55 protein-coding genes, 1 tRNA gene and 1 pseudogene (2 of these 57 only partly in view) are annotated in these 56,736 nt (G+C 55.4%); 26 read left to right on the forward strand and 31 right to left on the reverse strand.

The annotated features are described in order from the left end of the window. The 3 genes in view from AC2FNU_RS04630 to AC2FNU_RS04640 are tightly spaced (at most 12 nt apart) and all read left to right on the forward strand, a layout consistent with a single transcriptional unit that may run on beyond the window. On the forward strand, window positions 1–374 hold the final stretch of the coding sequence (locus AC2FNU_RS04630; RefSeq protein ID WP_496785416.1) for a 5-oxoprolinase subunit B family protein. 376 nt of this gene lie to the left of the window's left edge; the window shows 374 of its 750 coding nt (coding positions 377–750); the start codon falls outside the window, past its left edge; it ends in the stop codon at window positions 372–374. Then, entirely contained in the window at window positions 371–1,369 is a 999-nt protein-coding gene (locus tag AC2FNU_RS04635; protein ID WP_496785419.1) for a 5-oxoprolinase subunit C family protein, read from the forward strand. Before AC2FNU_RS04630 ends, AC2FNU_RS04635 begins: the two co-directional genes overlap by 4 nt. A 12-nt stretch (window positions 1,370–1,381) precedes the next feature. Beyond that, complete coding sequence (locus tag AC2FNU_RS04640) at window positions 1,382–2,143, forward strand: LamB/YcsF family protein (protein ID WP_496785423.1); 762 nt, start codon at window positions 1,382–1,384, stop codon at window positions 2,141–2,143. Window positions 2,144–2,231: 88 nt separating this feature from the next. On the opposite strand, the gene AC2FNU_RS04645 is transcribed toward AC2FNU_RS04640, so the two are convergent. Next, entirely contained in the window at window positions 2,232–3,620 is a 1,389-nt protein-coding gene (locus AC2FNU_RS04645; RefSeq protein WP_496785428.1) for a D-alanyl-D-alanine carboxypeptidase family protein, read from the reverse strand. A 280-nt stretch (window positions 3,621–3,900) separates the two neighbouring features. Further along, the gene (locus AC2FNU_RS04650; protein WP_496785431.1) at window positions 3,901–4,602 is read right to left on the reverse strand and encodes an HAD family hydrolase; all 702 of its coding nucleotides are present in this window, start codon (window positions 4,600–4,602) and stop codon (window positions 3,901–3,903) included. A gap of 93 nt (window positions 4,603–4,695) precedes the next feature. Here AC2FNU_RS04650 and clpS point away from each other — a divergent pair, with 93 nt between their 5' ends. From clpS to hemF, 4 genes are read left to right on the forward strand one after another with little or no spacing between them, the layout of a single operon-like run. Further along, window positions 4,696–5,037 (forward strand): ATP-dependent Clp protease adapter ClpS, encoded by a 342-nt coding sequence (gene clpS, locus AC2FNU_RS04655; protein WP_171093379.1) that lies wholly within the window; start codon window positions 4,696–4,698, stop codon window positions 5,035–5,037. 46 nt (window positions 5,038–5,083) lie between these two features. Then, on the forward strand, window positions 5,084–6,049 hold the full coding sequence (locus tag AC2FNU_RS04660; RefSeq protein ID WP_496785435.1) for a class I SAM-dependent methyltransferase: 966 nt from the start codon (window positions 5,084–5,086) through the stop codon (window positions 6,047–6,049). 36 nt (window positions 6,050–6,085) lie between these two features. Continuing rightward, window positions 6,086–6,886, forward strand: a complete 801-nt coding sequence (locus tag AC2FNU_RS04665; RefSeq protein ID WP_496785437.1) for an SDR family NAD(P)-dependent oxidoreductase — start codon at window positions 6,086–6,088, stop codon at window positions 6,884–6,886. Window positions 6,887–6,891: 5 nt separating this feature from the next. After that, window positions 6,892–7,776, forward strand: a complete 885-nt coding sequence (hemF, locus tag AC2FNU_RS04670) for an oxygen-dependent coproporphyrinogen oxidase (RefSeq protein ID WP_496785439.1) — start codon at window positions 6,892–6,894, stop codon at window positions 7,774–7,776. A 3-nt stretch (window positions 7,777–7,779) separates the two neighbouring features. Here the strand turns inward: hemF and AC2FNU_RS04675 are convergent, their stop codons facing one another. Continuing rightward, entirely contained in the window at window positions 7,780–8,187 is a 408-nt protein-coding gene (locus tag AC2FNU_RS04675) for a hypothetical protein (RefSeq protein ID WP_496785442.1), read from the reverse strand. Between the two features lie 182 nt (window positions 8,188–8,369). On the opposite strand from AC2FNU_RS04675, the gene AC2FNU_RS04680 reads away from it, so the two are divergent. Together AC2FNU_RS04680 and AC2FNU_RS04685 are read left to right on the forward strand one after the other, a co-directional pair. After that, window positions 8,370–8,882 carry a toxin-activating lysine-acyltransferase gene (locus tag AC2FNU_RS04680; RefSeq protein ID WP_496785446.1) on the forward strand — a complete coding sequence of 171 codons (513 nt, stop codon included), beginning with the start codon at window positions 8,370–8,372 and terminating at the stop codon, window positions 8,880–8,882. Continuing rightward, complete coding sequence (locus AC2FNU_RS04685) at window positions 8,883–9,809, forward strand: Hint domain-containing protein (protein WP_496785448.1); 927 nt, start codon at window positions 8,883–8,885, stop codon at window positions 9,807–9,809. It begins immediately after the preceding gene. Between the two features lie 2 nt (window positions 9,810–9,811). Here AC2FNU_RS04685 and modC read toward each other — a convergent pair whose 3' ends face one another. The 3 genes from modC to modA are packed head-to-tail and all read right to left on the reverse strand — an operon-like array spanning window position 9,812 to window position 12,386. Further along, window positions 9,812–10,912 carry a molybdenum ABC transporter ATP-binding protein gene (gene modC, locus AC2FNU_RS04690; RefSeq protein WP_496785450.1) on the reverse strand — a complete coding sequence of 367 codons (1,101 nt, stop codon included), beginning with the start codon at window positions 10,910–10,912 and terminating at the stop codon, window positions 9,812–9,814. Continuing rightward, on the reverse strand, window positions 10,909–11,601 hold the full coding sequence (gene modB / locus AC2FNU_RS04695) for a molybdate ABC transporter permease subunit (RefSeq protein WP_496785454.1): 693 nt from the start codon (window positions 11,599–11,601) through the stop codon (window positions 10,909–10,911). Before modB ends, modC begins: the two co-directional genes overlap by 4 nt. 5 nt (window positions 11,602–11,606) lie before the next feature. Further along, entirely contained in the window at window positions 11,607–12,386 is a 780-nt protein-coding gene (gene modA / locus AC2FNU_RS04700; RefSeq protein WP_496785455.1) for a molybdate ABC transporter substrate-binding protein, read from the reverse strand. A 307-nt stretch (window positions 12,387–12,693) separates the two neighbouring features. On the opposite strand from modA, the gene AC2FNU_RS04705 reads away from it, so the two are divergent. Both AC2FNU_RS04705 and AC2FNU_RS04710 read left to right on the forward strand, forming a co-directional pair. Continuing rightward, window positions 12,694–12,769: transfer RNA gene (locus tag AC2FNU_RS04705), tRNA-Val, on the forward strand. A gap of 89 nt (window positions 12,770–12,858) precedes the next feature. Beyond that, window positions 12,859–14,424: a DUF6538 domain-containing protein gene (locus tag AC2FNU_RS04710; RefSeq protein WP_496785457.1), complete on the forward strand. Its 1,566-nt coding sequence runs from the start codon at window positions 12,859–12,861 to the stop codon at window positions 14,422–14,424. 305 nt (window positions 14,425–14,729) lie between these two features. Here the strand turns inward: AC2FNU_RS04710 and AC2FNU_RS04715 are convergent, their stop codons facing one another. Together AC2FNU_RS04715 and AC2FNU_RS04720 are read right to left on the reverse strand one after the other, a co-directional pair. Further along, window positions 14,730–17,102: a thiamine pyrophosphate-binding protein gene (locus tag AC2FNU_RS04715; protein ID WP_496785460.1), complete on the reverse strand. Its 2,373-nt coding sequence runs from the start codon at window positions 17,100–17,102 to the stop codon at window positions 14,730–14,732. Between the two features lie 14 nt (window positions 17,103–17,116). Next, window positions 17,117–18,316 carry a methionine gamma-lyase gene (locus AC2FNU_RS04720; protein WP_496785463.1) on the reverse strand — a complete coding sequence of 400 codons (1,200 nt, stop codon included), beginning with the start codon at window positions 18,314–18,316 and terminating at the stop codon, window positions 17,117–17,119. A gap of 115 nt (window positions 18,317–18,431) precedes the next feature. Between AC2FNU_RS04720 and AC2FNU_RS04725 the strand changes: the two genes are divergently transcribed. Both AC2FNU_RS04725 and AC2FNU_RS04730 read left to right on the forward strand, forming a co-directional pair. Beyond that, window positions 18,432–18,887 (forward strand): Lrp/AsnC family transcriptional regulator, encoded by a 456-nt coding sequence (locus AC2FNU_RS04725; RefSeq protein WP_058281767.1) that lies wholly within the window; start codon window positions 18,432–18,434, stop codon window positions 18,885–18,887. A 140-nt stretch (window positions 18,888–19,027) separates the two neighbouring features. Next, a complete protein-coding gene (locus AC2FNU_RS04730; RefSeq protein WP_496785468.1) occupies window positions 19,028–19,429 on the forward strand; it encodes a helix-turn-helix domain-containing protein in 402 nt (133 codons plus the stop codon). A gap of 429 nt (window positions 19,430–19,858) precedes the next feature. Here AC2FNU_RS04730 and AC2FNU_RS04735 read toward each other — a convergent pair whose 3' ends face one another. After that, window positions 19,859–20,728, reverse strand: a complete 870-nt coding sequence (locus tag AC2FNU_RS04735) for an OST-HTH/LOTUS domain-containing protein (protein ID WP_496785470.1) — start codon at window positions 20,726–20,728, stop codon at window positions 19,859–19,861. A gap of 365 nt (window positions 20,729–21,093) precedes the next feature. Next, window positions 21,094–22,506, reverse strand: a complete 1,413-nt coding sequence (locus AC2FNU_RS04740) for a hypothetical protein (protein WP_496785473.1) — start codon at window positions 22,504–22,506, stop codon at window positions 21,094–21,096. A gap of 397 nt (window positions 22,507–22,903) precedes the next feature. On the opposite strand from AC2FNU_RS04740, the gene AC2FNU_RS04745 reads away from it, so the two are divergent. From AC2FNU_RS04745 to AC2FNU_RS04760, 4 genes are all read left to right on the forward strand, one after another. Then, on the forward strand, window positions 22,904–23,128 hold the full coding sequence (locus AC2FNU_RS04745; protein ID WP_496785477.1) for a hypothetical protein: 225 nt from the start codon (window positions 22,904–22,906) through the stop codon (window positions 23,126–23,128). A 1,134-nt stretch (window positions 23,129–24,262) separates the two neighbouring features. Then, window positions 24,263–25,132 (forward strand): LysR family transcriptional regulator, encoded by an 870-nt coding sequence (locus AC2FNU_RS04750; protein ID WP_496785483.1) that lies wholly within the window; start codon window positions 24,263–24,265, stop codon window positions 25,130–25,132. 106 nt (window positions 25,133–25,238) lie between these two features. Then, the gene (gene wrbA, locus AC2FNU_RS04755; protein WP_496785486.1) at window positions 25,239–25,862 is read left to right on the forward strand and encodes an NAD(P)H:quinone oxidoreductase; all 624 of its coding nucleotides are present in this window, start codon (window positions 25,239–25,241) and stop codon (window positions 25,860–25,862) included. A gap of 58 nt (window positions 25,863–25,920) precedes the next feature. Then, entirely contained in the window at window positions 25,921–26,817 is an 897-nt protein-coding gene (locus tag AC2FNU_RS04760) for an EamA family transporter (RefSeq protein ID WP_496785488.1), read from the forward strand. 438 nt (window positions 26,818–27,255) lie between these two features. Here the strand turns inward: AC2FNU_RS04760 and AC2FNU_RS04765 are convergent, their stop codons facing one another. From AC2FNU_RS04765 to AC2FNU_RS04795, 7 genes and pseudogenes are all read right to left on the reverse strand, one after another. Continuing rightward, window positions 27,256–28,488, reverse strand: a complete 1,233-nt coding sequence (locus AC2FNU_RS04765; protein ID WP_496785490.1) for a hypothetical protein — start codon at window positions 28,486–28,488, stop codon at window positions 27,256–27,258. Between the two features lie 78 nt (window positions 28,489–28,566). Further along, a complete protein-coding gene (locus AC2FNU_RS04770) occupies window positions 28,567–29,298 on the reverse strand; it encodes a M48 family metallopeptidase (protein WP_496785493.1) in 732 nt (243 codons plus the stop codon). After that, window positions 29,295–32,582, reverse strand: coding sequence for a type I restriction endonuclease subunit R (locus tag AC2FNU_RS04775; protein ID WP_496785495.1), 3,288 nt, complete (start codon window positions 32,580–32,582; stop codon window positions 29,295–29,297). Before AC2FNU_RS04775 ends, AC2FNU_RS04770 begins: the two co-directional genes overlap by 4 nt. Before the next feature lie 127 nt (window positions 32,583–32,709). After that, entirely contained in the window at window positions 32,710–33,441 is a 732-nt protein-coding gene (locus tag AC2FNU_RS04780) for a DUF3800 domain-containing protein (protein ID WP_496785497.1), read from the reverse strand. Window positions 33,442–33,444: 3 nt separating this feature from the next. Beyond that, on the reverse strand, window positions 33,445–34,776 hold the full coding sequence (locus tag AC2FNU_RS04785; protein ID WP_496785499.1) for an anti-phage deoxyguanosine triphosphatase: 1,332 nt from the start codon (window positions 34,774–34,776) through the stop codon (window positions 33,445–33,447). Window positions 34,777–34,810: 34 nt separating this feature from the next. Further along, entirely contained in the window at window positions 34,811–36,025 is a 1,215-nt protein-coding gene (locus AC2FNU_RS04790; protein ID WP_496785502.1) for a restriction endonuclease subunit S, read from the reverse strand. Next, window positions 36,018–37,595 (reverse strand): annotated as a pseudogene (locus tag AC2FNU_RS04795) (type I restriction-modification system subunit M). Before AC2FNU_RS04795 ends, AC2FNU_RS04790 begins: the two are co-directional and overlap by 8 nt. Before the next feature lie 111 nt (window positions 37,596–37,706). Here AC2FNU_RS04795 and AC2FNU_RS04800 point away from each other — a divergent pair. The 6 genes from AC2FNU_RS04800 to AC2FNU_RS04825 all read left to right on the forward strand — a co-directional run bounded on the left by AC2FNU_RS04800 (window position 37,707) and on the right by AC2FNU_RS04825 (window position 40,798). Beyond that, window positions 37,707–38,213, forward strand: coding sequence for a hypothetical protein (locus AC2FNU_RS04800; protein WP_496785504.1), 507 nt, complete (start codon window positions 37,707–37,709; stop codon window positions 38,211–38,213). Between the two features lie 83 nt (window positions 38,214–38,296). After that, window positions 38,297–38,743: a hypothetical protein gene (locus tag AC2FNU_RS04805; protein ID WP_496785506.1), complete on the forward strand. Its 447-nt coding sequence runs from the start codon at window positions 38,297–38,299 to the stop codon at window positions 38,741–38,743. Next, complete coding sequence (locus tag AC2FNU_RS04810) at window positions 38,740–38,913, forward strand: hypothetical protein (protein ID WP_496785507.1); 174 nt, start codon at window positions 38,740–38,742, stop codon at window positions 38,911–38,913. Before AC2FNU_RS04805 ends, AC2FNU_RS04810 begins: the two co-directional genes overlap by 4 nt. A gap of 174 nt (window positions 38,914–39,087) precedes the next feature. Then, window positions 39,088–39,585 carry a DUF488 domain-containing protein gene (locus AC2FNU_RS04815; protein ID WP_496785510.1) on the forward strand — a complete coding sequence of 166 codons (498 nt, stop codon included), beginning with the start codon at window positions 39,088–39,090 and terminating at the stop codon, window positions 39,583–39,585. Then, window positions 39,563–40,339, forward strand: a complete 777-nt coding sequence (locus AC2FNU_RS04820) for a DUF8758 domain-containing protein (protein WP_496785513.1) — start codon at window positions 39,563–39,565, stop codon at window positions 40,337–40,339. Before AC2FNU_RS04815 ends, AC2FNU_RS04820 begins: the two co-directional genes overlap by 23 nt. Before the next feature lie 36 nt (window positions 40,340–40,375). Next, window positions 40,376–40,798: a hypothetical protein gene (locus AC2FNU_RS04825; protein ID WP_496785517.1), complete on the forward strand. Its 423-nt coding sequence runs from the start codon at window positions 40,376–40,378 to the stop codon at window positions 40,796–40,798. 183 nt (window positions 40,799–40,981) lie between these two features. On the opposite strand, the gene AC2FNU_RS04830 is transcribed toward AC2FNU_RS04825, so the two are convergent. Continuing rightward, window positions 40,982–42,181 carry an ROK family transcriptional regulator gene (locus tag AC2FNU_RS04830; RefSeq protein ID WP_496785565.1) on the reverse strand — a complete coding sequence of 400 codons (1,200 nt, stop codon included), beginning with the start codon at window positions 42,179–42,181 and terminating at the stop codon, window positions 40,982–40,984. Window positions 42,182–42,367: 186 nt separating this feature from the next. Here AC2FNU_RS04830 and AC2FNU_RS04835 point away from each other — a divergent pair, with 186 nt between their 5' ends. The 3 genes from AC2FNU_RS04835 (at window position 42,368) to AC2FNU_RS04845 (ending at window position 45,357) form a co-directional block, all read left to right on the forward strand. After that, window positions 42,368–43,387 carry a sugar ABC transporter substrate-binding protein gene (locus AC2FNU_RS04835; RefSeq protein ID WP_496785519.1) on the forward strand — a complete coding sequence of 340 codons (1,020 nt, stop codon included), beginning with the start codon at window positions 42,368–42,370 and terminating at the stop codon, window positions 43,385–43,387. A gap of 117 nt (window positions 43,388–43,504) precedes the next feature. Next, window positions 43,505–44,575 carry an ABC transporter permease gene (locus AC2FNU_RS04840; protein WP_496785523.1) on the forward strand — a complete coding sequence of 357 codons (1,071 nt, stop codon included), beginning with the start codon at window positions 43,505–43,507 and terminating at the stop codon, window positions 44,573–44,575. Then, on the forward strand, window positions 44,575–45,357 hold the full coding sequence (locus tag AC2FNU_RS04845) for an ATP-binding cassette domain-containing protein (RefSeq protein WP_170429655.1): 783 nt from the start codon (window positions 44,575–44,577) through the stop codon (window positions 45,355–45,357). Before AC2FNU_RS04840 ends, AC2FNU_RS04845 begins: the two co-directional genes overlap by 1 nt. 536 nt (window positions 45,358–45,893) lie before the next feature. Here AC2FNU_RS04845 and ureG read toward each other — a convergent pair. The 13 genes from ureG to AC2FNU_RS04910 form a co-directional block, all read right to left on the reverse strand. Beyond that, entirely contained in the window at window positions 45,894–46,523 is a 630-nt protein-coding gene (gene ureG, locus AC2FNU_RS04850) for an urease accessory protein UreG (RefSeq protein WP_496785527.1), read from the reverse strand. Beyond that, window positions 46,520–47,191 (reverse strand): urease accessory protein UreF, encoded by a 672-nt coding sequence (locus tag AC2FNU_RS04855; protein ID WP_496785529.1) that lies wholly within the window; start codon window positions 47,189–47,191, stop codon window positions 46,520–46,522. The genes ureG and AC2FNU_RS04855 overlap by 4 nt, the downstream gene beginning before the upstream one ends. Then, window positions 47,157–47,609, reverse strand: a complete 453-nt coding sequence (ureE, locus tag AC2FNU_RS04860; protein WP_496785531.1) for an urease accessory protein UreE — start codon at window positions 47,607–47,609, stop codon at window positions 47,157–47,159. The genes AC2FNU_RS04855 and ureE overlap by 35 nt, the downstream gene beginning before the upstream one ends. Before the next feature lie 374 nt (window positions 47,610–47,983). Then, window positions 47,984–49,744 carry an urease subunit alpha gene (gene ureC / locus AC2FNU_RS04865; RefSeq protein ID WP_496785533.1) on the reverse strand — a complete coding sequence of 587 codons (1,761 nt, stop codon included), beginning with the start codon at window positions 49,742–49,744 and terminating at the stop codon, window positions 47,984–47,986. Beyond that, complete coding sequence (locus AC2FNU_RS04870; RefSeq protein WP_496785536.1) at window positions 49,719–50,051, reverse strand: urease subunit beta; 333 nt, start codon at window positions 50,049–50,051, stop codon at window positions 49,719–49,721. Before AC2FNU_RS04870 ends, ureC begins: the two co-directional genes overlap by 26 nt. Further along, the gene (locus AC2FNU_RS04875; RefSeq protein ID WP_171095443.1) at window positions 50,048–50,209 is read right to left on the reverse strand and encodes a hypothetical protein; all 162 of its coding nucleotides are present in this window, start codon (window positions 50,207–50,209) and stop codon (window positions 50,048–50,050) included. The genes AC2FNU_RS04870 and AC2FNU_RS04875 overlap by 4 nt, the downstream gene beginning before the upstream one ends. A gap of 15 nt (window positions 50,210–50,224) precedes the next feature. Further along, window positions 50,225–50,527 (reverse strand): urease subunit gamma, encoded by a 303-nt coding sequence (locus tag AC2FNU_RS04880; protein ID WP_496785541.1) that lies wholly within the window; start codon window positions 50,525–50,527, stop codon window positions 50,225–50,227. A gap of 1 nt (window position 50,528) precedes the next feature. Further along, window positions 50,529–51,326 carry an urease accessory protein UreD gene (locus AC2FNU_RS04885; protein ID WP_496785543.1) on the reverse strand — a complete coding sequence of 266 codons (798 nt, stop codon included), beginning with the start codon at window positions 51,324–51,326 and terminating at the stop codon, window positions 50,529–50,531. Window positions 51,327–51,721: 395 nt separating this feature from the next. Next, window positions 51,722–52,702: a D-2-hydroxyacid dehydrogenase family protein gene (locus AC2FNU_RS04890; RefSeq protein WP_496785544.1), complete on the reverse strand. Its 981-nt coding sequence runs from the start codon at window positions 52,700–52,702 to the stop codon at window positions 51,722–51,724. Next, window positions 52,699–52,935 (reverse strand): hypothetical protein, encoded by a 237-nt coding sequence (locus AC2FNU_RS04895; RefSeq protein WP_496785546.1) that lies wholly within the window; start codon window positions 52,933–52,935, stop codon window positions 52,699–52,701. Before AC2FNU_RS04895 ends, AC2FNU_RS04890 begins: the two co-directional genes overlap by 4 nt. A gap of 50 nt (window positions 52,936–52,985) precedes the next feature. Beyond that, the gene (locus tag AC2FNU_RS04900) at window positions 52,986–54,074 is read right to left on the reverse strand and encodes a 4-oxalomesaconate tautomerase (protein ID WP_496785548.1); all 1,089 of its coding nucleotides are present in this window, start codon (window positions 54,072–54,074) and stop codon (window positions 52,986–52,988) included. Window positions 54,075–54,084: 10 nt separating this feature from the next. Continuing rightward, window positions 54,085–56,115 carry a tripartite tricarboxylate transporter permease gene (locus AC2FNU_RS04905; protein ID WP_496785551.1) on the reverse strand — a complete coding sequence of 677 codons (2,031 nt, stop codon included), beginning with the start codon at window positions 56,113–56,115 and terminating at the stop codon, window positions 54,085–54,087. Window positions 56,116–56,194: 79 nt separating this feature from the next. Further along, window positions 56,195–56,736: the 3' end of a tricarboxylate transporter gene (locus AC2FNU_RS04910; RefSeq protein ID WP_496785553.1), read on the reverse strand. Its footprint extends 547 nt past the window's final position; the window shows 542 of its 1,089 coding nt (coding positions 548–1,089); its start codon lies off the right edge, out of view — the gene reads right to left on this strand; it ends in the stop codon at window positions 56,195–56,197.

Consider the following 56,736-nt stretch of genomic DNA (forward strand, 5'->3'; position numbering starts at 1 on the left):
CAACACATCGCCTGGGTCAATCAGGGGTGCGGGTTCTGACAATCGGATTTGCGCCCGGGCAACCTTATCTTGGGCCATTGGGACCCGAGTTCAACATTCCCCGGCTGCAAAACCTGACCCCCATGGTGCCTGAAGGCGCGTTGGTTCTGGCCATCTCACAATTTGTCCTGTTTTCGGGCCCAACACCAACCGGGTGGCGACATGTCGGGCAAACAGCCTTTCGGTGCTTTCGCCCGGAGATGTCCGAGACCTTCCCCCTTAGCCCCGGAGACGAATTGGTGTTCACACCTGTATCTCGCGACGAGTTGGAGCATATCCGCGCGAACAATGCAGACGGCAGCGGCGGTGCCACTTGCGAGGAAATCGCGCCATGAGCCTGATCGTCCATCGGATCGGCCCCTCTTGCACGATACAAGATCAGGGGCGCGTCGGGTATCTGGATCAAGGGTTGTCCCGCTCTGGCGCTGCCGACATATTCGCCTTGCATGAAGGGGCGGCGTTACTGGGGCAGAGCCCGACCCTGGCGGCGCTGGAAATGGCCGGGATGGGTGGCGAATTCGAAGCCACGCAAGATATGCACGTCGCTTTAACCGGTGCGCCAATGCAAGCGACCGTTGATGGGAGCTCTGTGGCCTGGAATGCGTCCCATCACTTGGCCGCCGGACAAAGACTGGTCATCGGTGCAGCCTTGAAAGGGAACTATGGCTATCTTCATCTAGGGGGCGGGATAGAGTCCGAAGTTTTTCTGGGATCGCGCGCGGCACATTTAACGGCGCGGATCGGTCAGGCGACACAACAGGGCGACAGGCTGACCTGCGGCCCTCATGCGGGTAAGAGCGGTTTGAAACTGCAGCCCGCTGATCGATTCACAGGTGGCGTTTTGCGCGTGGTGGCCAGCTTTCAAACTCCGCTGTTCGATCAGGCGACGCTGGATCGGTTCGCTGTGACCACATTCCGACGCGGCGCGCGAGCAAACCGGATGGGGATGCAAGTGGACAGTGACGGAGACGGATTTGCGGCGTCCGGTCAGCTGAACATATTGTCCGAGGTGATCACCCCAGGCGATATTCAAATGACCGGTACGGGGGATCCGTTCATTCTGTTGCCAGAGTGCCAGACCACTGGCGGTTATCCTCGTATCGCAACCGTTTTGCCCTGCGATATGCCTCGCGCGGCTCAGACACCTGCGGGCGGTACAATCCATTTCGAATTTGTCAGCATGGAAGAAGCCAACGCGTTACACACAGCGTTCCTTTCAGATCTTGCACGCCTACCATCGAAAGTAGAAGCGTTGGTGCGAGACCCGCACGACATACCGGACCTGTTGTCCTACCAATTGATCAGCGGAGTAATCTCTGCCACCGACTAAGGAGATGTGCCAATGCCAAGCGTCGATCTGAACGCCGATATGGGGGAAAGCTTTGGCCCCTGGAAGATGGGCGATGACGAAAGCCTGCTTAAGATCATTACCTCTGCCAACATCGCCTGTGGGTTTCATGCGGGCGACCCGGATGTGATGGCGACGACGATGCAGCTAGCGGCCGAGAACGATGTGGGCATTGGTGCGCATCCCGGATTTCCCGATCTGCAGGGCTTTGGCCGTCGGAACATGAAGGTGCCCCATGACGCATTGCGCAATCTGGTCCGGTATCAGTTGGGTGCCGCAATGGGTATGGCTAAGGCAGTTGGCACCAAAGTACGGCACCTCAAGCTGCACGGCGCTTTGGCCAATATGTGCTCGGTCGATATTGATATGGCGCGGGCCTGCTATCAGGGCGCTTTGGATGTCGACCCCGACATTATTGTCATGGTGCTTGCGGTCACTAAGCAGGAAGATGCTGTGCGCGAACTTGGCTGCAAGTGGGTGGGCGAGATCTTTGCCGACCGCGCCTATAATGACGACGGCACCCTGGTGGACCGCAGCCTGCCCGGTGCCGTGATCCATGACGCTGATGTGGCCGGTCCACGCATTCTGAACATGGTCCGCGAAGGCGCGATCATAACGGAAAGCGGCAAACGGCTGGAGACGTCCATCGACACGATTTGCCTGCACGGGGACGGCCCAACGGCGGTTCAGATCGCCCGTTCCGTGAGGGAAAGCCTGATCGGCGGCGGCGTCGAGGTGACGAAGTTCGTCCGATAATCCGGCACAGCTTTAGCGCCGCGCTGTCATGAAAAAAGGGCTGTGGAGAACCACAGCCCAGACCCAACAGGAGAGTATTTGCCGGACCTTATGATGGTCCGATCATGAAACATGTCACATTACGGGCCTGCAACCGACGACACGCCAGATCGGCTTGTTCGCGGGTCATGCCCTGAAACGTTGCGTCGAACCCGCGCGAGCTTTGGTTCACTTTGCGCAGCGTGCCCTCCAGTGTTGTCATTTCCGACAACGCTGTTTTCAGCAGAACCTTCTCGGCCTCATACCGAGTGGTGTAACGCCCCACATTGACGCCCCACAGATGCCCGCCGGAAGAGGAAAGGCGCGTGACAACCTCTTGCTCGGGCTCGGGTTGCTTTGCCGTTTCTGTCGAGGCCAGCACCAGATCGGACGGGCGTTGCGCCGGGCGAGTGCCCGTTGCTTGCTCGGGCGCGGTGGTCGAAGCGATATCTGCCTGTGCGATAGCTGCTGCGATGCCGTTGGTGATCCGGTCGCGGTTCTGATCTGCTGTGGCCGCCACTGCACTTGCAACTTGTACCGATGCGCTTGGGCGCACGACCGGACGCAGGCTGGTTTTAGGCGGTCCACTCACGCTCGCGACCTGAACGCCCAGCCCGACATTCCCGGCATATGCCGGGCGTGCAGGTTTGCGGATAGGCGCGCGCGATGGGGCGCGGCGGAAGCCCAGATCCAGCAACTCAGCCACTTTGGCATTCCGTGACGCGCCAGACTTTCCACCAAAGACGGTCGCGATGATCCGTTCATTCTTACGTTTGGCCGACGCCACCAAATTGAAGCCCGCAGCGCGGGTATACCCGGTTTTGATGCCATCTGCACCTTTGTACGCGGCCAACAAGCGACGGTTGGTGTTCGGTACGGTCTTGATCCCGGCATGTGTCGATTGACGCGAGAACAGATTGTAATACTGCGGGTAATCATAAAGCAGATGCCGTCCCAGCGTGGTCATGTCACGCGCGGTAGACAAATGCCCCGACTCGGTCAGACCATGCGCGTTCTTGAAGGTCGTGCGGCTCATTCCCATGGCTTTCGCGGTGCGGGTCATACGGCGGGCAAAAGCCGCCTCGGACCCGCTGATGGCGATACCGATGGCGGTTGCCGCGTCATTTGCTGATTTCACCGCCGCCGCACGGATCAGATACCGGAAGGCAATCGTCTGTCCAGTTCGCAGGCCCAGCTTGGATGGAGGTTCTGCCGCAGCCTTCTTGGTGACCCGCACAGGGGTATCCAGTGTGATCTCACCGTTCCGTACCGCTTCGAACGCAATATAAAGCGTCATCATCTTGGTCAGCGATGCCGGATGCAGCCGCGTATCGGCATTGCGCGAATGCAAAACCTCTCCGGTGCGGGCGTCAATAACCATAGCCGCGTAAGGTGCCGCCATGGGCTTGAGCGGCGCAAACGCCAGCACGCATAGCATAGCTATCAGGAATAAGCCCATTCGGGCCGGAACTGTCCGCCGAATCTGCACGATCTTTGCCTCTGTCTGCCTCGCGCCGCCGGGTTTTCCCGGTCAGCTAAATTAATTTTATTACTCTAAAGGCTAACACAGGGGGGCCGCGAAATAAACTGAAAGCTGTGCTTTTCGCGATTTCGTCATCTGCACCACGAAGCGCTATATGTAGACAAAACTACCCAATGAACCCACCAGATGCGCGATTGTGGCATCGCTTTGCCGCCACACGACAGGGTTTTTGTGAAACTGCGACCAAAAGGCAACATTACCTCAGACTGTGCACAAGCTGGGCCAGACCGCCCAAATCCCGCAACTCGCGGAATCGCGGGCTGTCAACCGGGGCTTCAGCGTGCTCGACCTCCCACACCAGACCGTGTGGCACGTAGACACCCCAGCATCCGGCCTGAATCGGGGCCACGACATCCGAGCGCATGGAATTGCCAACCATCATCGCAGAAGCCGGGCCATCCCCATGGGACTCAAAAATCGTCTGATAAGTTTCTGCAGTCTTTTCCGACACGATCTCGACCCCATCGAACAAATCGCCCAACCCGGACTGAGCCAGTTTTCGTTCTTGATCGATCAAGTCGCCCTTGGTGATGAGAATGACCCGGTACGCGTCGGACACGCTCTCAATCGCATCACGGGCATGAGGCAACAGTTCGATCGGATACGCCAGCATCTCTTGCCCAGCTTCGATCAGTTGACGAATAACCGAGGCCGGAACACGATCCTCTGTCACTTCGATGGCGGTTTCTATCATCGACAGAACGAATCCCTTTATCCCATATCCATAGTGCCGGATGTTGCGCTTTTCGGCGGCCAAAAGGCGTTCCATCAGGTGATCACGGTCTGCATGATCAGCCAGCAACTCTGCAAAATGGGCTTGCGTCAGTTGAAAAAACCGTTCGTTGTGCCAAAGGGTGTCATCTGCATCAAACCCGATTGTCGTCAGTTTTTCCGTCATCTTGTTTACGTCCGCTTGCTCTTTTCACCGGCCATGCCCACGTTATATAAGCGCCAAGATAAACCCCAAGCGTGAATCGGACAGTTACACACGATGCTGGAAAAGACCTGGATGATGTCTGACACACCGGACGACGACGGAGACGCGTCAGTCCTGCTGCAGACGCGCCCAAAAACCAAGCGTCCGCCCCTGTACAAGGTGCTGTTGCTGAATGATGATTACACGCCGATGGAGTTTGTCGTGCATGTGCTGGAGCGTTTCTTTGGCATGACCCACGCACAGGCATTCGAAATCATGCTGACCGTTCACAAAAAAGGCGTGGCCGTGGTTGGCGTCTTCAGCCATGAGATTGCCGAGACCAAAGTTGGCCAGGTGATGGACTTTGCCCGCAGGCACCAGCACCCGCTGCAATGCACCATGGAACGCGAAGAATAAGGCGCATCGCCTGTCGCACCCTTTCCTTTCTCTGCCGGAATTGCCCATGTCCCCTCGTCTGGAACTTGCTTTGCAAAACGGCTTGTCGCTGTCAAAGCCGCTGACCGTGATCGGCCCTGTGCCAGACCACGATCTTTCAGCGCTTCCCGCTGAAGCGCAGGTGGTACAACCGTTCAAACCTTTTCACGATCATTTTGCAGCGCAAGGCTTTGACACTGTGTCCGAAGCGGACGCACCCTCTCAGGACGCCATCGTGTTCTTGCCACGTGCCAAGGCGCTGGCGCGCGCGATGATCCAGCGCGCTTGTTCACGGGCCGCCGGGGTTGTCGTGGTCGATGGTGCAAAGACCGACGGGGTGGACAGCATATTGAAAGACGTGCGCAAGCGGGTTGATGTCGAGGGCCCCCTGTCCAAAGCACATGGTAAGATTTTCTGGTTTCAGGCTGATGCTTCTGTTTTCGAAGATTGGGCCGCGCCTGCGGCGCAGATGGTCGGCGGTTTTCATACAGCGCCAGGGGTGTTTTCGGCAGACGGGATCGATCCGGCCTCGGCCATGTTGTTAAAGTCCCTGCCTTCCAAACTAGGGGCTCGCGTGGCTGATCTGGGCGCTGGGTGGGGCTATCTTTCCGCAGACATCCTCAAGCGCGATGATGTTAAGTCTTTGCATCTGGTAGAGGCAGATCAGACCGCTCTGACCTGCGCGCGAAAGAATGCTCCTGACCCAAGGGCTCAGTTCCATTGGGCAGATGCCGTCACTTGGAATGCACCAGAACCCATCGACACCGTCGTCATGAACCCGCCGTTTCATACGTCTCGCAGCGCGGACCCGGCTCTGGGTCAGGGATTCATCATCGCAGCTGCACGCAATCTGACCCGCAACGGAACCCTGTGGATGGTCGCCAATCGCCACCTTCCTTACGAAACCACGCTGAACGAACATTTCGCTCAGGTCGCTGAAACAGCCGGAGACAACCGGTTCAAGGTCTTTCAGGCCTCTCGCCCTCGGCGCTAAGGCTCGCTAACCTGCCCCCAATTCAGGAGGATTCGGATGTCCTTTTCCATCGCTGGAAAAACAGCAATTGTAACGGGCGGAGCCAATGGCATCGGTCTGGCTATCGGACGGCATTTCGCCGATGCAGGCGCAAATGTCATGTTCGCCGACATGGACGAAAGGCGCTTGGTCGATGAATTGGGTGAGCAGGCAGAAGACGGAAATATCCGTTATTTTGCAGGCGATCTGCGCGAAAAACTGACCATAGCAAATCTGCTATCGGCCACTCTGGATGCTTTTGATCAGGTGAACATCCTGATAAATGGTGCACGACAAGTGATCCCGTCGGACCCGCTGGACCCCGATGACGACTCGGTCCGCACCCTGCTGAACCAGAATTTGATGCCGGCCCTGCGGTTAAGCCAACTGGTCGCGAAACGCATGATCAAACAGGCGGGTGGGGATGAAGAAAACCCCGCAGGATCAATCATCAACTTATCCTCGATCGCTGCCCGCCGAACCCACCCTGACCTGATGGCTTATTCCGTGTCGACTGCGGCTTTGGATCAAATGACTCGGTCTCTTGCGGTTGCACTTGCGCCAAATCGTATCCGTGTGAATTCGATTGCACTTGGTTCAGTCATGAGCGCGTCGCTGCAATCGACCCTCAAGGAAAACCGGGATTTCCGCGACGACATCGAAAAGCACACTCCGCTGGCCCGAATCGCCTCAGCCACGGAACTGACCGAAACAGCCCAGTTTCTGGCATCTGATGCAGCCGGTTTCATCACCGGCCAGATTCTGACAATCGACGGTGGACGCACATTGCTTGACCCCGTTGCAGCCCCGGCGCATTAAGACACATGTTCGATACTGAAAAGTCCACCGCCTCCGCCTGGTTCCGCCAATTGCGTGACGATATCGTTTCTGCGTTTGAGGCCATCGAAGACAGCCACGACACCGGCCCGTTTTCCGATGCGAAACCCGGCCGGTTCGAAGTCAAGGAAACCAGACGCCAGTCCGAAGATGGATCGGATGCAGGGGGCGGATTGATGTCCGTGATGCGCGGTGGTCGGGTGTTCGAGAAGGTCGGCGTCAATGTCTCGACCGTCTACGGCACGTTGGGGGAACGCGCGCAACAGGCAATGGCGGCACGCAAAGGGATCCCCGGGATGACCGAAGATCCCCGATTCTGGGCCTCAGGCATCAGCCTCGTCGCACATATGCAAAACCCTCATGTCCCTGCGGTGCACATGAACACACGCATGTTCTGGACCCCACACGCCTGGTGGTTCGGCGGTGGATCGGACCTGAACCCGTGTATCGAGTATGACGAAGATACGAGCCATTTCCACGCGACGCAAAAAGCCCATCTGGACCCACATGGCGTGGCACACTACCCGCGGCTGAAAGACTGGGCGGACGAATACTTCTTTATCCCACACCGCAAACGTGCGCGCGGAGTGGGCGGGATTTTTATGGATGATTATTGCACCGGTGACTGGCAGGCTGACTTTGCCCTGACCCAAGACATTGGCCGGGCGTTCTTGCCGGCATTCTTGCCACTGGTCGAAAAGCGACGGGTTCTGGGATACACGGACGCGGACAAAGACACCCAGCTGGTGCATCGCGGTTTGTACGCCGAGTACAATCTTGTCTATGACCGTGGCACCAAATTCGGACTAGAAACAGGGCATGACCCGGATGCCGTGTTGATGAGCCTGCCACCTCTGGCGAAATGGGTCTGACGATTAGAACGTGTCCATGATGAAATTGTCATAGCAGTAGTTCTGTGCTGACGATGCTGACATGTTTTCCCCAACCCGTTTAACGGTGATCGAGTATCCCGGATTGGTGTCTGCACCCGGAGGCGGGGTCAGCGAAAACTGCACAGTTCTTACGCCCGGCTCATACGCGCGCCAAATGTAAATGCGCTGCGAATTTGGCACGCCGAGTGTGCGAATCGCATAATCACCAATTCCGCACCAAAAATTCACCGGCGCTGACGATCCAACAGCCTTAACCTCATAGACCCCATCTGGAAGCGTCGTAATCTCGGTTCGAAATTGCGGTCGGACATTCAGACCAAAACCAACCGCCTCGGCCATTGCGGGCATCAAAACAAGCGCAGCGGGGGCAAAAACCTTTACAAGTCGCATTATTTCAGCATCCCGAATATGAGCATTAATACCCTAAACATAGCTGCGGCTTCCCCCGAGTAAAGTGGTGCTGACCCACCTCAAAGCTGCGCGTGCGGTACACGGAAATAGAGCTACCCTTATTTTGCAGAGACAGTACACTAAACTTAAGTTTTTGGTTTACATCATATAATGGCGATCCTGTGAGCAAGAGCTTTCCAAAGGACTGGTTCGATTTCGCGCCCGACAAGTACGCTGACCTTGGCGCGATGTTCTATCTGGCGGGCCTTACAAAAACACATCAGAAACGCACCCTCGCACAGGTGCTGTATGCGTTCGAGACGCCGTTCCGCCTTGGCCAGTACCATATCTTCCGGCAAGACGGGTTTCCCCGCGGCTTTGTCACCTTTGCCGGGCTCAGCCCTGACGCCGAATACCGCTATGCGGTGCAGGAAAAGCCGCTGATGGACGCGGATTACACCAGCGGCCCCTCTTTCTGGATCATTGATCTGGTGGCCCCTTTTGGACAGACGAACCAGATTGTTGATATCCTCAAGCAAGAGATCCCTCACCCACGTGTGCGGACGAACCGGATGGACAGCGACATGACGCGAAACCGGATCGTCGAGTGGACCCGGGATCAGGCAGGCGAAGTCCATATGCGCCTGTATCGGAAACGAGAGTTTGAACAGGTGTTGCAGCAAGGCGGAGAATAAGTGGTCTCGGTTACAATCACAGGCGAATTGACCGGCGACGTGACCGGATCCCCACCTAACGTAGCAATGGGGCAACCGACGCTGGACAATGGCACGTTTACACCCACGACCCAGACCTGGACCATTGCAACGCCACCCGCCAACGGCACCGCTTCGATCGACCCGAACACAGGCGAGTGGACCTATACCGTAGACCCCACCTTTTTTGACAGTCTGGACAACGGGCAGGTCGTTTTCGATACCTTTTTTATCAGCGTCACGGGCACCACGCAGGTTGGGCCAGTCACCCTGCCGTTTTTCAATGATCCGGATCCTGTTGCAGTCACGATCAGGATCGAAGGTGTCTGTTTTGCATCTGGTACCTTGATCGAGACCGAGGACGGCCCAAAGGCCATTGAAACACTGGGCGTGGGCCACAAGGTGGTAACCGAAGATCACGGGCTGCAACCTATTCGCTGGATTGAAAGCAGCGTGCTTGCGCCCGAGCGATTACGCGCCGAACCCGCAATGCAGCCGGTTCGAATCTCAGCAGGAAGTCTGGGACCGAACACACCCCGCAGGGATCTTCTGGTTTCGCAACAGCATCGTATCCTGGTGAAAGGCCCGAAGGTGAATTTGTTGTTTGGCACCGCCGAGGCGCTGGTGGCTGCAAAACATCTATGCGGCTGGCCGGGCATTTATGTGGATACCTCGGTGGAGGAGGTAGAATACCTGCATATCTTGCTGGATCGGCATGAAATTCTGAATGCGGAAGGAGCGCAAGCTGAAAGCCTGTTTCTGGGGGAAGAAGCGCTTTATACGTTATCTTCAGACGCGCTTCGGGAACTCGCCGCTATCTTTCCAGATCAACCCTCCTCGGACCACACCGGGTTTGGGAGCGCTGCGCGTTTGATTCTGCGCGAACATGAAGCGCGCGCGCTTGCCTGAGTTTACTGGCCCGTCGCGATACGTCCGCCGACATCCTGCGGCGCCAAGGCAACCGTCTTAATCACCGCGTGACATGGGCTGCCCGCCTGCAAGTTAAGCGCCGCCACTGATCGGCGTGTGACGCGCGCCAGAACACTACCTGCCGGTGTCTTGACAGACACAATTGCACCAGGCCCTTCGCCCGACCGGATCGAGTCCACCGTACCGCTGAGCACGTTCAGCGCAGACAGCCCCTCGGGTTTTTGGTTTGACAAAATGACCTCTTGCGCCGGGATGCGGATGCGCAATTGCGCCCCGACGTCGTGCGCTATACGTGGCAGGAACAATCGTGCGCCGTTGGCACTCAACTCCGTCAGCCCGTCAGTGTGATGTTGAACGACCTGAACTTCCAAAACGGCCCCAACTGCACGAACCCCGGCGGGGGCCACCGAAGGATCGGCTAAAACCTCGGAAGCGGGCCCGTGACGCACGGCTTTACCGTCTTGAAGCGCAACAACCGAAGTCGCCAGACGCGCGACCTCAGCCGCCGAGTGGGTTACATAGAGAATAGGAACCGACACCTCGTCCCTGAGACGTTCGAAATACGGCAGAATTTCCGCTTTCCGTGCCTCGTCCAGCGCAGCCAAAGGTTCGTCCGCAAGAATAAGACGCGGGCTTGCCAGTAGCGCCCGCCCAATGGCCACGCGTTGCTTTTCGCCCCCCGACAGCCCGGCTGGACGGCGATCCAGAAGGTGGCCAATGCCCAGCATATCAATGACCTTCTCAGGATCTTCCCGTTGCGCTTTTTTCGGGGCAAACCAGCGGCCGTAAGCCAGATTTTGCCGTACGGTCAGATGGGGGAACAGCCGCCCTTCCTGAAAGATATACCCCAATCGCCGACGGTGCGGCGGTAGCCATTGTCCCCGATCTGTGTCGAACAAGACCCAATCCTCGACCGCCACACGACCTGCCTCGGGCCGCAGCAGCCCGGCCACTGCATTGACGATTGTCGTCTTGCCGGACCCCGACCGCCCAAACAAGACAGTCACGCCGGGCGGTGCCTCAAAGCGGACATCCAGATCGAGATCCGACAAATGATGTTGCAACCGAACGGAAAGGCTCATGACCCGGCCACCCGCGCTGCGGCGCGGCGCCCTACATATTCCGACAAGAGAAGCGCGCTCATCGCGACAACGATTGAGATCAGGACCAGTCGCGTTGCTGCCGCCTCACCGCCCGGCACCTGCAGAAATGCATAGACCGCAGACGGTAGCGTTTGAGTCTGGCCGGGAATGTTGGACACAAAAGTGATGGTAGCACCGAACTCGCCCATTGCCTTGGCAAAGGCAAGAATTGCGCCGGCAATGACACCCGGCAGGATCATCGGCAAGGTCACTGTCAGAAACACCATCGGGCGCGACGCCCCGAGCGTGGCCCCTGCCTGCTCCAGTTTCGGATCCACCGCCTCAATCGACAACCGGATGGCCCGTACCATCAACGGGAACGCCATGATCCCGGCAGCCAGCGCAGCCCCGGTCCAGCGAAACGCGACAACGATCCCAAACTCTGCCAGAACACGCCCAAGCGGCCCCTGAATTCCGAAGGTCAGCAACAACAGATATCCGGTGACAACCGGCGGCAAGATCAGCGGTAAGTGCACCAGACCATTCAATATCTGCCGACCGGGAAACCGCCAGCGGGCCAGCGCATAGGCTACGAAAATCCCAAATGGTAGCGTCGCCAGCGTCGCCCAGAAGGACACGCGTAGTGATAGCTTTAACGCTTCAACTTCGGCAGGGCCCAACCAGTCCACGAGGATCACCTGCCCGGCAGGGAAAAGCCCTGCTCCTGAAAAACGGACAACGCCGCGTCGCTGCGCAGATGGTCCAGAAATGCCTGCGCTCCGCCCTTGGCAGACGATGTGACGGCCGCAGGATATATGATTTCAGGATGCAGGTCGTCGGGAATGGTCGCCAAAACACTGACCCGCGTTTCCACCTGTGCGTCTGATCGATAGACAATACCCAACGGCGCAGCCCCTGCCGCCACCAGCGCCAGAGCTGCACGAACGTTATCAGTCTGCGCCACATGGTCCTTTAACGCGTCCCACTGGTTCAGGCTTTGCAATGCAGCTTTGCCGTAGATACCGGCTGGCACGGCATCAACCAGAGCCATGGCCAGAAAACCTCCGTTCAATTCGGCCTTCAGGTCGCGCCCTGGTTGGATCTCTCCCCAACTTTCTCGATCTGTCGCACCAATCAGAACCAGACCATTGCCCAGCAAATCCACCCGCGAGTCCGCCCGGATCAATCCGTCCTGCTCCAATATATCCATCCAGTCAGGATTTGCCGAAATGAACAGATCCGCCGGAGCACCCTGCTGAATTTGTCGTGCCAGCACCGAAGATGCCGCGTAAGAAACCGTGACACGGAGCCCCGTTTCCGTTTCATAGTTTTCAGCAATCTCGTCCAGCGCTGTCTTCAGACTCGCCGCTGCAAAAACCAAAACACCTTCGGCCCCGGCGCGGACTGGCGCAAACGCCAATACACCTAAGACCAGTGCCACCATCCAGAAACGGCGGGTGAAGGTTAGGGTCATGTACACTCCCGACCGGAAAATTGCAGTCCCTTCGGGAATATCGGAGGGCACAGGCCCCACGCAAGCGCCTTTGAGAAATTACCGTGATCGGTGCCGCTGCGTTGCAGAAAGTCCAAAAGGGTAACTGCGTCGCCCAGGCATGACCATCATCAAACCGCACGTGTCCAGGTTTGCGACAGCACGGGATTATGCCGCGTTCAGATCGCCAGACGGACTGGGCAACACGGATCGGCCGAAGAATAGAATTCAAGAAAATCTCTCAGACCCTCTTGCACCCGCCCGCAGGCTTGGCTACATGCAGCCTCACGGGTGATTAGCTCAGTTGGTAGAGCGCTTCGTTTACACCGAAGATGTCGGGAGTTCGAGTCTCTCATCACCCACCATTCTAACCTTTTGAAACAAAAGAAAACCCTTGCAAACAAGGCGCTATGCCCGTTTGAAGGTTACAACTTTGGTTACAAAAGGTGTTCCCATGGCAGGTAAGATTCGTCACCTCGTTAATCGTTCCGGGCGGTATCATGCACGTGTTGTGGTTCCGAAAGACCTGCGCGGAATCATTGGGAAGACCGAGTTGCGCATCGCTCTGGGTGGTGACTACCGCGAAGCGCTCAAACTTTTGCCGGGCGCAGTTACGCAGATTCAGCATCAGATCGCGGTGGCAGAGCAAAAGGCGAACCCAAACCAACCACAAAACGCCTCTGCCCGCTTCCCTCTAGCACCGGATCAGATCGCACACAGCCACTATCACCAGCGCATGGCCTTTGATGATCAACTCAGAAATGATCCACGCTACTCTGCCGTCGGCATTGATGATCTGCTAATTGGCCGCCTGCGCGCAGCCATAGCAGGGAATGCCAATGACGCTGAGCTAGGTGAGTTGGTCGGAGCGCAAATTGAACGCTTCCGGGCTGCTGGCAATGTGGACGCGGCACCGGGTAGCACCGAATGGCGAGCGATAGCCCGTGCCCTGTGCCAAGCAGAGCTTGAGGCCCTTGCGCGCTCCGCAGAGCGCGACGAAGGCGACTTTACGGGCGCACCCACTGCGCCAATCATTGTGGACGCACAGCCCCCGGAAAACGCCCCTACTCCGGTCAGTATCAAACAGCTCTGGAAAGACTACGTTGCGCACCGACAGCAAGCAGGGTTCATGCGGTCTGGCACTGGCCGACAACAGCCGGTCATTGATAAGCTGGTCAAATACCTGAAACACAACGATGCCACACGTGTCACAAAGAAAGACCTGATCGCATGGCGTGATCACCTGATGGGCGACCTGTCCGCCAAGACGGTCAGCGATGTGTATCTCTCAACGATCCGGTCATTGTTCTCGTGGGCGGTTGAGAATGATATTCTGTCGGACAACCCGGCTGCCAACGTGCGGCAAGCCAAGCCTAAGAAGCAGCACACCCGGGAACGTGGCTATGTGGAGGCTGAAGCAAATAAGGTCTTGAAGGCCAGCCGCACCTATACTCCCAACGAAGACGAGCGCGGTTACGTTAGGGAGAAATCGCACTTGGTAGCCGCTAAACGCTGGGCACCGATCATCTGTGCCTTCACTGGCGCGCGCGTTTCAGAGATTACTCAGCTCCGCAAAGAAGACGTGCGCAAGGTCGATGAGCATTGGGTTATTAGGATTACGCCAGATGCCGGTTCGGTTAAGACAGGTGGATATCGTGACGCTCCGCTGCATCCCCAAATCATAAGCGAGGGCTTCATTGACTTTGTCGAAGCTGCGAAGCCCGGCCCATTGTTCCACGGCGGCACGAGACCAGTGGACTATTCACGCAAGGCGCAGCGTATCGCAAATCAGATTGCAGCATGGCTTAGCAAGTCCGGGCTGGCGCCAGAAGGATTGCTGCCCAATCATGCATGGCGGCACCGTTTCAAAACGCAGTGCCGTGAGCTTGGTATCTCTGATCGTGTTGTCGATGCCATTCAGGGCCATGCAGGGAAAACGGCAGGTGATGACTACGGTGACGTGACGCAGAAAACCAAGATCGATGCAATCAACAGACTACCTCACTACATATTGAAGTAGCTCATGCGAGATTTCTCGTTGCAGTCTTGCAGTTACAAGGCGCTCTCGTGTGCCGAATTTTAGTGGTCAGAGTGAAAGGGTTCGACCTCCGACCCTTGCCTCCCGAAGATCGGTGCAGAGGGCCAACTTATTGATTTTTAATCAAAGGAACCCTGTTTTTCGGGCGTCGCCTCCAATCAAACCAGCCAAGTTCAGGTCCGGCAGGTTCATTGAACCTAAGAGCACTGTCTACATTGGCCGACAGTTATCTTGGTCTATGATCAGTGCTAGTTTGCTTTCTATATTATTGCCCAGATCCAGCCCACTTATGCGCGGTGAAGGGTTCTGCCATGGGTCAGGCCATTCACTTTCTCCAGGATAGCGTCTGCGTCAATGCAGTGATGGCGATAGAGATCGCCGATTGTTCCGGTCTGACCAAAATGTTCGACTCCCATTGGGATAGTCTGATGTCCAAGCACTGCCCCTAGCCAGGATAGAGTTGCAGGATGACCATCGATAACAGTGACGAGCTTGCAGTGTGGCGGAAGGTCGGACATCAGTGTTTCGATGTGAGAGCGTGCTGCTCGATTGCCGCGCGAACGTGCTCGTTGAGCGGCGGTCCATCCGGCATTCAGGCGATCTGCGGATGTCACGGCCAATACACCTATGTCGCGACGGCCTTCACCAATCATACCGGCGGCCTTGATTGCTTCTGGCGCGACTGCTCCTTGATAGGCGATTACAACTTCGCAATTGGGTCCCGGTTTTCGCAACCAATAGGCCCCATCAATGGCACCTTGGCGGAACTCGTCATCGAAACGTTTGCCGGGCTGTTCAATCGGGTTGGTCGTCAAGCGCAGGTAGACAGACCCTCCGGTTTCATCGCGCAGCCATGTGCGCTCGTCAGGCTGCCCTTCGCCATCGCGCTGCAGGTAGTCGAAGGCCCATTCCATGATCACCGCCAGTTCATCAGCAAAGGCGGGTTCAAAAGCGGCCAACCCGTCTTGGCTCATCCCGATGAGCGGTGTTCCAACGGATTGGTGTGCTCCACCTTCTGGCGCGAGTGTGACACCCGAAGGTGTTCCAACCAGCATGAAACGCGCGTCCTGATAACAGGCGTAATTTAACGCATCGAGGCCGCGGCTGACAAATGGGTCATAGACGGTGCCAATTGGGATCAGCCTCTTACCGAACAGGGAATGCGACAGACCCGCCGCTCCTAGAAGCAACATGAGGTTCATTTCGGCGATACCAAGCTCGATATGCTGCCCCTCCGGCGTGAATTCCCATTTCGCCGTCGAAGGGATCCGGTGTTCTATGAAGGCGTCGGCTTGCTCGGATCGGGCGAACAGTTTGCGCCGGTTCACCCAAGGACCAAGGCTTGTCGTGCCTGTCACATCCGGAGAAGTTGTCACTATGCGTTCAGCCATTGGGCTGTCGCCTTTTGATAGATCGTCTAGGATCTTGCCAAACGCCATCTGTGTCGAGATTTCGCGACTGGTGTCGATCTCGATGGTCGGCACATCCAGTTTGTCATCAAAATAGCGGCGCGGACCTTTGGCAAAGAACGGAGCGCTGGCCAGAAAATCCTCGAGCGCGTCTGGGTCTTGCACCGTCACAAGTGGCTCCCATTCTTTGCCTTCTGGCACACCCATATGCGATTGCCACGCGGCGAACTGGCTATTGTTCATCAGCCCGCCGTGGTTGTCCTTGTGGCCTGCAATGGGGGTGCCCCATCCTTTGACTGTGTAGGCCAGGAAACATGTTGGGCGATCATGATCGATTTCGGCAAATGTTTGGGCCATGGTCTCGACGCAGTTGCCGCCCAGGTTTTCCATAAGGGCCGCGAGCTCTGCATCCGTGCGCCCTTCGATCAGAGCGGTCACATCCCCTTGATCCCCGAGATCGTCCATCAGACGCTGTCGCCAATTCGCACCACCCATGAAAGTCAAAGCTGAGTATTCCTGGTTGGGGCAAGCGTCGATCCAATCACGCAGGCGGTCTCCGCCGGGCTCGTCGAAGGCAGCGAGTTGCAAGACGCCATATTTCACGCGAACGACATCCCAGCTGAAAGCATCGAAGATTTTCTCGATCCGTTCAAACAGTCCTTCCCGGACGATACCGTCCAGCGACTGTCGGTTATAATCGATGATCCACCACGTGTTTCGCAGGTCGTTTTTCCAGCCTTCCTGCAACGCCTCATAGACGTTGCCTTCGTCCAGTTCAGCATCGCCAACAAGTGCCACCATACGCCCCATCGGGGCGCCTGAACCCCAGCTTTTGGCCTTGATGTAGTCTTGAATGATCGAGGCAAACGAGGTGATCGCGACACCTAAACCTACAGACCCGGTCGAGAAATCAACATCATCTATGTCCTTTGTCCGGCTGGGATAACTTTGCACACCCCCAAATCCGCGGAATTTCTCCATCTTCTCGCGGGTCTGATTGCCCATGAGATACTGAATCGCGTGAAATACCGGCGACGCATGGGGTTTGACTGCGACCCGGTCCTCAGGGCGTAGGGCCGAGAAGTAGAGCGCGGTCATGATCGATACCATCGAAGCAGACGAAGCCTGATGGCCACCGATTTTGATCCCATCCACCTTTGGTCGGACATGGTTGGCATGGTGGATCATCCAATGAGACAACCACAACAGGCGCTGTTCGACGATCTTCAGTTGGGTGGGATCGATGTGCATGTTGGTCTCCGAGTTTAGGCGGCGCTGCGAGCAGGGTAGGGCAAAGCTTGTTCTAGGTCTGCAAGGATATCTTCGACATCCTCCAGCCCGACGGACAGGCGGATCAGGCCATCGCTGATCCCATGCTCGGCTCGCTCTTCCGAGGTATACGTCGAATGGGTCATGGATGCGGGGTGCTGGATCAGGGTTTCCGCATCGCCCAGGGACACTGCGCGCTGGATCATGTTCAAGCGGTTCATGAATTCAATCCCACCAGACAGGCCGAACTTGACCTCAAACGCTATCATCGCGCCAGGTTGAGACATCTGGCGCTGCGCGACATCATGCTGGGCGAAACTCTCAAGACCTGGGAAATAGACCTCGCCGACGGCGGGATGTGCTTCGAGGAAATCTGCGACGACTTTGGCGGACGCACAGTGGCGATCCAAACGCAGGTTCAGTGTCTTCAGACCACGCAGGATCAGCATCGCGTTGAAAGGGGCCATTACCGCGCCGGTCATGTCCTTCATCCCAACAAGGCGGATCTCAGCAATCTGTTCGGCGGTTCCTACAACCAGGCCGGCAACCACATCACCATGCCCGCCGAGGTATTTGGTGGCGGAGTGCAGAACAATATCTGCGCCATGCTCGATCGGGCGGGTCAAATACGGGCTAGCGTAGGTATTATCGACGACGACCGTTGCACCGACCGAATGCGCAATTTCGGCGCTCGCTGCGATGTCCACCAAGCGCATATTCGGATTGGCCGGGGTTTCGAAATAGACAACGCGGGTTTTGTCAGAAACGGCCGCTTTCAGGTTCTCAGGGTCTGTCATGTCGACATGTGTGATCGTGACCCCCCATTTCGCCAAACCATGACGCATAAATGCGAAGGTGCAGCCATAGAGCGTTTTGTCCACGATGACTTCGTCACCAGGCGACAGCAGGGTCCAAAGCACTGCCGTGATCGCCCCCATGCCGCTTGAGAGAGCTAGACCGGCCTCGGCCCCCTCAAGCAGGGCAATGCGTTGCTCAAGAAGGTCGCATGTGGGGTTTGAAATACGGCTGTAGATATGACCTTCACGCTCACCGGCGAACATCTCTCCACCAGCCTCTGCGGTTTCAAAGGTAAACGTGGACGTCAAATGTAGCGGTGGTGTCAGAGCACCGTCATTCTCCAGAGGGTTATAAGCGTGGTGAATAGCGCGCGTGGCAAATCCGGTTGAACGAGTCATTACAAGCTCCTGAATCATGTTGAAGCCAGTTTGCTCCTTTACTTTGGGCTAATGGTTGCGAAATATACCAACATGAGTGGTAATATTGGCATATTCTGCTAAACAAGAGGGATAAATGGACGCTAAGGATAGGCAGATCATTCGAGCGCTTCAGCGGAACGGGCGCATGACGAACCAGGATCTTGCCGACGAGGTGAACCTGTCTCCCTCACCGTGTTTGCGCCGGGTCAAAAACCTAGAAGCCAACGGAGTGATAAAGGGATACAGCGCCGACGTTGACGCTGCCGCGTATGGGATGGCCATTACCGTCTTCGTGCGTATCAGATTGGAGCGACACAACGAAACGGACGTTCAGAACTTCGAGAAACGCGTTCGGATGATCGATGAAGTTCTTGAATGCCACGTGCTGACCGGTGCAATGGACTACCAATTGCGGGTATTGGTATCGGATCTCGAGGCCTACGAGGAATTTATTCGTCACCGAATTCATCCGATAGGCGGGATAGCGTCGATCGATACTAGCTTTGTCTATGGAACAGTAAAAAAGACCGCCGTTTTTCCGCCCGGATAGATAAACCGACTCAGAATGAGTTGTTGCCAATCGGCTAAACATTTTAGTTGATTGATTTTTTCCCTCCGCAATTTCCCATTCTCACCGTCGCTATATCAAAAACATGCAGCGCGTGCTGCATCACTTCTGAGAGGATAGCGATGACAAATAAACCGTATGGAGACACCCGGATGGCGAAGTATGTCGAACGGAGGGTGCTCGAACTGAAACCTACCAAGAGCCAAGCCGAGATCGCGGCGCAAGTGGGATACGTCAACCCAAACATGATCACGATGATCAAGCAGGGTGGTTCCAAGGTGGCATTGGACCGCGTCCCGGCTTTGGCGAAAGCTCTGGAATGCGACGCTGCCTACCTTATGCGCCTCGCAATTGAGCAGTCGATCGGTCTGACTGCAGCTGAGGCAGTTGTCGAGGTGTTCGGAGAACCTGTCACGTCGAATGAACTTGGCTGGCTAAAAGCAATTCGCAAGGCCTCCAATAACACTGATCCCCGGCTGACCAGTCGGTCAGAGAAGGCGATTAAGGCCATCTTCGGGAGGTAGGTGCTATGTATGACCGGAAAGACGACCTGACATTGAATGAGCTCGCCTGGCTGCGGTTTCTCCGTGACTTGAGCAACGGCAGTGATCCTGAGCCTACGTTACGGCGGGTGCAGCTTCTACGGCACCTCTGCGCTGCTAAGAGAGCTTAGAGTTAACCAGCGTCGGCATCTCGGCGAGGAATGGCTGGTCCGTTTTGCCTCGCCGGGTCCCGCAACAACGCCTACGACCCGACCACATCCACCTGTTCGTTGTGGCGATTCAAGCTCCCTTTGCTGTCTAAGCGTTTTTGGCGAGCCGATGAAGTGCGGTCCAAGGCATGCAACGGGAGCTTCCGGCCCCTACCGGACATTCGCTAAGCTGAATTTTCTACTGTGCGGCCAACTGCAAACTGCCATTAAGCGAGGCCTATGACCATTGGAGGCGAATGTTTCAACGCAACTTCGATGGGGGCCTTTTTGGCCGGTAGAAGGCAGAACGTTCTCCATCGATCACAAAATACCGGAGTTCCAGGTCCGGTGCCTTATGCACGACCTGCCGCCAACTTTGGCATCCATACTTGTTGGGCAGTTGCTCGGGATGGCGTGCGGTGATCCATTTCTCAGCCTCGGCCAGCGGTGCCCACTCATCGTCAACCAATGCCTCGAATGCCTCCCGCAATGCGCTCACTATGCCCGAGGCAAACCAGTTTACGGTCCCGTCGGATGAAACCCGATTAATAAAACAGTCTCTGAACGCTTGCGTCTGTATGGCTTCCACCGCTGCCTGGCGTAGGTTCTGCATATCTTCAGCCCATTCCCGAAGCTGCGCGAGGTGTTGGTCGATGCAGCTGTAGGCCGCCACCAAGGCATCTTGCGCTCCACGGCATCCTTCTGCACTCCCGATGTTGTGCTGGTCGATGAAGTGATGGACCAGATTGTTCCTCAGATCGACCATTTCCCTCAGTTCACACTCTACCCGCGCGAAGTCTGTGATCGGCAGGCGAACCGCCATACGCATGGCGAACCTGTCGGGAACCTTGTGTAACTCGATCATCGCGTCTTCGGGTGGCTTGATTTCATCGGCCACAACATACGATCCGATGAGCTCGCCAATTAAAGAGCCAAGCGTCCTGCGGGCCGTGCCGTCAATTCTTGCGGTGCGAATCCGCTCCAAGTTATGAATCGGTCCTGAGAGACTATGGTGCGCGACCAAAACCTTGATCAGCCGCTCACACTGTTGCAGTCGCAACATACATCGGCCCAGCAATCGTTGAACTTCTTGCTGTAGTTGAGGCAAGTCTTCGTCATTCAGCGACGTCAAGGCATCATCCTGTTTCGTTTAAGTTGAGTGCAACTATATCGCGATGTTCCGGAATGTCTTGCCCGGCTTAAAGGCTTTTAGAAGGTTCCGCCCCAAACGGCCCAATCCGGACCTTTACGGGCCCGCCGGGGCTGCCTGCAGCGTGCAGAAAGCGGTCATCGGCGGCTGTGCAGCATCGGTCTTCTTGCGGACGTCAGCTATGCGGCATACAGCAGAATCCCGGTGAATAGCAGCTCTCGGCGACTGACGGGAAAGGTCAATTTCGGGCACCGATTACACCTCCACGGCGTTACCTTTCGATGCTGTTTCACAGTGTCCAGGCGACGCGAAGACGGCATCGGCCCGGAAGAACCGCGAGAGTCGTGCTAAGCGGGTGACGTCAGCGCGGACTCGATCGCGACGACAGCGGCATGTCCGCCGGATAGTGTGCGCTCGATCAGGGTTTGCAGATGGTCGGTCGTCGCGCCGCGCGTTCCGACATAGCCGGACTGCACAAGTTCGGCGAACCCCCCCGACCGCAGGTAGTGGCCGTCGAGTTCGCGGTAGCTGAGCCGTATGCCGCCCCTCGGACCAGTTAGCTTGTTTTCGGCGCGCAGCCTCTCGAAATGGTCGAGACTGACCAAAAAACCAGCAGACTTGGCCTCGGCGTTCCGGCGCATGAACTTCAAAAAAAAGGCACCGGCGTTCAAACGATAGGGCCCGCTTGGCGTCATATCACGGTCAAAGCGCTTCATCCGCGCAATCTCGTCTTCAAGCTGCTCGTCGACCCGCAGCAGCCAATCGTGGCCATCATCGATTTCAACGGTGGACGATCCGGACTTCACGGATCGCTTCCGCGATGTCCCTTGCTCGAGCATCTTATACTGCACCATAACTATCGAGCCGCGCCGACGGTTCAGATAGATCAGATCGACCCCGAACAACTCTTCGAGCGGCCTCTTGTTTGCGGTCAGGACCTCAAGGGCGCGATCCCGCCCCTCAAACCTCGCACGCCCAGTCAGGTCACTGTCGGCGAGCCGAAGGCCTGAGATTGAGCGGGCATCGTGCTCTATTACGGCATCTTCGAGCAGTCGCACTGTGCCGAGAGCCGTCGCGCCTCCCTCGTTCAGCGCAAGATGGGATGCTTCGTCCGGGCCACCAAAGGCCTTGATTGCCAACCGGACCGCGTCGTGCTGAAGCGCGCGGGCATCGGTGATCTGCCGCGGTCTTTGTATGAGCGTCGCGATACCCCTAAGAGCACCGAGGGCTTCTTCGGACGCGGCGAGCTGCTTGAGGAACGCCAAGCCCAATTTGGGCGAGAAACTATGAAGGCCAGGCTCGAGATCTCGCATGGTATCGAGCCGTCGGCGCAGCGAAGGAGCGTCAATAGCGTTGAGAAGGCGATCATAGCGCGGCCCGACAAGCGGCTTCACATGATCAAACACCACGCGGGTTTCAAAGGTCGACGTGGCGCTCTTCGAGCTAATCAATCCGACCGCCAGAGTGGGCACGTTCTCGGTCAGAATGATGGCGAGCGCATTTTTTGCGACCTCACCGACCTCATCATGCGGAAAATTCTTCGAGAACCGACGACTGCCTCGCCGACATTTTTCAAGTGCGGTCGCGTCGGACTCATCGAGACAAAGGACCACGATCCGCTTTTTCGAAAGCTCCTTGAGGTCCGGTGGCAGCCCCCCGGTCATGAATGCGTCTCGACGCAATTTCCCGCCTTCAAGGCGACGATTTCCACCATCATCTTTCTGAACTCCATGGGTTTTTCGAAGATCTTCTTCTTGCATGGCCCGGTAGTCGCTCGCAAGCTTTGACCGCAGCGGTTCCGCTGGTGTCAGGACGAGGCCGCCCTGCCGGGCGTTTCCGGATAAGGCAGGCTGGTTCTGCGTTTCCAACAACAAGACGGGCAGAGAGTGGCCCGTCTTTTTTTAGAGCCGCGGCCGCCAAACCGGACTGCTACGACATCTATGTGATCAACTTCGGCAAAGTGATGAGCGGCTGCGATCGGAACGCGAACCTTTTTTAGCAATGGTTCGAGGAGACACCGTCTTAGGCTACATCGAGCCCATCAGGCACCCAGAGCAGATTGAGGCTATTCGGCGCCTTCTAAGGTTGCCAGAAAAATCCACCGCAACTAAGCTCATGGCATAGTTACTAAAAATATTTGTAGAAGGCCGATAAGTCATGGACGGATGGTCAACAAAGCTGTGGCAAATAGTTTACCTTCTCTACAAGGCGCTCTTTTTTGTTATTGTGGTGGCTTGGTTCAAAGGCGACATCACATTGATTCAGGCGTTGCTCTGCTTAGGCGCTTGGGTAGCGGGAAACCATCTGCTGGCATTTCTTTTGCGCCGCGGAACCAGGCGTAAAATGGAAAAAATAGCCGCCGAGCATGACGGCTCCGAATAGAGACACTACGCCTTCAAGGGTTGACAAAGGTTTACATCCGCCCTCCCGGGATCGACGGAATGTAAACCTTTCGACCTCAAAAACACCCCAAAATCAGGCCAAAGGTTTACACTAAGTTTACATTAAGTTGACAGATTTCACCCAAAATCAGGTTTTTCGGAGCAAAATGTAAACCTTTGAACCAGAGAAACCCAATAAACATGCCTACCTGGAAAACACATATCCGAAGATAGGCCAGATAAGCTCGCAGAAGAGCGAAACACAGGCCAGACGGCACCAGACACACAAACAAACACGGATGTAACTCAGGCCAGCGTAGAGAGCGCCTGAGCTAAAACCTCATAGAGAGCAAACACACAAGTCTAGGCCAGCAAAGCTATTGAGCGTCTCCGGAGCAGAGAAACCGACGATTACACATAGAGCGGAAATAGATACACCTAGAGAGAAACACCCTAAGAGAGCGGACACACGTAAGAGACGCCTAGAGAGGTGCCAGTAGAGAGAATGCGTGTAAGAGGTGATGTGTGCCTAGAGGAAAGAGATGCGCGTGTGTAGAGGGGTAATCGTAGGGAGGAGTGCTCTAGTCCAGCACCAGACTTGCGCTTGTGTTTACCAGACCTTTTGTATGCTCCGTTGCTTCTAAGTGCTCATTGGGAAGCTGGTAACTTGCGGTGAAGCGTATTGAAGGCTGCACTTTGATTGTATGTGCTGTTATTCCTTTGGAAGTTCGTATTGCGACTTCAAGAGAGTAGCTTCATTGAACCCTTAAGGCGTCGTTCCGCATCTTTTGCAATCGCCATGAGTCTTTCCTGTCGAGTTGGCTCACTAACAGCGTCGCTAACCGGTATGGGCCTGCTTTTAGCGGGGCGATCTGAGTTTTCATTGTTCGACCGGCTTGGAACGTTTTTCGGTGTATGCGGATTCTTAGATTTTGCCATTGCCCCTAACTCCTAGCCTCATCGAAAATAGACCGATGATTGTTTTCTGGCAACCGCCCGGAAATCAACACCAGCGACACAGGCGTGTCGCCCCTTCGCACCAGTCTCGAGGTCGTATAACTTGCATTTCATTACGCCCAACAGGGCGGCTCAAAAAAAACTGATCGGGGGCCAGGAGTTGGACAAACTGTCAGTGATGCAAGCTTTTCGCCGTATCGTTGAACGCGGTAGTTTTGCCCGTGCGGCGGAAGACCTTGGTGTTTCTCCCGCGCTTCTCAGCAGAGAAATCAAGCTTCTGGAAGAAAGTCTGGGAACCGTCCTGCTCACCAGAACGACCCGATCCATGTCACTGACTGACACCGGCAGTCTTTATTACCAAGATGCAATTGGAATTCTCGACGCGGTCGAAAAAACGGAACAGACCATCAGGGAAGGTTCAAAAGCGGTGCGCGGGTACCTTCGGGTGAATGCGTCAAGTTCCTTCGGCCAAACCGTTATCGCACCGATGCTTCCAGAGTTCTTGAAAACCTATCCAGATCTGCGATTTACTCTTTCGATGGACGACAAGGTGATCGATATGGTCGAGGGCGGGTTCGATCTGTCGATACGAATCCGAGCCGCGATGCCGGATTCGGCCCTTGTTGCGCGACGGATCGGCGTGATGCGACAGCGGATTTTTGCGTCTCCTGACTATTTGGAGCGATGTGGGACGCCGACCCAGCCAGCGGATCTGAAAACCCACGCAATCATCGGCTTTTTGCTTGCTGATCATTTGACGAACTGGAAGCTCTCGGCCGCCGAAGGTGTCACAAAGTTAGAGCTTGATCCGCGCGTGCGTGTCGGCAACAGCCTCGTTTTGCGGGATCTGCTGATAGCTGGGCAAGGTATCGGAACCCTGCCTGAGTTCGTCTCTGATGCTCCTGAAGCCAGCGGGGCCTTGGTGCGAGTTCTTCCTCACCACGAATTGCCCGCGCCAGAAGTATTCGCCGTCACAGCATCTCGCTTGGGAATGGACGCCAAGGTTACAGCCTTTCTTGATCATCTGCGCCTGGCTCTCAGGTCCTGACATTATTCAATACAGGTAAAGAGTGATGTCAAAGAGCGCGCCTTAATTGGCGGCGCAACAAATTCCATTCTCTCAGGGAACAAGTTGCAGCCCTGAGAGGTATCCTATGTCACGTATTCTCGTTCTCTACTATTCAAGCTATGGCCACGTCCGCACATTGGCCGATGCCGAAGCTGAAGGCGCCAGAAGTGTTCCCGGCACTGAAGTTGACGTTCGACGTGTGCCCGAAACCGTCCCTGAAGAGGTCCGTCAGCAGGCTGGCTATGTCGTCGATGATACGCCTATAGCCTTGCCGGCAGATCTGGAAAACTATCATGCAATCATCATTGGAACACCGACCCGATTTGGCATGATGGCGGGTCAAATGAAGTCGTTTCTGGATCAGGCTGGCGGGCTTTGGGCCAGGAATGCTCTGGTTGGCAAGGTCGGAGCGGTCTTTGCATCAACAGGTTCGCAACATGGCGGGCACGAGGCAACCCTTCTGACAACGCAAGTCCCGCTTCAACACTTTGGGATGCTGATTGCCGGAATGCCCTACACATTTGCTGGCCAGACTACATCAGAAGAAATCATTGGCGGCGCACCGTATGGTGCCGGAACGATCGCCGGTGCTGATGCTTCCCGCACACCTACCGAAACTGACCTTGCCGGAGCGCGGTTCCAGGGCGCTCATGTTGCAAGGATTGCAGCGTGCCTCGTTGGATCAAACCTCCAAGCGGAAGCAGCGTAACCCGCGCGCCTCTGACGTCTCACTCAAATTCTCAAACGCCTTAGCCAGGAGACATACTATGTCACGCTCAACCGATATTCTTCTCACCTCACTCGCCCCAGCGGTATGGGGAAGCACTTATCTGGTAACTACCGAAGCGCTCCCGGCTGGCTATCCGATTACCCTGGCTGCGTTACGAGCTCTGCCTGCTGGCTTGTTGTTGCTTGCAGTGACGCGCTGCGTTCCACCACGCGAATGGCTTGGTCGAGTTTTCGTCTTAGGCAGCCTCAATTTCGCTCTGTTCTGGGTGCTCCTCTTCGTGGCTGCGTATAGGTTACCCGGTGGTGTGGCCGCCACCCTAGGATCGTTGCAAGCGATGATCGTGATTTTGATGGCGTGGGGATGGCTGGGAACTCCAATCCGACTTTGTGCTCTCGGCGCCACCGCGACTGGCGTAATGGGTGTGTCTCTGCTGCTGATCGGACCAGAAGCACAACTTGATTGGATCGGTATAGCAGCGGGTTTGGGAGGAGCCGCGTCAATGGCTGCTGGCACTGTTCTCAGCCGGAAATGGCAACCTCCGGTCTCGGCGCTGAGTTTCACAGCGTGGCAATTAACAGCCGGTGGTTTGATACTGCTGCCAGTCGCACTGTTTCTTGAGCCGCCTCTACCTGCGCTCAGCGCGACAAATGTCGCCGGCCTTATTTGGCTTGGATTGATTGGTGCTGCAGCAACCTATGCTCTTTGGTTTCGCGGGATTGCGCGCCTGGAGCCCGGTGCAGTCTCGATGCTTGGCATGATGAGCCCTGTAACAGCTGTCGTGCTCGGCTGGGTATACTTGGGACAAACGCTTAGCTTCACCCAGTCCATAGGAGCAGTCATAGTTATTGGCTCTGTTGTGGTCGGCCAAAGCGTGAGTCGAAGGGACAATTCGGGTTTGAAAAAATGGAGACCAGCAACAGCTGGATCTGTCTGATGGACGTTGAGTCGCAAACAATGGGTCCAATCACGCAAGCGGACGAGGAATGGCTCAGCAATTCGTTCAAGCCTGTTCGTCGGATCCCTATAGTATTGAAGTCCTAGGTATCCTTCCGAGTGATCAAGGGGATGCCTTCTGGTGCCACAGCGAGAAGGTGTTCCAATCCTCCTTTAGAGATGGTGAAAATGTAGACGATCAAAACAACAACTAAGCCAAATCAGGCCGTTGGACCGGGTAAGACGGTATCTGAAAATGCCAAGTTTTTTCTACTATTTCAGGTCACGAGAAGATATGCGCCTATCGCTAGAATACCTTTGCTGGCATAAAGAGGCTCCGGTTTCTCTCATAGCAATACCTAATTACTTATAAGCAAGCACTTACTGTTAACCGCATTCCTCAGCTTAGATCACAAATGACTAAGATGTTGCCAGCACCCTACCTTTCTAGCCACGCTCTCCGCTCCCTCTCACCTAGGTGTCGAAATGCGGTGGCAACCTGCTTATTCAGGGCTTCATACGCAATCATGGTAGAAGTCGCGCCACGCCCAACCCGGTTCTGTATGATAGGCCATTCATTACGCCGAAATACCTTCTTAACTTCCGGTCTTTTTAAGCGAACATGCTCTTCCCACACCTCGTCTCTTCTCATGAGCGCAAGTAATCCAGATTTAAGGAAAATTTCGGCACGTTTCTCTTCGTCCAGACCGTTAACTGCGTCGATGGCCGGGCTTCGTTTACTGTCAAGGCTGGCGAACGTAGGCAACATAAACTGGAAGAATTTCTTTTGTAGTTTTGAATATTTGAAGTTCTTTAGATCAGGTAATTCGTGAAGTCCAAGGTCCCTAAGATCGTGGCATTTCAGCGTGACCTCCACGCGTGCTCTCTTCTGATCTTCATCCAGATGATTGAATGCGCCTTTAGAGGGGTTCTGCTGATCTTTCTCCTTGTTTTGGATGCGGATCATGCCACTCGTTCCTTTTTCTCCCAGATACATCGTGCCATCTATGAACGGGCTGCAGAACTCTTCCGGATTAGGCCTCACTGTGAGCGAGTCCTCACGCTTTTCTCCCATTACGGGCGGCAAATACTCGGTTGTAGTAGCACTACCAGGTTGTTCGGAGATGGCTGCGGTCGAACGAGGCATATCCAATTCACCCGCCCACCGGTCCGTCGCAGCATAGTAAGTCCTCTGCAGCAGCCCTATCATTTGCTCTCTTTTGTCATCTGCACCACCTCGGCTATAGACGTCCAAACTGAATTCTATTTCCCGAATTTGAGGCGCCCTGCGTTCGCCTCGTTTTGCGCCAACGGCCGTGATCGCTGCTGCCACGACAGCGGTTGATTGGGGTTCTTGGATCCTGATGTCGAACTCGTCTGCCCCCGTGCCTCCAATGGGATTGATGGAGGTGATCCAGCTATCACGCGGCAGGACGGTGCGAAGCTCTTGCTGGATCCACTGGAACTGGGTTCTGTTGGTAAACACCCGGACAACCACAAAGTCGATGACCGCTTTGAAGCGGAAACATTTGAGGTCCAACGTTGGTGTCAGCACCCGACGGTCTCGGAAACGCGCTTGTTTGCCGCCGACTTCAGATTCAACAAACGTCAATTCTCGCACTGGGCGTAGAGGATCCAGTGGCGACAGGGTAGTAGAAGTTGGCAGTGGCATTCTTGAGTCTCGAAAATTGGTTTTCGACTAAATTCGGTAGAATGTGTCTCTCGACGTGAATTGAGTTTGTATTCTCGGTCAATCGTTGGTCAAAACTTCAACGATACGGTCCAATAGTTTCTTCTGCTTTTCCCATCCTGGTGCATGCGAGCTAACCAAGTCGAAAAACTCTGGACTGTGATCGTGATGCTTAAGATGGGCAAGTTCGTGCACCACGACGTATTCGATGCACTCTCGCGGCGCCTTGACCAAATGCGGGTTCAAGATCACTTGACCCTGAGGCGAGCAACTTCCCCATTGGCGTGACATTTCCAACAAACGGAAAGGCGGAGGCTGATCGATCCAAGACAGCTTTTTGGACTTCTGATCGATCAGCCGCGCGAAGTAATCTCGGGCGCGTGTGCGATACCAGGCACGAACGATACCACGGACTTTTCTGGGATCTTTGGATTGCACCGTCACTTCCAACCGGTTTCCGTGCAATCTCGCTGTGCCTTTGGTCGTGTCGCTCTGAACTACTTTCAGCATATAGCGACGTCCCAGATAAAGAACCTGTTCACCTGATACATAAGATTTGGGATGAACGTGGCGGTAGCGATCCTTGGCTTCAGCGACATGATCAGCGATCCAACGCGCCCGTTTATGCACCGCCTTGTGAACCATCTCATCGGGTTGGTCTGGCGGAGCATCAACTATGACACTTCCATCAGGCTCCACGTGGATGGCAATTCGGGTCGTCCTCCGGGGATCGGGATTAACCTGATACAGTATTTGTTCATTGCCGTAGGTAAGAATGTTCTGTGCGGTCATGTGGCACGCCTCGCATCACCTGCACGGACGATTGCGACAACCTGCTCAATCACAGAATTGGCTGTGTCTAATCCTCCGAGAAGATTGAATAGCCGGGGCAAAAGGGCTTTTCGAATTTCCGCCTCGATGCCGGCAGGCTTTATCGAATGAGATCGGACAGCGTCTTGAACCACACCGTCGATGAAAAGTGCTTCTTCAACGAGTTTATCTTCCCCTAGATCATCAAGCTGATTCCGAACCAGCGACATTGCGAAAGCCCCGTAGAAGGCTTGAGCCATTTTGTTGTCACCAAACCTATCCGGCACTGAGGGAGTGTCGCGATCCTCCACCATCGCTTCCAGATCGGCAAACATAGTGTATTGCTTGCCCGGGTGATCGAACAGCGCCTCGGCTTCACGGATGGCTTCCTTAAGCATTTCAGAGAACACCCGCTGAGCATAGGGATCATCTATCAGGTCCTGTTCAATCGTCTTGCGAATGCGGGTCTTGATGACATCCGCCTCTGTCCGCGTTTTCTCGTCAGACCATTCTTCAGGATCGCCTGCCTGGCCCAGCGTGTCGACCCAGATGAAGCCTTGTGGGTCCACAATTTCTTGGCCGATAACTTGCTTGTCCACCATTCGTCGTATTTGGTCTTCGTATTCAGAGTAATCCACGGTCTCTTGTGCATCTCGCTTGGCTTGCACACGAAGTTCGGTAAAGAACCTAAGGTCTCGTTTGTAGCTCTGAATTGTCTTTTCGTCGAAGGCCCCATCCTCAAAGAACGTGCGGGATGACAGGGCCAACTTCAGGCACATACCAAACTCAGTCAGAGCGTCGTAAAAGTCTTCACGGACTTTCTGGTTCTGGTCGATGCTATAACCAGTCCCATCCTCCGCCACTAGCGGCACCAGCACGCGACGAAACTGTTCCATATCCTGTTTGTTAGCTACATCTGCAAAGATTTCCCAAAGTGCGTCATGCAGCCCAGGAAGCCGCTTATATTCGACAGATACGTTAGACACGGTGCCCGCAAGATCGTCTATCTCGTAACCCGCTTGCGTCTGTGAGGCGAGGTCTTGGTAATCTTGGATTGAGGTATCAAGCTCGGCCAGGATTCCTCGGTAGTCGATAAGGTAGCCAAACTGCTTGGCTTCATGCAGCCTGTTAACCCTTGCGATGGCTTGGAGCAGATTATGACCCTTTAGGTGCTTGTCGATGTAGAGCACAGCGTTGCGTGGCTCGTCAAAGCCCGTCAAGAGCTTGTCTACAACGATCAGGATATCTGGAGCCCCGTCGGAGCCGAACCGTTCTAGGACGTCCGTCTCATAGCCCTCGGGGTCATTACCAACGTTCATCTTCCACCAGGCCTGAACCTCAGGGGTTTTGGTCTCATCTGTGTCTTCGTGACCTTCGCGAGTATCAGGGGCTGAGATCACAACTGCACTGGTCACCATCCCAGTCAGATCAAGGGCGTTCTTGTAGCGTATGGCAGACAGTTTACTGTCCGTTGCCAGTTGCGCCTTCAGGCCCAACCCCAATTTGGCAAAGTTCTCGGTGAAGTGGGCGGCAATATCCCAGGCGATGAGATCAATACGCCCACCCGCGCCGTAGACCCGTCCTCGACTGGAATACTTTTGCTTCAAGTCTGACTTCTGATTGTCTGACAATCCCATGGTGATCTTATCGAACCAGACATCAATTGCCGTGTCGTTGATATCCACGATGGGCCTGCGTTCTTCATAAACCAACGGTGTGACGGCCCCGTCCTCAACCGCATCCTGCATCGTGTAAGCATGCAGGATAGGACCGAACTTGTTACGAGTCTTATCTTCCTTCAGCAGAGGTGTTCCAGTGAAGGCGATGAAGGCTGCGTTGGGTAATGCCTGTCGCATCCTCTCGTGGTTCTCGCCGCCTTGGCTACGATGACCCTCGTCAACCAGCACAATGATTTTATCGGATGTATTCTTGCACTCCGGTAGCTTGGTGGCTGAGTTGAACTTCTGAAGCAGAGTGAAAATGATCCGTTCCGATCCAGACCCTATTCGCGTGGCAAGGTCTCGCCCGGACTGGACCTTGGAAGTTTCCCCATCCTTTTTGGTCGCTACAGCCGAGCCGAACGCCCCGCCCGTCAGGAAGGTAGAAGCAAGCTGTTTTTCGAGGTCCACGCGATCTGTGACAATGATAATTCGACACCCCGCCAAGTCCTGATCAAGCAGAAGAGCCTTTGCTAGGAACACCATTAAGTTTGACTTACCTGACCCCGTGGTGTGCCAAATTACGCCGCCCTCACGACTGCCATCGGGCTTCTGCTTAGCCACCTGAGAAAGGATCGCCTTGGCTCCCTGAACCTGCTGATACCTCGCCGCGATCTTGCCGAGCTTTTGGTCGAAGAAGATGAAGCGCCTCGTGAAGTCGAGCAGACGGTCAGGACGCAGCAGGCTGACGATCAAGCGATCCTGCTCTGTGGGCCACACAGCGCCGCTGTGGAGCCTGTCGAAGTTGTCCCGCATCCAAGCGGGCTTGTCGGCGAACAGTGCCTCTCTCTGGGCCTCTGAGAGGGGGGTGGACTTAACCGCCTGCATCTCGACATCTGTGATCTCTTCTTCATTCCACGTCCCCCAAAACTTTGCAGGCGTCCCCGTTGTGCCATAACGCCCATCGGTGCCGGAGATTGACAGCAAGAGTTGCGAGTAGACGTAGAGGTCCTGGATACCGTTAGGCTTTTGGTTCCTCAGGTGCTGGCTAATTCCTTCTGTGACCATCGCGGCGTCCTTGGTGGAAGACACGGGCCGCTTTGCTTCGATCACCACCAGGGGAATACCATTCACATAACAGACCACATCAGGCCTAAACCGTCCCATGCCCGCAGGGCGTTCAACGCTGAGCTCCTCTGTGACCTGAAGCGCGTTGGCGGTTGGGTTTTTCCAGTCGATCAGCGGCACGGTAACGGACGTGCGTTGCCCATCGACAAACTCGGTAACAGTGATCCCCAGTGTCAGATGTTTGTAAATCGCCTCGTTGGCAGGAATCAGCCCTTCGTTCAGCCCGGTTGCACTGATTTCTCGCACCACCTGGTCAATGCCGCCAGGAGAAAGGGAGTAGGTCTGCCCCTTGAAATCGAACCGATGGCACTTGAGGCGTTCGCGCAATACAGGCTCCAGCAGGACTGCACGTTCAGATCCGCGCAAAGCCAACCCATCAGCGGGGGATAGGTAGTCCCAACCCATCGCCATCAACGTATGCAAAGCTGGGAGCTTGGATGCCGCTTCTTCACGAGTGTCGGGAGTGCGGGAGTGGGTCATGATGCAACGGCCTGCTGCCAAAAAATTTGCATTCTGGTAGGAAGTTTCCTACATACTAGACAAGGATTGGGAATTACCTGGTCGGCGATAGGGTGCTGGGAAACTGGTGCCCTTTTGCTTTTTTGAGTCATGGAAACTGCTTGATCGCTCCCATCTTGGTCAAAATTACATCGTAGGCGCGGTTTGGTTGATTGGGGCGCAAGGTTTTCAATGCAATGGGTCGTGCAGTGAGATCAGCAAGCTGAAGTCCCGTTGAATTGACAGATTTCTTGGCGAACTTTGGTTCAAAATCCATAATTTCAAACTTGTGCTTGCGATAGCCCCAATGTCCGTCTCCAGCTACTATCCTACGGAAGGTTAGCTCAAGGTCGTCATCCTCTGTTTTTCCACGGCATTCGAAAACGACGTGTGTCAACTTTCCTTCCTGACCATTTTCTCGCAGGAATGTCTGCAATCGCTCCAAGCAGAAGTGCAACGCTAGATCATACGGACTCCAAGGATTGGCATACTTCTCCGTCAGCTTCACCTTATCGATGACGGATCCGATGATCGTGATTGGCGCATCTACCATCACCTGCGTCAGGTCTTCGTAAAATTGTTCGCGTAGGGCGCGATCTGTCAGCAAGAAAGTGAAATCGCCTTTTGACTTTCGGATTTCGTGCTCATGCAGGACAACGGAATCGTGGCCCCAATACTTGAACTTGAGCGCCTGCATGGCGGGAACGACCTGGGCCAGGTAGTCGTCTTTTTTCACCACGCAGAACGACAAGGAGAATACCGGAAAATCCGCGTCGATGGAGGTCACGCTGTGATCACCGCTTTCATCAACATACACGATGTAATCCGAAAACTCCGCCATACGTCACAGCCTGTCGAACACGGAGCCTACGCGTGGCTCAAATAACTGCTGATATCGCTTCGTGGCATAGTCATCGGTCATGCCAGCGATGTAATCACAGATAACCCGCTGCTTCAGGTCATCACTGGAGGCTTCGTCATAACGCTGAGCATCGCGTTTGGGCAGAAGTCTTTCCGGATCAGTTGCAAAGGCGTGGAAGAGTTCGGTGACGATCTTCTGGCCTTTGAACTCAAGCTGCTGGACCGTAGTGGTTAAAATCACCCGATTTACAACAAGGTCTTGCAACACATCTAGAACCGCACGGGCCTCCTCCGCCAGAACAGCCTGATACCCAAAGATCGGGTTGGCAAATTCATGAGGGTTCGACGTGTCCAGTGTCGTATATCGAATGCAGAAATCGACCAGCGCGCCGATGGCTTTCTTTCGCTGGTAGGTATGTTGAGAAAACAAGTTCGCGACGAGATCGCTATAGCTCATCCCATCTGACCATTCACAGAATCCACCAATGTCTTCGGCTTTGACTCCAGCCTCGAATGCCGCACGGTCAATCAGCCCCAGACCGATCGCATCTTCAAGATCATGAACCCCGTAAGCGATGTCGTCGGCGATCTCCATGATCGAAGTGTCGAGAGCGTGGTGCAGAGTCTTTTTGTGCTTGTTGTCGCCCTGGTGCTTGAGCTCACCACTGATCCGAGCCCAATCGCTGAGGTCTTTGGCGATCCAATCGACAACCTCGATTTCCGTATCAAGGTAGCACTTAGGTGGTTTAAACGGCTTGGCCCTGAATACCGAGGAGGCGCCGTCAATATCCGCCCCTTCATACTGCTTCTTGTTCACCACTGCGCTCAGCGGTGCAGGATACTTGAGCACACCCAGCAGAGACCTGCGGCTCAGGTTCATGCCGAGCGTTTCATGATACGGTTCGATCAGTGCCATGATACGCAGGGTCTGACCGTTTCCCTCAAACCCGCCATGACCGATCATGCAGCGGTTCAACGCAATCTCACCGCCATGACCGAAGGGAGGATGGCCCAGGTCGTGGGCGAGGCAGATTGTGCGGATCAGGATAGGATCAGGCAAGACGATAAGCGCATCTTCATTATCCCCAGCCTGAGCCCTCAGACGACGTGCGATGCCTTCACCGATCTGGCTGACTTCCATCGAGTGGGTCAGGCGTGTCCGGTAGAAATCGCTGTCCCCGACACCCAGCACCTGCGTTTTGGCCTGAAGCCTCCGGAAAGCGGCGGAGTGCACGACCCTGGCATAATCCCGCTCATAGGCTGTGCGCCCGTCCTTGGTGACACCACCATCCCTGCGTTCTTCCCAATACGTCATTCAAATCACTTTCTGACAAAAAATTTAAGTAAAATTAGATCACTACGCGTCGTTTCCCTGAGAGCAGTTGCTGCATCAGAGCCTTTTTCTCGGTGCGGAGTTTGGCGATCTTGGCTTCAAGTGCTTCGTATTCTTGTTCGGCGACGTCGAGCACTTCACCTATCCTTTGTTGTTCTTCTTTCGATGGAGGCATAGGCACCCCAAAACTCTTGATGTCCTTGGAATTCACTGCCTCGAACGTGCTTCCCTGAGAGACACGCGCCCACTGCGGCTCCAACCAAATCATCAAATGCTTGAGCCATTTCCAATCGCTGGTGTCCGCAGGTCGGATCACGGCGACACCACGCCCGACGCAAGCGTGGTGCATAGAAATCGCGACCGATCCAACAGGTGCACGAACGGAGAGCAGGATATCTTCAGGGTTGCATGTTGTCGTAATCTCGGAAGTGAAACTGCGGGGCGCACTTTTGCCGTTCCTAATATCCGCATTTCCTTGGATCAGTGGTAGACCAATACCGTCATCGTTGTATGCGCTGGATTTTGGCGATGAGCCCATCCCAATCGTCGCAACATCCCCCAACCGCACCTTTTTCCACGGATGGCCTTCGAACTCTGGGAAGCGGTGTTTGCCTGTGAGGAGGGATTGCATGAGTGCGCGTTTTTGGGCCTTCGCGTTGGCTAGCAGGGCATCCGTTTTCTCGATGGCCGTATCCCAAGTTGAGAGGATATCCGCGATCTTCCGTTGTTCGGGGATTGGCGGGAGCAACACGGGTAGTTTTCGGAGATCACGAAGAGATAAGAAGGGCTGTGCCCCGCCTGACTTCACTGCATGTGAAATTCGATCCTTTCGGAACAGGTGAATGCTGTAGAGGAACTTAGGGTCGAGAACTTTAGGGTTAGGTTTGAGAAGAGCGACATTCTTCATACTGAACTCGAAATCAACGTCAACGAAACCACATTCACCGACGCCAGCACCGATATTTACGACCGCGAGGTCACCCACGGTGGGGTTGCATCGGTTGAAGATTTCTCTGTGGTCCTCTTCGCTAAGATACAGGCATTTTTCGAAATCAATCTTGCCGCCTTTGACGTGGATCGCGGTAACGTATGGCCTACCGGACTCTACAGTTTCTGGAGTGGCATGTGTTCCGTCCGTTACCTTTGAACAAACCTCGGCCATCGGCCTTACCACCCAACCTTCAGGTAGCTCGCCAACGAAACCAGTCCCTCTCGGTTGAACCTCATGCATCGAGCCCAAGCTCCCGCAGATATCCCTCCATGCGGGTTTCCAACTCAGCAAGGTCCGCTTTAAGCGCCTGCCGCTCGGCCCGCACAGCGATCAAGTCGATCTCTTCCTCCTCCTCGAACGTGTCCACGTAGCGGGGAATGTTGAGGTTGAAATCGTTTTCCTCGATCTCTTTTCTCGTGGCACGGTAAGCATACTTGTCCACGGTTTCCCGAGCCTCGTAGGTCGCTACAATCTTGTCGATATGGGTCTGGTCCAAAGCATTCTGGTTGGTGCCAGAGATGAATTCTCGGGATGCATCGACGAACATCACGCTGTCGTTAGTCTTGTGTTTGCGGAACACCAGCAGGGCGGCAGGGATGCCCGTGCCGAAGAACAGTTTTTCGGGCAGGCCGATGACAGCATCAAGCAGGTTTTCCTCAACCAGCTTCTGCCGGATTTTTCCCTCAGACGATCCACGGAATAGCACCCCATGGGGCACGAGCACCACGGCGCGACCTGATTTGGGTTTCAGCGTCTCGATCATGTGGAGGATGAAGGCGTAATCGCCTTTGGTTTTGGGCGGGATACCGCGGCGGAACCGTCCGAATTTGTCCGTCTCGGCGGCCTCGGTCCCCCATTTATCCAGGGAGAAGGGAGGATTGGCCACGACCACATCGAAGTGCCGCAGCGCGTCGTCCTTGGTGCGCAGCTTGGGGTTGCGGATCGTGTCGCCCCATTCAACCTGGTGGTTCACTTCCCCGTGTAGAAACAGGTTCATCTTGGCCAGCGCCCAGGTGGATCCAATGGCCTCCTGTCCAAACAGCGCGTATCCCTTGCCGCCCTTGTCACGGATCAGCTTGCCACACTTCATGAGCAGAGAGGCCGAACCGCAAGTGGGATCGCAGATGTGGTCGCCTGGTTGTGGGTTGGCCAGACAGGCTATTAGATCAGACACCTCGGCAGGTGTATAAAACTCGCCTGCCTTTTTTCCCGCCGTGGCGGCAAAGCGGGAAATCAGGTATTCGTAAGCCCCACCTATGATGTCGAGTTGGCCGACACGTGACGGGCGCAGATCCAACTCTGGTTTGGCAAAATCTTCCAGCAGGTGACGGAGAATGTCGTTCTTCTGTTCCTCGTCTCCAAGCTTGTTGGAGTTGAAGCTGATATCCTGGAACACATCGCGCAGTTTGTCGCCGTTGGCTTCTTCGATAGCGTGAAGGGCTTTATCGATACGTTCTCCATTCCCAGCTTCATGGCGACGTTTATGCAGATCGTCAAAACCAGCGCCAGTAGGTAGGACAAATGCCTCCTGCTGCATCAATGCGTCTACCAACTCCGGAGCTCCGGGGTGTTCAGCTTCATACCGGGACCGATGATCTTTCCATACGTCACTGACTTATTTCAGGAAGAGCATCGTTAGGACGTAATCTTTATAGATCGACGGATCTACTACACCCCGGAAAGTGTCGCATGCTCCCCATGCGGATTTGTTGATCTCGGATTGGGTGATGGGGGTCATCATCTCTGCCTGCTCGTTCGAGTTTTGTTTTGCCGTAAGTATCTTGTGGTAGCCGGGGGAACTCAAGGACATTCCAAGCCTTTGGACATATCTAACTTGTGTTCGATTCAGCGATTGAGGAATCTCATTGACAACCTATTGTGACCGTGACATATTACAGTCACGGTCACAAGGAATGTTGAAATGGCAATGTCACCCGCGGAACGAAAACGGCTACAGCGGCAACGGGAGAAAGAACAGCAACGGGTCAAGCAGGATAGCACTTACCCTTACCTGAAACGGACATTCAGTGAGCAAGCCAAAGCACGCGGCGGGCTCAGTGAGTTCGAGCTGCCAATGTGGACGGCGGGCATAGATGCGCCCTCGTTTGACGATGAGCGCGGCCCAGAGGCGTTCGTGCTGGAGGATGCAACTCAGGGAATAGAAAATCCATTTGGCGGCGCGCAGGGCGCCGTAGGGCGGGCTGAGGTGATCATCGATTGCCTAATCGACGCAGCCGTGGGGCTAGCCGAGGTGGTGAATGCCTATAAGCAGCAGGAGATCACCAACTACCTGGCAGAACTGGAACGCTCTGATACGGCAGACAGGACCACGGCCATGAGTGAAGCCGTGCGGCTCAACAAGATGCTGGATCAGCTTGATAAGCAGGTCCGCAGGTCTTTCCCTCAGTGGAAAGTTACGGGCGTCTAGGCGCCCAAAGGAGCGACGTGGCTTCAGTTTGGCGACCAGAACCACGCCGCATTTTTGCAATGTTCAACAATAGGATGAACACTATGAACGAGAATACCACCAACACTCCGGCAGGGGCAACACTGACTCAGAAAGAACTGTTTCAGCGATTCTTGGACTCTCCGGTCTACCCGCGCGCCCACAAGTCCACTCTTGTGGACAACAAAGCTGTTAGTGATGAGACGATGCAGGATCACTTGTTTGGATTTAGCGCATGTTCTTGTGTGGGAATACCCGAAGATGTGATTGACCGGATCATTGACGATCTTCGGGCGGATGACGATCCGGCTGGCTCTCTTGAAGAACTCATTGATCAGCTCAGAGGCCTTCTTTTGGACATGCGAAGGCTTGAAGTTGAATTCTCGGCTGTTGCTGCACTTACTCGCACCGATGAGCCGGATGACGATGCGCCGGATGAAGTGTTCCGCGAGTGGGAAGACAACCCCCGCTATGTGCTACCGGTGGTCGAAGCAGAAAAGGATGCAGCATGAACGCCGAGTCTAATGTTGTCCATTTCCCGGACAGAGCACGAGACAGTGCCAGAGAGACCGCCGAAGCTGAAAGACTGCTTGAGACTATGCTGTATGCTGCGTCGAAGGTAGCGGAAGAAATTCGTGCAGCCGAGCAGATTCTGGCTGAGTTGAAGGCTGACCTCACATGATCAGACATTGACCGCCCTAAACAACGAACCCGCCAGTGCATGCTGGCGGGCTTTTGTTGCATCAACAAATAGCGATAAGCCGCCAAGTGCGAGAAATTTCACACTTCCTCATTCATCAATGTATTCTTTCGCGATAAGAGCGCGGGAAACGCAGAACAGGTCAGAGGTATTTCAATGTTCGACAACACGGACGCCAGAGGGGCAGTAGAGCTTATGACAATTGGCTACGAAGGTTCATCAATTGATGATTTTGTTGCCACGCTAATCGAAGCTAAAGTTAAATGCCTAGTTGATGTTCGCGAATTACCTTTGTCCCGAAAAAAGGGATTTTCCAAGCGGGCTTTGCGTGAAGCCGTAGAGGCTGCCGGCATACGCTATGAACACTTAAAAAGTTTAGGGGACCCCAAGCCTGGTCGAGAAGCGGCGCGGGCCGGAGACTACGACAAGTTCCGCCAGATTTTTAACGCTCATCTTGCCACAGATCATGCGCAAGCGGCGCTGAACAGCGTCATCCCGGTTGCAATCGAAGGTGGAGCATGTTTGCTATGTTTCGAACGTTGTCACATAGAATGCCATAGGTCGATTGTGGCACATGAAATTGAAAAACGAACTGATATTTCGATCAGGCATATTGGGGTAAGACACGGCCTTGCAGGAGAATCTAGCGAGTAAATCGGGCGAAACCGAAGCAATTATTCTAATCAAAGCTGCACCTGTAATCGGAACGAAACACGGAGAAACCGTGTGCTGCGCTGGCGTTGATCTCTATGGCAACTGGCTACGAATGTATCCTGTTTCTTTCCGGGTTCTCGAAGATGGAAAAAAGTTCAGGCGCTGGGACCGGGTGAAATTCAAGTGGCGACGCCCCAGCGAAGACTTACGTATCGAAAGCCGACATGTTGACAGTCAAAGCCTTGAAATCGTCGGACGGATGCCGGATCGAGAAAAAGTTCCTTTTCTCAACAGGCTCATCGTAACCAGCCTGAACGAACAGCGTGAAAAAGAGCTGAGTCTGGCGCTGCTCAAACCTGACATTCACTCATTTCAAATCGAGAAAAAAACGCAAAGCGATTTGGACTCGGAACAAGCCAAAATTGATGAGTTTCATAGGCAGAGCGATATGTTCATTCCTCGCCCGGCAATACCGCAACGGGCCTGCCCTTATAGCTTCAAATACAAATACTCAACTGATGATGGAGACCGCCAAGGCACCTGTCAGGACTGGGAAACAGAGGCTACGTTCTTCAATTGGCGCCGAGAGTATGGAGAACAAGAGGCACTAAAGAAAATGCAGCAACAGTTCGGTGATGTGCTTCCAGAGCGAGGGTTGTATTTCGCAATGGGCACTCACTCGCTCTGGCATGATACGTGGTTGATCAATGGCCTGATTCAACTTCGCGACACAGGACAGCCAAGCTTGTTTTGAGATGTCGAACTAGAACCACACAAATTGAGAAAGCAAATGACTGATAAACGAGAGTTATTCGAGAAATTTCATGAACGTTTGGAAAACGCTATTTCCAGCAAGCACTATTTTGAAGCGTCATGGTATGTCTATGCGCTGCTGGAAGATCGTATGGTCTCAATGCTGCAAAACAGCGGCGGCGTTCCACAGCCTTCAAATGGACGTCAATTTTTAATGCTGGGCAACAAGGTGAATGTCCTCCAACAGCGAGCAATCTCAAACCAACTGCTGAACACATGCTTTGATCCAGCTCCTATATGGGAATGGATAAACAGTCGAAATGATTTGATGCATGGCATGGCTAATGGAACTCTGTCGCTGCAAGAGATCGACAAGCATAAATATCTTCTCGCAACCAAGGGGCAAGACCTAATCCGTCAAGTCTCAAGCGGGGCGATGCGCTTGAAAAAGCATCAATGAGATTTGAGCATTCTACCGCGGCGATCTTCGTTCGGCGTCATTCGGCCCATTTTTGGGCCGGTTACACGGTTACAAAAACACACGTAAGCCATTGTTTTTTAACGATGCGTCGGGAGTTCGAGTCTCTCATCACCCACCATTCCAACTTGTCGCTGATCGAAGGCATTCCGGACTTCGGATAGGCTACATCCCTGATAGCCCGGCATTGGTGTTCAATAGAAACTGGCGGAAAATTGGACTGCTCGCCGCGCCAATACCTCGGGCGTTTTCCCCAACTGCGGCGGCTTCCACAACCGGAGGAATCAAGCCGCGTTTGTCCTGGTTGACCAAGTAACGGCGAACCCTTGATACCAATTCTTCTCGAACTTCCGGCGGGAAGGCACCGTCGATGAAAATTGCCTCAAAATCAATGACCGCGCAAATGGACAGGGCCGCCTTGGCAAGCTCCTGTGCGGTGGTCCCAATCCACGGTTCGACGTAGCGAGAAATGCTGCTCCAATCTTGCGGCTTCTTCCACAGGATATCCGGATCGACGCCCGCTTCGATCAGCCGGTCCTCAAGCAGAAACAGCGAGGCAGTGTCGATCAGTTGCTGGCTTTCGCCCAAAGGACCCGTCGTCCGCATCGCGCCCAATGCACCCGCATTGCCCTGGTTTCCCTCAAATACGGTGCCGTTCAACGCAACGCCGCCGCCAATCATTGATCCGATGAAGAAGTAAAAGTAATCGCGATACTCAGCCCCACGTCCATAAAGGTGTTCGGCGTGACACGCGGCCGTGGCATCGTTGACCACAAAAACCGGCAGGTCGCTGAACTTGGCGACCTCAGAGAAGAAGTTCACGTTTTTCCAGGAACTGAATTTCTTGGCCGCAAGTCCGGACAGGTCGTGCCATTTCCAAAGTTCGAACGGGGTTCCAATCCCGATTCCGCAGACCCGGTCGCGTAGCTTTTGGGGCTCGTGAGAGAGAAGTGTTTCCAATCCAGTTTCCAGGAATCCGAAAACAGCCTCGGGCAGAGGATAGTCGTAAGTCGTGGAAAGTTGACGACGTGGCCTGCCCGTAAAGTCGATCAAAAGCAGGTCCGCACTGCGTCGGCCTATCTTCATGCCGACCGACAAGATGCCCTCGGGGTTTAGCTCCATCGGGATCGAGGGCTTGCCCACTTTCCCACGCAGTGGCGTTCCACGCTTGAGGATCGCATCCTTTTCGAGCTTGCGCAAAATGATGGAGACGGTCTGAGGAGACAGGCCCGTCAGCCGCGCGACATCCGCACCCGCAGCGGGTCCATGCCGTTGTAAAACTGTCAGAATCAGGCGTTCGTTGTGATCGCGAACACCGCTTTGACTTACTCCACCAGTAAGTGTTTTGAGCGCCTCTCTTTCCATAAACCCAAACATAACCACCTTATTTTCTTATGAAAAGATGCTCGGGCAAATTAATAAATAAACTTTATTTATTTATTGACAGAGAGACTAGAATCACGGTTTCTTGAATAAGGCCTTCATTGGAGGATGGAGGCGCGTCCCGCAGGAACGTCGCGCGGGGCGACAACAATTTTCTGGGAGGACACTATGAGAAATCTACTCAAGCTCGCCGCATCCGCGACCGCGCTGACATTCGCCGCTGCATCCGCGCACGCGGCTGGTGAAACCGTCTGCCTGATTACCAAGACCGACACAAACCCCTTCTTCGTCAAGATGAAGGAAGGCGCAACCGCCAAGGCAGAAGAGCTGGGCATGACGCTCAAGGCGTTTGCCGGTAAAGTTGATGGCGACCATGAAACTCAGGTCCAGGCCATTGAAACCTGCATTCTGGATGGCGCAAAAGGCATTCTGCTGACGGCATCTGACACCAGCTCGATCGTTCCTGCCGTCAAACAGGCGCGGGATGCGGGCGTTCTGGTCATTGCGCTGGACACACCGCTGAGCCCGATTGACTCGGCGGACGCGACATTCGCAACGGACAACTACAAGGCCGGCCTGCTGATCGGTCAATGGGCCAAAGCCAAAATGGGTGACGCCGCAGCTGATGCCAAGATCGCGACACTGGATCTGAACGTCAGTCAGCCGACTGTGGACGTTCTGCGAAATCAGGGTTTCCTCGACGGATTCGGCGTGGACCTTGCGGACCCGAACGTCATCGGTGACGAAACCGATGCGCGTCTGGTCGGCAGTGACGTGACCGACGGCAACGAAGAAGGCGGTCGCCGTGCGATGGAAAACCTTCTGGCCAAGGATCCATCCATCAACGTTGTTCACACGATCAACGAACCGGCCGCTGCAGGCGCATATGAGGCGCTGAAATCCATCGGGCGTGAAAACGACGTTCTGATCGTTTCGGTCGACGGCGGGTGCCCCGGTGTCCAAAACGTCGAAGCCGGTGTGATCGGTGCGACAAGCCAGCAGTACCCGCTGTTGATGGCCTCGCTTGGTGTTGAGGCCGTGAAGAAATGGGCCGATGAGGGCGTGAAGCCCGAAAACACACCCGGCAAAGACTTCTATGACACGGGTGTGGCGCTCATCACCGACCAGCCGGTTGATGGGGTCGAGTCGCTGTCGGTCGCGGAAGGCCTGGATCTCTGCTGGGGCTAAAGACAGCCCCTTTGGGTGAGGCGCGCCACGGCGCCTCATCAATCCTTTCACCAGCAAACCGAAACTTCCTGTAAACTGATTTCGTGGACGCGATGCCAGCCACGAAAAGGGGGAGAGATGTCTGAAGCAAACCAAAACGCCCAGGAATTCGAAACCGCCGCCAACCCAACGGAAACCGTTGCGGAGTTTGAAGATCACCGGCGTGGTGTTCTGGGGAAGTTGCAGCATCTTCTCCACGTCAATCCATCCTTTGTGCCATTGATCGTTCTGGTTGGCGCGATCTTAATTTTCGGCCTGCTGCTGGGGTCAAAGTTCTTCTCACCCTTTGCGATGACGCTGATCCTGCAACAGGTTCAGATCGTGGGCATCGTGGCCGCGGCACAAAGCCTTGTCATTCTGACCGCCGGTATCGACCTCAGCGTCGGTGCGATCATGGTGTTTTCATCCGTCATTATGGGTCAGTTCACTTTCCGCTACGGCATCCCCGTACCGATTGCAGTGATGTGCGGGCTGGCAATGGGAACCCTGATCGGGGCTCTCAACGGATGGCTGGTCAGTCGCGTAAAGCTGCCGCCGTTTATTGTCACGCTGGGCATGTGGCAGATCGTTTTGGCAACAAACTTTCTGTATTCCGCAAACGAAACAATTCGCAGTCAGGATATCGAGGCCAACGCCCCGTTCCTGCAATTCTTTGGCACCAAGTTCAGCATCGGTGGCGCGACCTTTACGGTGGGCGTGATATTCATGCTCGTTCTGATTTTCGTGCTGGCTTACGCGCTCAAACACACGGCCTGGGGCCGGCATGTTTATGCGGTGGGGGATGATCCTGAGGCAGCCGAGCTTTCCGGTGTGAACGTGCACAGAACACTGATGTCCGTTTATATGCTGTCCGGTTTAATCTGTGCCTTTGCGGGCTGGGCGTTGATCGGGCGCATCGGGTCGGTTTCCCCAACATCCGGACAATTGGCCAATATCGAAAGCATCACAGCGGTCGTGATTGGCGGTATCTCATTGTTCGGCGGGCGAGGCTCCATTCTGGGGTCCCTGTTCGGTGCACTGATCGTCGGCGTCTTTACTCTGGGGCTCAGGCTTCTGGGCGCGGACGCGCAGTGGACCTTCCTGCTTATCGGACTTCTCATCATCGCAGCGGTCGCAGTCGACCAGTGGATCAGAAAGGTATCGGGCTGATGTCAGACACAACTCCAGTCGTCCAGGGTCGCGGGATCGTAAAGCGTTATGGCCACGTGACTGCCATCGACCATTCCGACTTTGAACTGCGGCAAGGAGAAATCCTTGCTGTCATCGGTGACAACGGCGCTGGCAAGTCGTCCATCGTCAAGGCGATCTGCGGGGCAACAATCCCGGATGAAGGCGAGATTCTGATCGAAGGAAAGAAGGTCAACTTCACCTCGCCAATCGACGCCCGGAACATGGGGATCGAGATCGTCTATCAGCAGCTTGCCATGTCCCCTGCCCTGTCGATTGCCGACAACATGTTCATGGGGCGCGAAATCCGTAAGCAGGGTTTCATGGGCAAATACATGCGCCAGCTTGATCGACCTGCCATGGAAAAGTTTGCCCGTGAAAAGCTGACTGAGCTCGGGCTGATGACTGTGCAGTCGATCAATCAGGCAGTTGAAACGCTGTCTGGCGGTCAGCGCCAAGGTGTTGCTGTTGCCCGCGCCGCTGCCTTTGCAACCAAGTTTATCATCATGGACGAACCGACGGCTGCTTTGGGCGTCAAAGAAAGCCGCAAGGTGCTTGAGCTGATCCAGGACGTGCGGGCGCGTGGTATTCCGATCATATTGATCAGCCACAACATGCCGCATGTTTTCGAAGTCGCCGATCGCATCCATGTACACCGGCTGGGCAAACGCCTTTGTACGATTGACCCCAAGGACTATACCATGTCCGATGCAGTGGCCTTCATGACCGGTGCCAAAGAACCCCCGAAAGAGGATGCCGCGTGATCAAGCAGGATGTTCAGCGCATTTGCGATTAGTTCCTCTACGAGAGGCAGATTGGGGTTCGGACGATTATTGCAATCGTCGCCCCCTAGCATCGGGAAAGCCAACCCCTGCAGAAACCGTTGTAGAATAGTTGCACACGCAACAGAATTCTGCGGATTCGTTAGCTACGCTGTCGCTCATGAACAGGGACCCATGGAGAAGATTGGCAGAAGTTTGTGCCGCAACGGGAATGGTCAGCCTAACTTTCGATGAACTCGAAAACCAGTTGCAAAACGCCGTTTGATTTTGGTGCCGTCAATCACCCGAAGGCTGCGAAAACTTGCCCTTCGATGTGCCGGTTGCTGACAGCTGGGACGCGCAACACGCCGGTTAAAGAAAACGTTGTCCGCATCAAATTTTGTTAAAAACACCGTGGTGCGTTCCGCTTACAGTCTGCCTGCAAACAAACCTGCGGCCAAATGCGAAAATGACAATCGTGCTTTCGGTTTCCCCAATCGGCTTTTGGGCTCGATACCTTGGCCGCTTCGCCTCGGGGACTAACGCGCGTCTGAAATCCTTAAACCTCCTCCTTTCACAAGCAGATCCACAATCGCGTCGACCCCATTTCTGTGACGCAGCGACGAGAACAAGAAGGGTCGTCCATTGCGCATTTTCTTGGCATCACGCTCCATAACCTCCAGCGAAGCGCCAACATGCGGCGCCAGATCGGTCTTGTTGATGACCAGGATGTCTGATTTCGTGATTGCTGGTCCGCCTTTTCTGGGGATTTCCTCGCCCGCCGCGACATCGATCACGTAGATGGTTAAATCCGCCAGTTCCGGACTGAATGTGGCTGATAGATTGTCGCCACCGCTTTCAATCAACACCACATCGAGATCAGGGTGACGAGTCTGCATTTCAGCAACGGCCGCCAAATTGATCGAGGCGTCTTCGCGAATTGCAGTATGTGGGCAACCGCCGGTTTCAACGCCGATGATCCTGTCCCGCGGCAGAACCTGCATGCGCATCAGCGCCTCGGCGTCTTCCTGCGTGTAAATATCATTGGTGATAACGCCCACTGAACAAACGTCTCTCAGCGCTTCGGACAAAGCAGCAGTCAAAGTGGTTTTGCCGGCTCCGACCGGGCCTCCAATACCGACTCGAAGTGGGCCGTTCATGCTCGTCATGTGCGAAAAATCCTCGAATACTGTGTTTCATGTTTCATGGACGCAATATCTGCCAAGAATGTGGTTGAGCCTAATTCGTCCAGACTCGTCTTTTGTGCCCTTGCAGCGATTTTAGCGCACAGCGGCGTCAACTGGCGGATCACCCTTTGGGCATCAGTCTGACCCAGTGGCACAAGGCGTGTTGCACATGCGACAAGGTTGCTCGCGAATGCTTGCAGAAACATCTTGGTCGTCAGCGCTACAGGAAGGTTTTGTAACCTTGCCGCCTGACCGACAGAGACCGGGTATGTGAACTGTCCAAGGTCCAGTTCCCAAACGCCCTTCGTGACATTTCCGAATGCCTGACCCAGCAACTCGGTTTCCATCCGCCTTTCCGATGTCGCGCAAAAGGCCCGCGCGACATCATCGATATTGATCAGCTCATCTTTGTCCTGCGCATTGTGCGCAGCCACAAGGAACAACGCATCATTCCACCCAGAGCCATGTTCAAGCACATCTGAAATCCAGGCTTCGGTATCCTGAGAATTCGTGACAGATCCGTCGTCAATTACCGCTTCCAGCCCGTGCGAATAGGCAAATCCCCCGACAGGATAGGCAGGGGACAACCATTGGGTCAGCGTCAGGATGTCAGCGTCAGTGGGTGTGGCCATGGGTTCTGCCGTGGCCATAGGCTCCGCCTTCCGGGGTGAACGGTTCGTGCACCTCTTTAACCGTTGCACCAATTTTCAACAGCATGTCGCGGATAACGTGATCGACCTGAATCAACAGCCGATCCTTTTGGATCTGGCAGGGCGTGTGGCGATTGCCGATATGCCATGCGATACGCGTCAGGTCCGGGGCTTTTACCTCAAGCAGCGCTTCCGGTGCTGCCTGTATCTCCACTTCGCGACCGTCATCCAGAACCAATGCGCCGCCGTGGTTCAGCGAAGTCGTTTGTGCCAGATCGATGAGTATCTGTTCGCCGCTTTCACAGGTCAGAACCTTGCGGCGCAAAAACCGGTCGTCGTAAGTCAAAGACAGGCAATCTTCCGGATCGCCATGCGTGTGATCCGAATACTGGCGCGCCGTACAGAGCAGGGCGGTCATACTGTCGCCTCCTCTGCGGTGGGAGTGATGAGAGCCAGATTGAATCCGCAAAGACCCGGTGCACGATCCGTTCGCGTGTCAGACCGCGTTTTTTCAACTCTTCGTCGCTGAGCGATTGCAGGAATTCGACTTGCCGAACGCGGGATTGGGCTTCGGCTAACCTTGTCAGAGCCGAGTAAATCGACGAACCGATGTTTGCGATCAAACCGGGCAGCGAAAAGTGCGCGTTCGTATGTGTTGTTGAATGTGCCATTTGGACCCTCGTGAACGTTGGTCCTCCCATGGGGTTCAATATGTGTCATATCGGCCTCACTCAGTAGATAGTGTTTGGTCATTTCCGCCTTGCGCTTGCCGCAACGCAGCACATTTTTTGGTCAGAATAAAAAGTATCGTTGTGCCATCGGCAGCGTTTCGGCGGGTTGGCAGGTCAGCAATTCGCCATCTGCCCGGACTTCGTAGGTTTCCGGGTCGACTTCGACACGAGGCGTCGTGTCGTTCAGCAAAAGATCCTGTTTGCCAATCTCTCGCGTGTTTTGGACTGCGACGGTCTTTTTTGCCAATCCCAGTGTATCACCAAGCCCGTCTGCATAGGCTGCTTGCGAGACAAAAGTGATCGCTGAATTTTCTACCGATCGCCCGTACGCGCCAAACATCGGGCGACTGTAGACCGGCTGCGGCGTAGGGATCGATGCGTTTGGATCCCCCATCTGAGCGCAGGCGATTGTGCCACCCAGCAAAACCATCTCTGGTTTCACCCCGAAGAAAGCAGGGTTCCAAAGAACAAGGTCAGCGCGTTTGCCTTCCTCGATGCTTCCGATTTCGTGGCTCAGACCGTGTGCAATGGCAGGGTTGATGGTGTATTTCGCGATGTAGCGGCGGACGCGAAAATTGTCGTTCTCACCGGTTTCCTCGGGTAAACGTCCACGCTGTTTCTTCATCTTGTCCGCAGTTTGCCACGTGCGGATCAAGACCTCTCCGACGCGGCCCATGGCCTGACTGTCTGACGCGATGATGCTGAATGCCCCCATGTCGTGCAGGATATCTTCGGCGGCGATGGTCTCACGCCGGATGCGGCTTTCAGCAAAGGCCACGTCCTCGGGGATAGATTTGTCGAGATGGTGACACACCATCAGCATATCCAGATGCTCCTCAACCGTGTTCACGGTGAAGGGCCGCGTGGGATTGGTCGAGGACGGCAGAACATGGTTCTCACCGCAGATCTTGATGATGTCCGGGGCGTGGCCCCCGCCTGCGCCTTCGGTGTGGAACGCATGAATTGTGCGGCCTTTCATGGCGGCTACGGTGTTCTCGACAAAGCCGGATTCGTTCAGCGTGTCTGTGTGGATCATTACCTGCACGTCCATCGCATCAGCCACCGAAAGGCAGCAATCGATGGCGGCGGGGGTGGTACCCCAGTCTTCGTGCAGTTTCAGGGCACAAGCCCCGGCTTTCACCTGTTCCTCAAGCGCTGCGGGCAGTGAGGCGTTGCCCTTGCCCGCGAAGGCCAGATTCATCGGAAACGCATCCGCTGCCTGCAACATCCGCCCGATATGCCAGGGGCCGGGGGTGCAAGTGGTCGCCAAAGTCCCATGCGCCGGACCGGTGCCGCCGCCCAGCATCGTGGTCAGGCCGGAATGCAAGGCATCTTCGATCTGTTGTGGGCAGATGAAGTGGATATGACTGTCGAACCCGCCAGCGGTCAGAATGCGTCCTTCGCCCGCAATGATCTCGGTGCCGGGGCCGATGATGATGTCGACGCCAGGCTGTGTATCGGGGTTTCCGGCTTTGCCGATCTTGGCGATACGCCCGTCTTTCAGCCCCACATCCGCTTTGTAGATGCCGGAATGATCGACGATCAGCGCGTTGGTGATCACCGTGTCCACGGCTCCTTCGGCGCGTGTGACCTGAGATTGCCCCATACCGTCCCGAATGACTTTGCCGCCACCAAACTTGACCTCTTCTCCATAGACGTCTTCGCGGTGCCCGGTCTCGCTGAAACGTGCAGCCGTTGCGCGCTCGACGATCAGGTCTTTCTCGACCTCGATAATCAGATCGGTATCGGCCAATCGTACTTTGTCACCGACCGTTGGGCCGAACATGGAGGCATAGTCACTCCGGCTGATCTTGCCCGGCATCTTTCAGAGCCCCCATGATATGTGCATTGAAACCATAGATGTGGCGGCGCCCGTCGTAGGGTACCAACATAACCTCGCGCGTTTGGCCGGGTTCAAATCGCACAGCAGTGCCTGCTGGGATGTCCAATCGCATCCCCAAGGCTACATACCGATCAAAATCCAAAGCAGAGTTCGCTTCGGCAAAATGGTAGTGGCTGCCGACTTGTACCGGTCGATCACCTGTATTGGCGACAATGACAAGACGACTGCTGCGCCCTGCGTTGAGCGTCAGTGAACCTTTGGCAGGTATGATCTCACCAGGGATCATTTCGGAAGCTTCGTGATCACGACCAGCGCCGCCAGCGCGATGACGGCAAGGCCAACACCCAACGCGGCGTAGTCTGTGGCGTGGGCGTGGATATGCGTGTCCGTATGGGCCGCAGCGGGGCCAGCAAGGATCAGAGCGGGGAAAAGCATACGTGTCATATCTGTGGTCCTTTTTTAGCGAATTGGGTTGTGGACGGTCACAAGCTTGGTGCCATCCGGAAAGGTGGCTTCGACTTGCACCTCGTGGATCATCTCGGGCACGCCTTCCATGCATTGATCGCGGGTGATCACTTCGGCCCCGGCTTGCATCATGTCAGCGACAGAACGGCCATCGCGCGCGCCCTCGACCACGGCGTCGGTGATCAGGGCGATGGCCTCGGGGTGGTTCAGTTTGACGCCTCGGTCCAGCCGTTTTCGGGCGACCTCGGCAGCCATGGCGATCAGCAGTTTGTCTTTTTCTCTGGGTGTAAGGTTCATGTCAGAGCATCCAGCATCGGGGTAATCTGCCTTTGTTCAGCCTGCGCAAAACCGGCATCACTGTGCGGCGAAGGGTCAGGCTGTTGTCAGCCAGAACACGGACTGCCAGAAGGTCGTCCCGGATTAATGTTGCCCCTGCGTCCTCGGGCAGCATTTCGCGAATAGAATCCAGATGACTTTCAGCTAACGCTGAGGCAAAGACGATCAGCGCCATCGCCCCTGCGCCGTTTGCAATATGCGGGCTGGACATATGCTTGTGCCAATCACCAGAGAACCGGATCGCGTCAAGGAACACCGTCTTTCCCTGGCGTCGTATCTCGATCCGGTCGTTTAGACGAATATCGGTCAGCGTTTCGCCCATTGCGATGCGCCCGAAGACGAGCGGCTCGACCATCAGCATCTCGGCATCCTTAGCCATCTCGATTTTCAGGCGTCGGTCCAGAGCACTGCCATTGAACAGAATAGTCTCTTGCGGCAACCAGTTTATCCGGGCTTCAGCCTCAACCGTCAGAAGATTGGTAATCTGGCCACATTCTTCCGGCTGGGCCTTGTAGGCGCGCTCGCAGGCTTGTGTTGTCAAAGTCAGCGCCGTCCCTTTCGCTGCCTTACCGGCAAATCGAAATGAATCGCCTCCGGTTACGCCGCCTGCCGTGTTGAGAAGAACGGCGTCAAGATCCGAAGTATTGGTTCTGGGGAACAGACATTTATAAGACCCAGACTGGCGAAACTTGTTCAGCACCGTCCTGTCGCCCAATTGCTTGGTACTCAGGCTTACAGCGCCAGCGGCACGCGGTGGCACAGCACTGTGCGTGGGCAATATGGCTGCAACTTGGGTTATAGGACACCTTTAGAGTTTCGTTGGGTGCCACTTGTTTCTCTGTTGAAGGGGCAGAACACTAATCTGCATTTTCCAAATCTGCTTACTTCCACATCATGTGTCTAAATTTTAGACAGATACTTTGGACTTGGACAAAAAATAGGCAAATTTCGCCGGTTTCACGATTTGAAGAATATGTAAGTCGCCAATCTTGCAGCGACGCAGAAACCGCGTGGATGTCTCCGCAGAGATGACCCCGGGGGGGATCTGTCGCAAACGTGTCAGGTGGCACGCATCTGTGGAATTGGGCTTTGTGATCACCCACCACCTGACGCGGATAGTAAGGGTCATTACATGCGTGCCCATTGCAGCGAATCTTATTCTGCGTTGGTCCAGACCTCGGGGTTGATCATATGGATCGGAGCGCCTTCGGAATAGGCATTCACCTGATCGAAAATATCTGCGAATTGCAGGTCGAACTCATCCTCGGTGACAAAGCCGATATGCGGCGTCGCTATCAGGTTTGGATGTGCCAACAAGGGATCATTTGGGTCATTCAGTGGCTCGGCATCGAATACATCAATGGCCGCTTTGCCAGGGCGACCGGCGTTCAGCGCTTCCAACAAGGCACCCGGAGCGATCAGCCCAGCCCGCGAGGTGTTCACAAACAGCGCGCCCGGCTGCATTTGTGCAAAATCCGATGCGGTGATGATCCCGCGCGTGTCCGGTTTCAGGCGCACATGGACTGAGACAACGTCGCTGTCGGCAAAGAACGCTTTACGGCTGGCCGCGACCTGCACACCATCCGCCCGCGCACGTGCCCGGCCTTGCTCAGACGACCACCAGACAACATTCATCCCGAATGCCTCGGCATAGCCCGCAACGGCCCGAGCAATGCGGCCATAGCCATAGAGCCCGAGCTGACGTCCCCGCAGCGTTTTGCCCACGCCGGCCTGCCAACGTCCTGCTTTGACCGAGGCCATCTGTGCGGGCAAATCCCGCATCCCGGCCATGATCAGTGCCCAAGTGAGTTCAGCTGCGGCGTAAGACGGCGTACCACCATGCATGTTCGAACAAAGCAGCACACCGTTATCTGTGCAGGCTGCGACATCGACATGAGGATAAACACTGCGCTGGCTGATCAGTTTCAGCTTCGGCAATTTCTCCAGCAGGTCGCGGGTGACTTTTGTACGTTCGCGGAACAGGACAAGCACCTCCGCGTCCTTCAATCGCTCGGCCAGAATGTCAGTGTGTTCGACACGATCTGTCCATACGGTCACTTCATGACCGGTCAGCCTCTTAAAACATGACAAACCCCGCAGCGTGTCGAACCAGTCGTCCAGAATGTGTATCTTCATCGGCTTTCAATACCCTGCCCAATGGTCAGTTTTCTCGGGGTAGGAACAAAATGCGGCGCTTCGAGTGCTGCCAGCGCGTTTCGAACCCGTTCGCTTTGGTCCAGCAGATGGTTGAACTGCTCATCGCACCCGGCGATCGGTGTCGGGTACTCTGCCATATCCCTCCGCAATGCTGATTGCGCCAACCTGAGCTCCTGGCGCGCGATATCGAGGCATTCCGAGTAGTCGTCCATCGTGTCCTCCCATATTGTATACCGTAGTATACCAAATGGATGACGCCTGATCAACACCCGTTCCAAACGGATTGCGGTACATAAACATGCCCGTCCGCCAACTTGCGCGCGGTCCGCACTAAGCCCGCCGCGTCCACAGAGAACCCATCGGTGGTGGAAAAGTCTACCAGCACGTCGATCTTGCCCGAGGCGTGTTCCAGTACGACCTCAGCCGAGCTTGTCGTGGGGCGATCCAGCAAACCGTCCGCCACTGTGCCAGGCGTCAGCGCACAGGACGCCATGCATTGCGCGCCGGTGACCGCCATGGTCGGGTGGGTCTTCCACGGCATGAAATACCGAACAGCAAGTGTTCCGCCCTCTCTGGCCGGTGCGACGAGGCCGAATTTGGGGGTTACCGACTTGGACACATCGCCCATACCCATCCGTTCCCCGGCCTCGATCCGCACCGCCTCCATCCGGTCAAAAAAGGCGCGGTTGGCATCCAACTCCTCCGCGTTTTCGTAGCCCGTCAACCCGAAGTCGGCGGCGCGGGCGATGGCCATCGGCATGGCGACATCCATGCAGGTCAGTTCGATGCCCTGAACGGTATCGCGAAGATTTCCCGTGGGCAGAAACGCCCCGGTGGCCGATCCCACTACGCCCATGAAACTCAGCTGCACCGGCGCGGAATGACCGGGAACGCCAGCGATTTCCGCATCACCCTCATAGGTCAATTCACCCCCTGGCGTGTTCACTTTGGCCACAACCCGGGCTCCGGTGTTAACAGCCCGAATGCGGATCTCAGTTTCATCGCCCCGCGGCTGGAACAATCCCATTTCGATGGCGGCAGGGGCAACGCCGGACAAGATGTTGCCGCAGGTGGGTTTGAAATCGACCAGCTTTTCCTCGACCGAGACCTGCGCGAAAAAATAATCGATATCCGCCCACTCATCATCACTGACCGATAGCATGGCAACCTTGGTGGTCACCGCCGCGCCGCCTCCGATGCCATCGATGTTCAGAGATTGCCCGGACCCAAGCGCGGCGATCAGCACTTCGGCCAATATGTCCAGATCCTCGGGCAAGTCTGAGCGGCGGAAATATGGACCTTTCGACGTGCCGCCGCGCATGAATATGTAAGGGATTGCGGTTTGGGTCATTTTGGATCCCTCACTTCAGCGGCCAGGGCAGGCTGACCATGTCCTGCAACAGACCTGGCGGGAAATCGCGGTTCAGTGCGCCCGCCATCAGGCACATGAAACCGATGCCGCAGGCGGTCAGGATCAGCGTCATCTGCCAGCTTGCCCCGGCCCGGATGCGGAAAAACGCGATCAGGAAACCCAGAAGCGCGAGGATGAACCCCACCACCCAGGTTGCCGCGATCAGGCTGGCGAACCACGCCAGAGTGGACCACAGGCCATGGGGTGCAGTTGCGTCTTCACCGGCAATTTCCTTATCGGCAAAAATCGCGTCGCCCTCGGGCCGCCGCATCATCTGGATCAACAGGATCACGCAGCAGAACAAAGACACGCTGCCGATCACCAACGGGATGATTTTGTCGGTCATATTGTAGTCAGGGATCATATTGGCGTTGACCAAAGCGACGATCAGATAGGCCATGATCACCAGCAGGAAGACCAATGGTGCGCGCTTCGTACCTGCCTGCACATCACCTTCGGCCATGATCATCTTGGCTTGCCGGATGCCCAGAATGACAGAAACAACTGTGACCACGATCAGCACGATGACGATGGGGCTGAAGACGTATTCCATGCCCTCGCCAAAGCTCTTGCGGAACCGGAACGAGGCGATCTGGAAGGCCTGATTGGTGAATTTCTCGACCGGGTTCGACAGAACGAAACCGATCAGGAAGGCCGGACGCGACCAGTCGAAACGGCGCAGGAAGATGCCAATCAGGCCAATCACGAACAGGGCCAGCAGGTCTTCGAAATTCTGACCGGACTGGAACGCTGCAAAGCTGATCAGCATGAACAGGAACGGTGCCAGATAGGTGAAACGGATTGTGGTCAGCTTGGCGATCCCGCCCGAGGCCGCGATGCACAGGATGGTGCCAACCACGTTGGCAAGCGCCAGCAACCAGACAATCGAATAGGTGATGTCGAGATTGTCCTTGAGCATGCTCGGCCCGACCTCGATATCGCCCGACCCCAACAGCGCGACCGCGCCGATGAAGATGGCCATCGAGCCAGAACCGGGAATGCCAAACAGCAGGGTCGGCACGAGCCCCCCGCCCTCTTTGGCGTTGTTCGAGCTTTCCGGGCCGATGACCCCGCGCACTTCGCCTTTGCCAAAGTTGCTCTTGTCCTTCGTGGATTGAACCGAATGGCCATAGGCGATCCAGTCGACCACCGAGCCTCCGAGCCCAGGAATGACACCGACAACCACACCGATGATCGAACAGCGGACCGAAAGCCAGATATTGGCGAACCAGTCTTTGACCCCGTCCAGCCAACCGGCCCCCAGAGATGCCCCTTTGGCTATCGAACGATCTTGCCGCAGCAGTGAGACGATTTCGGGCACGGCAAAAATACCCAGCCCTACGATGACCAGTTTCAGGCCATCAGTCAGATAGGGAATGTCATAAGTCGCCATACGCAGCGAACCACCTGCGTCGGCCTCACCAATCGTACCAACCATCAAGCCCAGCCCGGCGGCGGCAACTCCCTTTAGGGGAATACGCCCTGCCAAGATAGCGACCATCGACAGGCCCAGAATGGTGATCATCAGCATTTCGGGCAGACCGAAGGCCAGAACAATGGGCCGCGCGATCAGGATGAACATGGTCAGGAAGGTCGCGCCGACCAGACCTCCGAATAGGGACGAGGAAAAAGCTGCTGACAAGGCCCGCGCAGCCTCGCCTTTTTTTGCCATCGGAAAGCCGTCCAGCACCGTAGCTTGCGAGGCGGAACTGCCGGGGATGCCCATCAAGACGGACGCGAACGTGTCCGAGGTCGGCACCACCGCAACCATGCCGATCATCAGTGCCAGCCCCAAGATTGGGTCCATGCCGAACATAAAAGGCAGCAACAGCGACAGGCCGGCAATGCCTCCAAGCCCTGGGAAAACACCTACAGCCAGCCCCATAACGACGCCGAGCACAAGATAACCCAGAACGATTGGTTGCAGGATAAGACCCCACGCATCACCAAGCGCAGGAAGAGCGGTGGCGAAAACCTCCATAGCGGCCGCCTTTCATAAGTTGTCTTGTGAGCAGAAAGGCGCGTGCCCTTTGTCAGGGCACGCGCTGCGGCGTGTCGGCTTAGTTCAGTTCGACGCCATACGCTTCTTTGAGCCAGTTCAGGACATACTGCTTAGCATTGTCATCGACATTGGTCGCTGTTTGCAGTGCAGATTTCGAACCGTCACCGACGAACACCGGATACTTGCCGACTCGTTTCGAGGAAATATCGGCGAAGTCACCACGCTCGGTCACGGCTTGGAACGCTGCGGTATATGCGTCGACCACTTCCTGTGGCGTGTCACCGGGCAGGAAGGCCAGTTTCTGAACCGGGAAGCCTGCCACGAAGAAGGCTTTCCACGCATCCCAAGCCTCACCACTGGTTTCGCAACCATCTGTGGCCTCGCAAACCTCTTTAAAGGTCGGAATATCCGGGAATGTCGGGTCGCGCACGATGTTGCCATCCGCATCCAGCGCGCCCCATGTCATCATCGGCACAGCCTGACCAGCCTCAACCAGCGGGGCAGACCCGCCCAGATAGCCCGAGGACGTCTGGTAATCGATATTGGCCTCACCACGTTCAAACATCAGGCGACCATCACCACGGCCTTTGATACCAAATA

Source organism: Ruegeria sp. BHSB064 (genome assembly GCF_059613205.1).

Coding starts and splice junctions, on each gene's coding strand:
- AC2FNU_RS04645 (WP_496785428.1), bottom strand. CDS start 3,620: ATGGGCTTATTCCTGATAGCTATGCTATGCGTGCTGGCGTTTGCGCCG.
- hemF (WP_496785439.1), top strand. CDS start 6,892: ATGTTCGATACTGAAAAGTCCACCGCCTCCGCCTGGTTCCGCCAATTG.
- AC2FNU_RS04875 (WP_171095443.1), bottom strand. CDS start 50,209: ATGACACGTATGCTTTTCCCCGCTCTGATCCTTGCTGGCCCCGCTGCG.
- clpS (WP_171093379.1), top strand. CDS start 4,696: ATGCTGGAAAAGACCTGGATGATGTCTGACACACCGGACGACGACGGA.
- AC2FNU_RS04825 (WP_496785517.1), top strand. CDS start 40,376: ATGACTGATAAACGAGAGTTATTCGAGAAATTTCATGAACGTTTGGAA.
- AC2FNU_RS04750 (WP_496785483.1), top strand. CDS start 24,263: ATGCAAGCTTTTCGCCGTATCGTTGAACGCGGTAGTTTTGCCCGTGCG.
- AC2FNU_RS04720 (WP_496785463.1), bottom strand. CDS start 18,316: ATGACTCGTTCAACCGGATTTGCCACGCGCGCTATTCACCACGCTTAT.
- AC2FNU_RS04890 (WP_496785544.1), bottom strand. CDS start 52,702: ATGAAGATACACATTCTGGACGACTGGTTCGACACGCTGCGGGGTTTG.
- AC2FNU_RS04710 (WP_496785457.1), top strand. CDS start 12,859: ATGGCAGGTAAGATTCGTCACCTCGTTAATCGTTCCGGGCGGTATCAT.
- modA (WP_496785455.1), bottom strand. CDS start 12,386: ATGACCCTAACCTTCACCCGCCGTTTCTGGATGGTGGCACTGGTCTTA.
- AC2FNU_RS04660 (WP_496785435.1), top strand. CDS start 5,084: ATGTCCCCTCGTCTGGAACTTGCTTTGCAAAACGGCTTGTCGCTGTCA.
- AC2FNU_RS04870 (WP_496785536.1), bottom strand. CDS start 50,051: ATGATCCCTGGTGAGATCATACCTGCCAAAGGTTCACTGACGCTCAAC.
- AC2FNU_RS04785 (WP_496785499.1), bottom strand. CDS start 34,776: ATGACGTATTGGGAAGAACGCAGGGATGGTGGTGTCACCAAGGACGGG.
- AC2FNU_RS04790 (WP_496785502.1), bottom strand. CDS start 36,025: ATGCATGAGGTTCAACCGAGAGGGACTGGTTTCGTTGGCGAGCTACCT.
- AC2FNU_RS04775 (WP_496785495.1), bottom strand. CDS start 32,582: ATGACCCACTCCCGCACTCCCGACACTCGTGAAGAAGCGGCATCCAAG.
- AC2FNU_RS04675 (WP_496785442.1), bottom strand. CDS start 8,187: ATGCGACTTGTAAAGGTTTTTGCCCCCGCTGCGCTTGTTTTGATGCCC.
- AC2FNU_RS04770 (WP_496785493.1), bottom strand. CDS start 29,298: ATGACCGCACAGAACATTCTTACCTACGGCAATGAACAAATACTGTAT.
- AC2FNU_RS04900 (WP_496785548.1), bottom strand. CDS start 54,074: ATGACCCAAACCGCAATCCCTTACATATTCATGCGCGGCGGCACGTCG.
- ureE (WP_496785531.1), bottom strand. CDS start 47,609: ATGACCGCCCTGCTCTGTACGGCGCGCCAGTATTCGGATCACACGCAT.
- AC2FNU_RS04715 (WP_496785460.1), bottom strand. CDS start 17,102: ATGCACATCGATCCCACCCAACTGAAGATCGTCGAACAGCGCCTGTTG.
- AC2FNU_RS04810 (WP_496785507.1), top strand. CDS start 38,740: ATGAACGCCGAGTCTAATGTTGTCCATTTCCCGGACAGAGCACGAGAC.
- AC2FNU_RS04880 (WP_496785541.1), bottom strand. CDS start 50,527: ATGAACCTTACACCCAGAGAAAAAGACAAACTGCTGATCGCCATGGCT.
- ureC (WP_496785533.1), bottom strand. CDS start 49,744: ATGCCGGGCAAGATCAGCCGGAGTGACTATGCCTCCATGTTCGGCCCA.
- AC2FNU_RS04895 (WP_496785546.1), bottom strand. CDS start 52,935: ATGGACGACTACTCGGAATGCCTCGATATCGCGCGCCAGGAGCTCAGG.
- AC2FNU_RS04740 (WP_496785473.1), bottom strand. CDS start 22,506: ATGCAAGAAGAAGATCTTCGAAAAACCCATGGAGTTCAGAAAGATGAT.
- AC2FNU_RS04640 (WP_496785423.1), top strand. CDS start 1,382: ATGCCAAGCGTCGATCTGAACGCCGATATGGGGGAAAGCTTTGGCCCC.
- wrbA (WP_496785486.1), top strand. CDS start 25,239: ATGTCACGTATTCTCGTTCTCTACTATTCAAGCTATGGCCACGTCCGC.
- AC2FNU_RS04800 (WP_496785504.1), top strand. CDS start 37,707: ATGGCAATGTCACCCGCGGAACGAAAACGGCTACAGCGGCAACGGGAG.
- AC2FNU_RS04905 (WP_496785551.1), bottom strand. CDS start 56,115: ATGGAGGTTTTCGCCACCGCTCTTCCTGCGCTTGGTGATGCGTGGGGT.
- AC2FNU_RS04805 (WP_496785506.1), top strand. CDS start 38,297: ATGAACGAGAATACCACCAACACTCCGGCAGGGGCAACACTGACTCAG.
- AC2FNU_RS04840 (WP_496785523.1), top strand. CDS start 43,505: ATGTCTGAAGCAAACCAAAACGCCCAGGAATTCGAAACCGCCGCCAAC.
- AC2FNU_RS04845 (WP_170429655.1), top strand. CDS start 44,575: ATGTCAGACACAACTCCAGTCGTCCAGGGTCGCGGGATCGTAAAGCGT.
- modC (WP_496785450.1), bottom strand. CDS start 10,912: ATGAGCCTTTCCGTTCGGTTGCAACATCATTTGTCGGATCTCGATCTG.
- AC2FNU_RS04780 (WP_496785497.1), bottom strand. CDS start 33,441: ATGGCGGAGTTTTCGGATTACATCGTGTATGTTGATGAAAGCGGTGAT.
- AC2FNU_RS04665 (WP_496785437.1), top strand. CDS start 6,086: ATGTCCTTTTCCATCGCTGGAAAAACAGCAATTGTAACGGGCGGAGCC.
- ureG (WP_496785527.1), bottom strand. CDS start 46,523: ATGACGAGCATGAACGGCCCACTTCGAGTCGGTATTGGAGGCCCGGTC.
- AC2FNU_RS04765 (WP_496785490.1), bottom strand. CDS start 28,488: ATGCCACTGCCAACTTCTACTACCCTGTCGCCACTGGATCCTCTACGC.
- AC2FNU_RS04650 (WP_496785431.1), bottom strand. CDS start 4,602: ATGACGGAAAAACTGACGACAATCGGGTTTGATGCAGATGACACCCTT.
- AC2FNU_RS04815 (WP_496785510.1), top strand. CDS start 39,088: ATGTTCGACAACACGGACGCCAGAGGGGCAGTAGAGCTTATGACAATT.
- AC2FNU_RS04855 (WP_496785529.1), bottom strand. CDS start 47,191: ATGGCCACGGCAGAACCCATGGCCACACCCACTGACGCTGACATCCTG.
- AC2FNU_RS04635 (WP_496785419.1), top strand. CDS start 371: ATGAGCCTGATCGTCCATCGGATCGGCCCCTCTTGCACGATACAAGAT.
- AC2FNU_RS04760 (WP_496785488.1), top strand. CDS start 25,921: ATGTCACGCTCAACCGATATTCTTCTCACCTCACTCGCCCCAGCGGTA.
- AC2FNU_RS04745 (WP_496785477.1), top strand. CDS start 22,904: ATGGACGGATGGTCAACAAAGCTGTGGCAAATAGTTTACCTTCTCTAC.
- AC2FNU_RS04730 (WP_496785468.1), top strand. CDS start 19,028: ATGACAAATAAACCGTATGGAGACACCCGGATGGCGAAGTATGTCGAA.
- AC2FNU_RS04830 (WP_496785565.1), bottom strand. CDS start 42,181: ATGGAAAGAGAGGCGCTCAAAACACTTACTGGTGGAGTAAGTCAAAGC.
- AC2FNU_RS04835 (WP_496785519.1), top strand. CDS start 42,368: ATGAGAAATCTACTCAAGCTCGCCGCATCCGCGACCGCGCTGACATTC.
- AC2FNU_RS04725 (WP_058281767.1), top strand. CDS start 18,432: ATGGACGCTAAGGATAGGCAGATCATTCGAGCGCTTCAGCGGAACGGG.